The sequence below is a fragment of the Rhizobium sp. BK399 genome, assembly GCF_014194695.1.
Taxonomy (GTDB): domain Bacteria; phylum Pseudomonadota; class Alphaproteobacteria; order Rhizobiales; family Rhizobiaceae; genus Rhizobium.
The window spans coordinates 1-56883 of sequence record NZ_JACIAH010000023.1 but is presented as its reverse complement, the minus strand read 5'-3'; the positions used below and the strand labels follow the sequence as shown (position 1 = coordinate 56883).

Annotated in this window: 53 protein-coding genes and 6 pseudogenes (1 of these 59 only partly in view); 37 read left to right on the top strand and 22 right to left on the bottom strand. The window is 60.4% G+C overall.

What is annotated here, in order from left to right; translation table 11 throughout:
• The 3 genes in view from FHT97_RS28040 to FHT97_RS28030 are tightly spaced (at most 15 nt apart) and all read left to right on the top strand, a layout consistent with a single transcriptional unit that may run on beyond the window.
• On the top strand, positions 1–138 hold the end of the coding sequence (locus tag FHT97_RS28040) for an SDR family oxidoreductase (RefSeq protein WP_183864850.1). 603 nt of this gene lie to the left of the window's left edge; 138 of the gene's 741 nt are visible here — the last part of the coding sequence; its start codon lies off the left edge, out of view; the stop codon is at positions 136–138.
• Between the two features lie 15 nt (positions 139–153).
• Positions 154–543: a VOC family protein gene (locus tag FHT97_RS28035; RefSeq protein ID WP_183758668.1), complete on the top strand. Its 390-nt coding sequence runs from the start codon at positions 154–156 to the stop codon at positions 541–543.
• Positions 536–895 carry a nuclear transport factor 2 family protein gene (locus tag FHT97_RS28030; RefSeq protein WP_246712818.1) on the top strand — a complete coding sequence of 120 codons (360 nt, stop codon included), beginning with the start codon at positions 536–538 and terminating at the stop codon, positions 893–895. The genes FHT97_RS28035 and FHT97_RS28030 overlap by 8 nt, the downstream gene beginning before the upstream one ends.
• Before the next feature lie 139 nt (positions 896–1034).
• On the opposite strand, the pseudogene FHT97_RS28025 reads toward FHT97_RS28030, so the two are convergent.
• A pseudogene (locus tag FHT97_RS28025) lies at positions 1035–1299 on the bottom strand (type II toxin-antitoxin system RelE/ParE family toxin).
• A gap of 63 nt (positions 1300–1362) precedes the next feature.
• Here FHT97_RS28025 and FHT97_RS31660 point away from each other — a divergent pair.
• A pseudogene (locus tag FHT97_RS31660) lies at positions 1363–1449 on the top strand (hypothetical protein); the annotation flags it as partial.
• Positions 1450–1751: 302 nt separating this feature from the next.
• Here the strand turns inward: FHT97_RS31660 and FHT97_RS28015 are convergent.
• Positions 1752–2657: a LysR family transcriptional regulator gene (locus FHT97_RS28015; RefSeq protein ID WP_183758666.1), complete on the bottom strand. Its 906-nt coding sequence runs from the start codon at positions 2655–2657 to the stop codon at positions 1752–1754.
• A 113-nt stretch (positions 2658–2770) separates the two neighbouring features.
• Here FHT97_RS28015 and FHT97_RS28010 point away from each other — a divergent pair, with 113 nt between their 5' ends.
• From FHT97_RS28010 to FHT97_RS28000, 3 genes are all read left to right on the top strand, one after another.
• Complete coding sequence (locus tag FHT97_RS28010; RefSeq protein ID WP_183758664.1) at positions 2771–3181, top strand: DoxX family protein; 411 nt, start codon at positions 2771–2773, stop codon at positions 3179–3181.
• A gap of 130 nt (positions 3182–3311) precedes the next feature.
• A complete protein-coding gene (locus FHT97_RS28005; RefSeq protein WP_183758662.1) occupies positions 3312–4271 on the top strand; it encodes an NAD(P)-dependent alcohol dehydrogenase in 960 nt (319 codons plus the stop codon).
• Positions 4255–5256 carry an NmrA/HSCARG family protein gene (locus FHT97_RS28000; RefSeq protein WP_259131566.1) on the top strand — a complete coding sequence of 334 codons (1002 nt, stop codon included), beginning with the start codon at positions 4255–4257 and terminating at the stop codon, positions 5254–5256. Before FHT97_RS28005 ends, FHT97_RS28000 begins: the two co-directional genes overlap by 17 nt.
• A 753-nt stretch (positions 5257–6009) precedes the next feature.
• On the opposite strand, the gene FHT97_RS31480 is transcribed toward FHT97_RS28000, so the two are convergent.
• The 5 genes and pseudogenes from FHT97_RS31480 to FHT97_RS27975 form a co-directional block, all read right to left on the bottom strand.
• Complete coding sequence (locus FHT97_RS31480) at positions 6010–6249, bottom strand: zincin-like metallopeptidase domain-containing protein (RefSeq protein ID WP_259131608.1); 240 nt, start codon at positions 6247–6249, stop codon at positions 6010–6012.
• Between the two features lie 148 nt (positions 6250–6397).
• A complete protein-coding gene (locus FHT97_RS27990) occupies positions 6398–7378 on the bottom strand; it encodes an alpha/beta hydrolase (RefSeq protein ID WP_183758660.1) in 981 nt (326 codons plus the stop codon).
• A 21-nt stretch (positions 7379–7399) separates the two neighbouring features.
• A complete protein-coding gene (locus FHT97_RS27985) occupies positions 7400–7867 on the bottom strand; it encodes a DUF992 domain-containing protein (RefSeq protein WP_183758657.1) in 468 nt (155 codons plus the stop codon).
• Positions 7868–7897: 30 nt separating this feature from the next.
• On the bottom strand, positions 7898–8416 hold the full coding sequence (locus tag FHT97_RS27980) for a DNA starvation/stationary phase protection protein (RefSeq protein WP_183758655.1): 519 nt from the start codon (positions 8414–8416) through the stop codon (positions 7898–7900).
• A 984-nt stretch (positions 8417–9400) separates the two neighbouring features.
• Positions 9401–10008: pseudogene (locus tag FHT97_RS27975) on the bottom strand (DUF1612 domain-containing protein); the annotation flags it as partial.
• Here FHT97_RS27975 and FHT97_RS31185 point away from each other — a divergent pair.
• A pseudogene (locus FHT97_RS31185) lies at positions 10002–10106 on the top strand (LysR family transcriptional regulator); the annotation flags it as partial. The pseudogenes FHT97_RS27975 and FHT97_RS31185 overlap by 7 nt on opposite strands.
• Positions 10107–10346: 240 nt before the next feature.
• On the opposite strand, the gene FHT97_RS27970 reads toward FHT97_RS31185, so the two are convergent.
• From FHT97_RS27970 to FHT97_RS27935, 8 genes are all read right to left on the bottom strand, one after another.
• Positions 10347–11093 carry an SDR family oxidoreductase gene (locus FHT97_RS27970; protein WP_183758653.1) on the bottom strand — a complete coding sequence of 249 codons (747 nt, stop codon included), beginning with the start codon at positions 11091–11093 and terminating at the stop codon, positions 10347–10349.
• 20 nt (positions 11094–11113) lie between these two features.
• Positions 11114–12205, bottom strand: a complete 1092-nt coding sequence (locus FHT97_RS27965) for a glycerol dehydrogenase (protein ID WP_183864849.1) — start codon at positions 12203–12205, stop codon at positions 11114–11116.
• Positions 12196–12972 carry an SDR family oxidoreductase gene (locus FHT97_RS27960; RefSeq protein WP_183758649.1) on the bottom strand — a complete coding sequence of 259 codons (777 nt, stop codon included), beginning with the start codon at positions 12970–12972 and terminating at the stop codon, positions 12196–12198. The genes FHT97_RS27965 and FHT97_RS27960 overlap by 10 nt, the downstream gene beginning before the upstream one ends.
• Entirely contained in the window at positions 12959–13654 is a 696-nt protein-coding gene (locus tag FHT97_RS27955; RefSeq protein ID WP_183758647.1) for an HAD family phosphatase, read from the bottom strand. The genes FHT97_RS27960 and FHT97_RS27955 overlap by 14 nt, the downstream gene beginning before the upstream one ends.
• Positions 13651–15153 carry an FGGY family carbohydrate kinase gene (locus FHT97_RS27950; RefSeq protein WP_183758645.1) on the bottom strand — a complete coding sequence of 501 codons (1503 nt, stop codon included), beginning with the start codon at positions 15151–15153 and terminating at the stop codon, positions 13651–13653. Before FHT97_RS27950 ends, FHT97_RS27955 begins: the two co-directional genes overlap by 4 nt.
• A gap of 30 nt (positions 15154–15183) precedes the next feature.
• Positions 15184–16152: an ABC transporter permease gene (locus FHT97_RS27945; protein WP_246712821.1), complete on the bottom strand. Its 969-nt coding sequence runs from the start codon at positions 16150–16152 to the stop codon at positions 15184–15186.
• Positions 16153–16173: 21 nt separating this feature from the next.
• Complete coding sequence (locus FHT97_RS27940; RefSeq protein WP_183864848.1) at positions 16174–17685, bottom strand: sugar ABC transporter ATP-binding protein; 1512 nt, start codon at positions 17683–17685, stop codon at positions 16174–16176.
• Between the two features lie 130 nt (positions 17686–17815).
• Positions 17816–18787 carry a substrate-binding domain-containing protein gene (locus tag FHT97_RS27935; RefSeq protein ID WP_183758641.1) on the bottom strand — a complete coding sequence of 324 codons (972 nt, stop codon included), beginning with the start codon at positions 18785–18787 and terminating at the stop codon, positions 17816–17818.
• 201 nt (positions 18788–18988) lie between these two features.
• On the opposite strand from FHT97_RS27935, the gene FHT97_RS27930 reads away from it, so the two are divergent.
• From FHT97_RS27930 to FHT97_RS27900, 7 genes and pseudogenes are all read left to right on the top strand, one after another.
• Positions 18989–19612 carry a glucose-6-phosphate isomerase gene (locus FHT97_RS27930; RefSeq protein ID WP_183758639.1) on the top strand — a complete coding sequence of 208 codons (624 nt, stop codon included), beginning with the start codon at positions 18989–18991 and terminating at the stop codon, positions 19610–19612.
• Positions 19613–19641: 29 nt separating this feature from the next.
• Positions 19642–20295 carry a bifunctional 4-hydroxy-2-oxoglutarate aldolase/2-dehydro-3-deoxy-phosphogluconate aldolase gene (gene eda / locus FHT97_RS27925; protein ID WP_183758637.1) on the top strand — a complete coding sequence of 218 codons (654 nt, stop codon included), beginning with the start codon at positions 19642–19644 and terminating at the stop codon, positions 20293–20295.
• Entirely contained in the window at positions 20292–21245 is a 954-nt protein-coding gene (locus FHT97_RS27920; RefSeq protein WP_183758635.1) for a shikimate dehydrogenase, read from the top strand. Before eda ends, FHT97_RS27920 begins: the two co-directional genes overlap by 4 nt.
• A 2-nt stretch (positions 21246–21247) precedes the next feature.
• Entirely contained in the window at positions 21248–22177 is a 930-nt protein-coding gene (locus FHT97_RS27915; protein WP_183758633.1) for a phosphoglycerate dehydrogenase, read from the top strand.
• 8 nt (positions 22178–22185) lie between these two features.
• Positions 22186–23049 carry an MBL fold metallo-hydrolase gene (locus FHT97_RS27910; protein ID WP_183758631.1) on the top strand — a complete coding sequence of 288 codons (864 nt, stop codon included), beginning with the start codon at positions 22186–22188 and terminating at the stop codon, positions 23047–23049.
• Positions 23050–23140: 91 nt separating this feature from the next.
• Positions 23141–24019, top strand: coding sequence for an SIS domain-containing protein (locus FHT97_RS27905; RefSeq protein ID WP_183758629.1), 879 nt, complete (start codon positions 23141–23143; stop codon positions 24017–24019).
• A 109-nt stretch (positions 24020–24128) separates the two neighbouring features.
• Positions 24129–24530: pseudogene (locus tag FHT97_RS27900) on the top strand (hypothetical protein); the annotation flags it as partial.
• Positions 24531–25067: 537 nt separating this feature from the next.
• Here the strand turns inward: FHT97_RS27900 and FHT97_RS27895 are convergent.
• Complete coding sequence (locus FHT97_RS27895) at positions 25068–25808, bottom strand: tetratricopeptide repeat protein (RefSeq protein WP_183758627.1); 741 nt, start codon at positions 25806–25808, stop codon at positions 25068–25070.
• A gap of 172 nt (positions 25809–25980) precedes the next feature.
• On the opposite strand from FHT97_RS27895, the gene FHT97_RS27890 reads away from it, so the two are divergent.
• Complete coding sequence (locus FHT97_RS27890; protein WP_183758625.1) at positions 25981–26916, top strand: HEPN domain-containing protein; 936 nt, start codon at positions 25981–25983, stop codon at positions 26914–26916.
• Positions 26917–26997: 81 nt separating this feature from the next.
• Here the strand turns inward: FHT97_RS27890 and FHT97_RS27885 are convergent, their stop codons facing one another.
• Positions 26998–27765: an aldolase/citrate lyase family protein gene (locus FHT97_RS27885; protein WP_183758623.1), complete on the bottom strand. Its 768-nt coding sequence runs from the start codon at positions 27763–27765 to the stop codon at positions 26998–27000.
• Positions 27766–27894: 129 nt separating this feature from the next.
• Between FHT97_RS27885 and FHT97_RS27880 the strand changes: the two genes are divergently transcribed.
• The 6 genes from FHT97_RS27880 (at position 27895) to FHT97_RS27855 (ending at position 34174) form a co-directional block, all read left to right on the top strand.
• On the top strand, positions 27895–28986 hold the full coding sequence (locus FHT97_RS27880; RefSeq protein WP_183758697.1) for an LLM class flavin-dependent oxidoreductase: 1092 nt from the start codon (positions 27895–27897) through the stop codon (positions 28984–28986).
• A gap of 93 nt (positions 28987–29079) precedes the next feature.
• Positions 29080–29772 (top strand): GntR family transcriptional regulator, encoded by a 693-nt coding sequence (locus tag FHT97_RS27875; protein WP_183758621.1) that lies wholly within the window; start codon positions 29080–29082, stop codon positions 29770–29772.
• A 118-nt stretch (positions 29773–29890) separates the two neighbouring features.
• On the top strand, positions 29891–31174 hold the full coding sequence (locus FHT97_RS27870) for a cysteine desulfurase-like protein (protein ID WP_183758619.1): 1284 nt from the start codon (positions 29891–29893) through the stop codon (positions 31172–31174).
• A 161-nt stretch (positions 31175–31335) separates the two neighbouring features.
• Positions 31336–32544, top strand: coding sequence for a pyridoxal phosphate-dependent aminotransferase (locus FHT97_RS27865; RefSeq protein WP_183758617.1), 1209 nt, complete (start codon positions 31336–31338; stop codon positions 32542–32544).
• A gap of 80 nt (positions 32545–32624) precedes the next feature.
• Positions 32625–33422 (top strand): ABC transporter substrate-binding protein, encoded by a 798-nt coding sequence (locus tag FHT97_RS27860; protein WP_183758615.1) that lies wholly within the window; start codon positions 32625–32627, stop codon positions 33420–33422.
• A 77-nt stretch (positions 33423–33499) separates the two neighbouring features.
• A complete protein-coding gene (locus tag FHT97_RS27855) occupies positions 33500–34174 on the top strand; it encodes an amino acid ABC transporter permease (RefSeq protein ID WP_183758613.1) in 675 nt (224 codons plus the stop codon).
• Positions 34175–34191: 17 nt separating this feature from the next.
• Here FHT97_RS27855 and FHT97_RS27850 read toward each other — a convergent pair whose 3' ends face one another.
• Together FHT97_RS27850 and FHT97_RS27845 are read right to left on the bottom strand one after the other, a co-directional pair.
• Positions 34192–34701, bottom strand: coding sequence for a MarR family transcriptional regulator (locus tag FHT97_RS27850; RefSeq protein ID WP_183758611.1), 510 nt, complete (start codon positions 34699–34701; stop codon positions 34192–34194).
• An 87-nt stretch (positions 34702–34788) separates the two neighbouring features.
• Positions 34789–36360 carry an NAD(P)/FAD-dependent oxidoreductase gene (locus FHT97_RS27845; protein WP_183864846.1) on the bottom strand — a complete coding sequence of 524 codons (1572 nt, stop codon included), beginning with the start codon at positions 36358–36360 and terminating at the stop codon, positions 34789–34791.
• A 330-nt stretch (positions 36361–36690) separates the two neighbouring features.
• On the opposite strand from FHT97_RS27845, the gene FHT97_RS27840 reads away from it, so the two are divergent.
• From FHT97_RS27840 to FHT97_RS27830, 3 genes are all read left to right on the top strand, one after another.
• The gene (locus FHT97_RS27840) at positions 36691–37476 is read left to right on the top strand and encodes a cyclase family protein (RefSeq protein ID WP_183758607.1); all 786 of its coding nucleotides are present in this window, start codon (positions 36691–36693) and stop codon (positions 37474–37476) included.
• Between the two features lie 65 nt (positions 37477–37541).
• On the top strand, positions 37542–39131 hold the full coding sequence (locus FHT97_RS27835; protein ID WP_183758605.1) for an NAD(P)/FAD-dependent oxidoreductase: 1590 nt from the start codon (positions 37542–37544) through the stop codon (positions 39129–39131).
• Between the two features lie 25 nt (positions 39132–39156).
• Complete coding sequence (locus tag FHT97_RS27830) at positions 39157–39663, top strand: MarR family transcriptional regulator (RefSeq protein ID WP_016558305.1); 507 nt, start codon at positions 39157–39159, stop codon at positions 39661–39663.
• 12 nt (positions 39664–39675) lie between these two features.
• Here the strand turns inward: FHT97_RS27830 and FHT97_RS27825 are convergent, their stop codons facing one another.
• The gene (locus tag FHT97_RS27825) at positions 39676–41205 is read right to left on the bottom strand and encodes an indolepyruvate oxidoreductase subunit beta family protein (protein ID WP_246712817.1); all 1530 of its coding nucleotides are present in this window, start codon (positions 41203–41205) and stop codon (positions 39676–39678) included.
• Between the two features lie 14 nt (positions 41206–41219).
• A complete protein-coding gene (locus FHT97_RS27820) occupies positions 41220–43385 on the bottom strand; it encodes an indolepyruvate ferredoxin oxidoreductase subunit alpha (protein WP_183864845.1) in 2166 nt (721 codons plus the stop codon).
• Between the two features lie 320 nt (positions 43386–43705).
• Between FHT97_RS27820 and FHT97_RS27815 the strand changes: the two genes are divergently transcribed.
• From FHT97_RS27815 to FHT97_RS27795, 5 genes are all read left to right on the top strand, one after another.
• On the top strand, positions 43706–45241 hold the full coding sequence (locus tag FHT97_RS27815; protein WP_183864844.1) for an ABC transporter substrate-binding protein: 1536 nt from the start codon (positions 43706–43708) through the stop codon (positions 45239–45241).
• A gap of 136 nt (positions 45242–45377) precedes the next feature.
• A complete protein-coding gene (locus tag FHT97_RS27810; protein WP_183758597.1) occupies positions 45378–46385 on the top strand; it encodes an ABC transporter permease in 1008 nt (335 codons plus the stop codon).
• Between the two features lie 52 nt (positions 46386–46437).
• Positions 46438–47262 carry an ABC transporter permease gene (locus tag FHT97_RS27805; protein ID WP_246712816.1) on the top strand — a complete coding sequence of 275 codons (825 nt, stop codon included), beginning with the start codon at positions 46438–46440 and terminating at the stop codon, positions 47260–47262.
• Positions 47259–48137: an ABC transporter ATP-binding protein gene (locus tag FHT97_RS27800; RefSeq protein ID WP_183864843.1), complete on the top strand. Its 879-nt coding sequence runs from the start codon at positions 47259–47261 to the stop codon at positions 48135–48137. The genes FHT97_RS27805 and FHT97_RS27800 overlap by 4 nt, the downstream gene beginning before the upstream one ends.
• Positions 48130–48960, top strand: coding sequence for an ABC transporter ATP-binding protein (locus FHT97_RS27795; protein ID WP_183864842.1), 831 nt, complete (start codon positions 48130–48132; stop codon positions 48958–48960). Before FHT97_RS27800 ends, FHT97_RS27795 begins: the two co-directional genes overlap by 8 nt.
• Positions 48961–48975: 15 nt before the next feature.
• Here the strand turns inward: FHT97_RS27795 and FHT97_RS27790 are convergent, their stop codons facing one another.
• Entirely contained in the window at positions 48976–49554 is a 579-nt protein-coding gene (locus FHT97_RS27790) for a winged helix DNA-binding protein (RefSeq protein WP_246712815.1), read from the bottom strand.
• A gap of 105 nt (positions 49555–49659) precedes the next feature.
• Between FHT97_RS27790 and FHT97_RS27785 the strand changes: the two genes are divergently transcribed.
• From FHT97_RS27785 to FHT97_RS27755, 7 genes and pseudogenes are all read left to right on the top strand, one after another.
• Positions 49660–50784 (top strand): LLM class flavin-dependent oxidoreductase, encoded by a 1125-nt coding sequence (locus FHT97_RS27785; protein ID WP_183864841.1) that lies wholly within the window; start codon positions 49660–49662, stop codon positions 50782–50784.
• A 158-nt stretch (positions 50785–50942) separates the two neighbouring features.
• A complete protein-coding gene (locus FHT97_RS27780; RefSeq protein ID WP_183864840.1) occupies positions 50943–51458 on the top strand; it encodes a flavin reductase family protein in 516 nt (171 codons plus the stop codon).
• A 126-nt stretch (positions 51459–51584) separates the two neighbouring features.
• A complete protein-coding gene (locus FHT97_RS27775) occupies positions 51585–53903 on the top strand; it encodes a bifunctional salicylyl-CoA 5-hydroxylase/oxidoreductase (protein WP_183864839.1) in 2319 nt (772 codons plus the stop codon).
• A 7-nt stretch (positions 53904–53910) separates the two neighbouring features.
• Positions 53911–54705 (top strand): SDR family NAD(P)-dependent oxidoreductase, encoded by a 795-nt coding sequence (locus FHT97_RS27770; RefSeq protein ID WP_210281060.1) that lies wholly within the window; start codon positions 53911–53913, stop codon positions 54703–54705.
• The gene (locus FHT97_RS27765; protein WP_183758581.1) at positions 54702–55553 is read left to right on the top strand and encodes an enoyl-CoA hydratase family protein; all 852 of its coding nucleotides are present in this window, start codon (positions 54702–54704) and stop codon (positions 55551–55553) included. The genes FHT97_RS27770 and FHT97_RS27765 overlap by 4 nt, the downstream gene beginning before the upstream one ends.
• 3 nt (positions 55554–55556) lie before the next feature.
• A complete protein-coding gene (locus FHT97_RS27760; RefSeq protein WP_183758579.1) occupies positions 55557–56738 on the top strand; it encodes an acyl-CoA dehydrogenase family protein in 1182 nt (393 codons plus the stop codon).
• Between the two features lie 11 nt (positions 56739–56749).
• Positions 56750–56883: pseudogene (locus FHT97_RS27755) on the top strand (acyl-CoA dehydrogenase); the annotation flags it as partial.

Sequence of the window (56883 nt, the reverse complement as noted above, 5' to 3'; positions counted from 1 at the left end):
ACGCTGGCGGGCATGATCGCGCTGGGACGCGTTGGTGAACCGGAAGAGATTGGCGGCGTCATCGCCAGCCTTCTGTCTGACGATAACCGGTACATCAACGCCCAGAACATCGAAGTGGCCGGCGGCTACATTATCTGACAAGGGAGGCTCTCGATGCTCGATCACATAGTTCCCACGGTTGCCGACGTCGAACGCTCGATTGTCTTCTACACCGCAACGCTTGGCCCCCTCGGTATCACCCAGCGCTTGGACTATGCCGGAAAGGATGGCCCTCCGGGCCATCCCGACCTCAAGGGTTTCGGCAAGAACGGTCGCTTCATCTTTTGGCTGCGCAAGGGCGAGACTGCGCCAGGCTCGATGCATATCGGCTTCGCTGCCGATTCAGAAGCGATGGTCGATGCCGCACATGTTGCTGCGGGCGCGCTCGAAATCCACAAACCAGGTCCGCAGTTGCATTACGATCCACGCTACTACGCCGCGCAGGTTGCAGATCCCGACGGCCATACGCTCGAATTCGTCAACAAGAGCTGGCAGCATGGATAGTGAGATGATGACCGACATTCCCATCATGAGAGCGAAGGTTGACGCCCTCATCGGCGCCACCAATGCCTTCGACGTCGAAGCTGTACTATCCCTCTTCACGTCGCGCGCCGTGATCGACGATCCTTCAACCGGCGAGCGCTTTGACCGCCATGCCGGCATCCGCGACTACATCGAGCGCTACTTCATCGGCTACCACACTGTGACCCGCCTACTATCGATCGAGGCGCTCGACGAGAACCGGGTTCGTGCCAACGTGGATTTCACCGGAGATTTTGGTCATGAGATCGGTCGGCTCGACATCGCGTTCGACGAGGAAGGGCTAATCTCGCGGATCGACGCCGATCTTGAATAGGCGGACGTGGTAATGTCATTTAGGCGGGTACCCATCACTGGATTAAAAGCGATAGGCAGACCCAGTCGTGCTACATCTGAACGCCTTGATCGGATTCGAACTCGCGACCAGCACACTATGAATGCGTCGAAGGCTTTGATTAGAAACAGTCTCCCGACCAATCTTCATGGCCGTGGCGGATACGGATCACGAACATGCTCCCGTCTTCGATGATGCGATACACCACAAGGTGCGCCTTGAACGGATGGATCCTGACAGGAGGAGAAATCTCATGGCGTTCGCGCGCCATTCTTGGGTTGGTGACGATGAGTTCGAGCAAGGCAAAAAGCTCATCGTGATATCGTTTGGCAATGAGTGCTCCGAAGATGCTCCTCTTCCGCTTGGATCGAAAGGCTGAATGGCATCAATCGCTTCCGCGGCTGGTCTCGGCTCGAGCGGTGGCTTCGGCAAACTCGCTAGCCCACTTGGAGGCAGTTAAAGTCGCCGCCGCGATCACCCCTGTTCCCGGTGGCGTCGGTCCTGTGACAATTGCATTGTTCATGGCCAATCCGTAATCACTGCACACCGTGCAGCCGGGCTTGCCACATGACAAAACATATCGACCATTCGAGAGTTTGCACGGTCAGGCGAAACTTTTTCGGCGGCGCCAACGGCGGGCGAATGGGCACGGTCAATCTGGGGCGGAATAATACTTGCTCGAGTTTAAGCTCGCAGCAGCGGTTTTGGTTCCTGCTTTCTTGGCGGTAGCCGCCGATTGCTGTGCGGAGCCATTCGGATTACGCCACGGGTTGATTGTCTATTAGTATACGGTTTCACCACGCACGGAGATCTCGATCGCATGACCTTGGGCTTGTGCTCAGCCAATTTCGCCCTGTTGAACCCTATCCAACAGCCATTGACCGGCCGGTCCCAGATCCTTGTCAGACTTCTGGACTACTCTGAACTGATAGCGAGCGTCCTTCCACAAATTGAGCGGTAGCCTCACCAGTCGCCCGGCCTCCATGTCCGAGCGTATCATCGGCTCAGGCATTGATCCCCAACCGACCCCTGCTAGCAGCAGTGCGTGCTTTGCGCCAAGGTCGGCCAGCCGCCAGGTTTGTTCGGAAAGCACGCCAAAATCCCGCCCCTGCGAGAGTTTGGATCGATCCGACAGGACAAGCTGCACGTGCCTGCGCGCCTTAATTTCAGCGATTGCGCCGTCTTTCTCCGCAGAGAGGGGATGACTGGGGGCCGCGACCGGAACCACGGCAATCGAGCAAAGCGGAACAAACTCCAAACCATCTGCCGTCGCCGGCACAGGCCCGCTGATACCGAGGTCGGCGACCCCGTCGCGGACGAGTTGCGTTACCGCGCCGACAGCTTCAACATGCAATCGCATGGTAACGGACGGATAGGCAGCACTGAAGGCGTTGAGGATTTCGGTGAGTGCTGGGATCGGCATCATTACGTCAACGGCGAAAGAGACTTCAGCCTCTTCGCCCTGCAAGAGGCTTCTGGTGCGGGTTAGCAACCCGCCGACCTCTCTTGTGATGGCCCTTGCACTTGGCAATAGTGCTCGACCGGCCTCCGTGAGGCTCACCCTTTTCGCCGTTCGACGATCAAACAGCGAGAGACTTAGCTGGGCTTCCAAGTTCGCGAGTTGGTAGCTCACGACAGATGTCGCTCGGTTAAGGCTGCGAGCAGCTCCCGCGAAGCTGCCGGTGTCCGCGATCGCGAGGAAAACTCGAAGCTGCTCTAGGGTGGGTGGGTGCGGGGTAATCATCCCAGTTATTAGAACAAATTGCGCAAGATTATCCAGCTTTTTGTGTAGTCCGTTTCCGTCTAGCTAATCGCCAGAACTATTCCAGTGACTGCTCAACATGAGAGATCTCTCCAATGTCCAACAATTTGCGCTATCTTCCAGCCATCGGTCGCCTGCTCATTAGCATCATTTTTCTGGTGAGCGGTCTCGCCAAAATCACCAACGCCGCCATGGTCAAGGGCTACATCGTTTCCGCCGGCCTGCCCCTCCCCGATCTAGCCTATCTGATCGCCATCATTATCGAAGTCGGCGGTGGCGTGCTCCTTCTTGCCGGCTTTAAGTCACGGATGGCGGCGGGCATACTGGCCCTCTTTTGTATCGTCACAGCATTCGCATTTCACGCCGACCTGACGGACCAGATGCAGTCGACGAATTTTCTAAAGAACATCGCGATCGCTGGCGGGTTGTTGCAGATCATCGCCTTCGGTTCGGGTTCACTTAGCTTGGACGGACGACCAACCTCCGATCGCTCCCCCGCCGCATAATCTATCTTTTGCCACAGGCCATCCGCTGCACCGCGGCGGAGCCCGTGGTAAGCCAAGGAAAGCATCTAAAATGCGTGTCTTCAGACTTACAACTCCGCATATTGACGGGCTCCGTCTATCCGAGGAGCCCATGCCCGAACTCGCACAAAACGAAGTGCTGGTGAGGATGCAAGCTGCGTCCGTCAACTACAAGGATAGCTTCTACCTCAACGGGGAGGATGGAATTCAACTCTCCCGCGCCACAATCCCACTTTCGGACGGCGCAGGTGAGGTCGTGGCCGTCGGCCCACTGGTCCGTCGTTTCGCGGTGGGCGACCGGGTAGTGGGAAACTTCGTCCAGGACTGGATCTATGGCCCCATCCCCTCACATGCGGTTGATTCCAGCACGACACTGGGACACGGGATCGATGGGGTCCTTGGAGAATTTAGAGCTTTCCATGAGGAGGGTTTGGTCCGACTGCCTGAGAACCTCAATTACGAGGAAGCTGCTACACTTCCATGTGCCGCGGTCACCGCCTGGAACGCAGTTCGAAATGTTCGCGCCTGGGAAACAGTGCTCATCACTGGAACAGGTGGCGTCGCCCTCTTTGCGTTGCAATTCGCAAACGCGCTTGGAGCAAAGACAATCGTTATCTCCTCTAGTGATGAAAAAATGGCCCGCGCCAAAGACGTCGGCGCCAGCCACGTCGTCAACTACAAGAACGAACCTGACTGGCACTTGCGCGCCCGCGAACTCACCGGGGGATGGGGCGTCGAGCACGTCGTCGATGCCGTCGGGCCTGACACGTTAGAGCGCTCAATCGCCGCGACAGCTCGGGAAGGCACGGTGCATTTTGTCGGTTTGATGAACCCTAAGCGAGTGCTGAACCCCATGCTCATCCTTGGCGGCACGGTCAACGTGCGCGGCGTCCGGGTCGGCTCGCGTAAGCTCTTTGAGGAAATGAATGCTTTCATCGAAAGGCGCGACATCCATCCAATTATCGGAAAGCGTTTCGCATTCGAGAGCTCACGAGACGCATTCGAACAACAGGTTCGCGGCGCGCCTTTTGGCAAGATCATCGTCGACATTGAAGGTGACCGCCAAGCCTAGACGAAAGAGTGCTTTTTCGAACTCGCGAAAATCGGGAACGCCGCGAAATGCGACCCCGACCCGTAAACTCAATCTGGATTTTGGAACGAATATGTCCTCCACAACTGAGAAGACTATCGCCGTCGTCGGCGCAACCGGCCAGCAGGGAGGGGCTGTCTTGCGCGCCCTCAAGACCGACAATGAATTCAAGACCCGTGCCCTCACTCGTCACCCCAGAGAGCATAGCGACATTGCCGACGAAGTCGTCGAGGCTGATCTTGACCGACCCGAAACTCTTATATCGGCGCTCTCAGGTGCGCACGGGCTCTTCCTCGTGACGAATTTCTGGCAAGAGGGAACCGACGAGATCAAGCAGGCAACAACCGCAATTGAGGTCGCCAAGGCGGCCGGTGTTCAACACCTAATTTGGTCGACCTTGCCGAATGTTGATACAATAAGTGGGGGTCGTTTCCACGTTCCCCATTACACCGGTAAGGCTAAAGTTGACCATATCGTGCGGTCCGCCGGATTTACGCACCACACGTTCGTAGTGCCACCTTTTTATTATCAAAATTTGTTATCGGTCATGGCGCCGCAGCAGCGTCCAGACGGTTCTTGTGGCTGGACCCTTCCGCTCAACCCGAACTCGCGCAGCATTCACATGGGCGACATCAACGAGTTCGGCGACATTGTTGCAGGGGCGTTCAGCCGTCCTGCAGAGGTAGGCAATGGACAATACTTGCCTCTTGTCGGTGACGTTCTAAGCTTCAACGAGGTGATCGATACCCTTCGGCAGCTCGAACACGAATTTTCGTTTGCCCGTGCACCGCGTGGCGTCTTTCCAGCTGAGGTGGAAGCCACTTTCGATTACTTTGAGGCGCATACCTACATGGGCACGTTCACCGTCGCTGACTTCGAGCTCGCAAACGTTGTATCTGGCAAACAGCCGACGAAGTTTGTCGCGTGGGCGCGAGAGCACTTCCGACATCCGACTGGACCGATGTAAAAGGGCTCGGCATAGGGGTTAATAACCGAGATACGGCAATGCCGATGACAACGACAACACGCCGGCGGCTTATGGCTTCCGGACGTGGCTATGTCGCTGGGCCTGGCGCACGCTCCCGGTCGTGCGGAATGCTTGGCCGTGCGCTCATGAGCGGCGAGTTCGGCTTGTAGTAGCTCCGCGATATCGTGGTTGACCTTCGACATGGTAATCAGGCGTCTCAAGTCGCGCATTCCAGCGCGCCGGCATTCAAGCTGCGGGATCTCGAGCTCCGTCTGGCCGGCGCGCGGCTGCGTGCTGGAAAGCGCCAGGATGAGAAGGTGGTCTGACCAACATTTGAATGGCCAGCACCATAAAATCGAGACAGGCTTCCGGCCTTCCCTTTCGCCCTCTTCGCGCTGCCATGCCCAGAGGTACGGGTAAGGCGGACTTTGGCGGCTCGGGGAGTCCTGTCGCAAATAACGAGGGGGGCATGGAGCCGACACCGCAGCATTTTATGGCCGAAAAGACGAGCATTAACAGGCGGAAGGACGAGGGCGTCGCTATCATGCGGCCTCCCGTTCTTTGCCTGCAGCCGGTTGAGGGCCGTGCAGGTAGGCGACAGCGCGCTGCGCATTCGCGGGCGCCTGAAAGATCGCCCGCTTGTCGTCGGAGACCACCTTCAACCACACGACTGAAAATAGGACACACGGTCCGGCCGCGGCTCCAGTTCTCGAACTAGTCCCGAAATTGGCGGAAAGGAAGCAACTCGAAGCTTCAGCTACCAGTTCTTCCCGGGCTCTCTTGCTCCGGTCTTCCGAACACCAGGTGAGGTCGCGGCCGACCGGTGCGGGAGCGCCGTCCGGTAAGCCACCTCATGACCCGGTGTCGCATAGAAGAAGCCACATCCCTGAAGCTACCAAAAAGCGGCATCTTGATATGATCCCCGGCCGGGCTGAAGAAGGCTTGGTTGCCGCCGTAGCGAACAGCTAAGGACCTAGCAAAGAACCTGGCGATGGCGGGGGTCAGACAGCGACAACGGCCGCAGCAAGATCCATTTCATCTTGCGGCGGACGCCGTTATCGCTCCTACCGACCTAGCGGAAGGTGGTGAACGCCGGCTCATCGGACAGTCAGCTTCTTGTCCGGCGGCGGATGCTTTGGTCTCAAGCCTTAACGAAGGCCAGCAGATCCTGATTGACAACCTCTGCGTGGGTCGTCAGCATGCCATGAGGATAGCCCTGGTAGACCTTCAGCTTGCCGTTCTTGAGAAGCTTAATCGATTTCAGCGCGGCATCAGCAAGCGGCACGATCTGGTCGTCGTCGCCGTGGAGCACCAGCGTTGGAATTGACATCCCCTTTAGGTCTTCCGTCTGGTCGGTTTGCGAAAACGCCTTGATGCCTTCGTAATGCGCCTTTGCGCTGCCCATCATGCCCTGACGCCACCAGTTTTGGATGACGCCCTCATATACGATCGCACCCTTGCGGTTGAAGCCATAGAAGGGCCCGGACGGAAGATCGCGGAAGAATTGGGCGCGGTTTGCCGCAAGCGCCGAACGCAAGCCGTCGAAGACTTCTAGGCGCAGGCCTTCGGGGTTGGCATCGGTCTTCAGCATCAGCGGGGGAACAGCGCTGACGAGCACGGCCTTGGCGACGCGCCCCGCAGGCTGACCGAATTTCGCCACGTAGCGGGCGACCTCCCCGCCACCTGTGGAATGGCCGATGTGAACGGCGCCCTTAAGATCGAGATGTTCGACCACAGCGTGGGCATCGGCGGCGTAGTGGTCCATGTCGTGCCCGTCGCTGACTTGCGAGGAGCGCCCGTGTCCGCGGCGGTCATGGGCCACGACACGAAAGCCGTTCTGCAGGAAAAACAGCATCTGGGCGTCCCAATCATCGGAGGAGAGCGGCCAGCCGTGGTGGAATACGATGGGTCGCGCCTCCTTTGGGCCCCAGTCCTTGTAGAAGATCTGGACGCCGTCCTGGGTTTCCACGAAGCTGCTGGTCATTGGCAATACTCCTTCTTTCGATGGTTTGGTGGTTTTGGAAAAGGCGAGCGACGGCATTGTCATCGTCGCGGAAAGGCCGGCGCCGGCCAGCAGGGCGTGCCTTCTGGTGATCGCCGGTTCAACCGAATTGTCGCTCATCGCATTGGCTCCGGTTGGGATTTACGGGGTCTGGTGCAGCGTTAGCGAGGCAACGCCGACGGCGAGGTTGAGCCCTGTGTCTCCCTCGATGGACACGGGTTGCAGCGCTACGGTCCTGGAGCTTCCGCCGACGAGGATGTGGGCGTCTGCGCCCACGCCCACGCTGGCGCCGGCGGTCACACCATCATAGGTGCCCTGCAGACCGCCCACGGATTCGCGTGTGGCGTTGTAGACCAGCCAGGCCATGCGGCCCGTTTCGACGGTTCCGACATCGAGGCCGAACTCCGTGATGCTCCCCGAGTAATGCTGGACAGGCCCGCTATCGCTCCGCCTGAACGTGCAGTGCAGGTCCTGTTTGGTGCCGACGATGACGCCAATCCCGGCAGACACATCGCAGTCCAGCAGACCGACTTCGGCACGCTCCGCGCGGGAAACGCCGGGAGCGGCGAGCATGCCAGCAGCCAGCAAATAGAAGACGGAATGTTTCATCGGGTAATCCTTTTTGGAGAAATCGGGGGTTCAGTGCGCGCGGCGCGTCGTTTCGAAAAGGAACCACACACGGCGTTCCGTTTCATCGATCCAGTTTTCAATCAGGCTGGTTGTGGCGTGGTCGTTGCAACACGAAGTCAGGGTGTGCAGTTGCCGAAGGATTGCTACTAGTTGTTTGTTGTCCTCGCGAAGTTCGGCAAGCATGTCGTCGGGCGCAACGAAATCTGCGTCATTATCGAGTAGACGCTGCAGGCGCCTGATATGGCCGACTGAGCGGACGGTCGTCCCGCCGATCTTGCGGGCCCGCTCGGCGATATCGTCCGTCATTGCGAAAATCTGCGCCCCTTGCTCGTCGAGCAGAAGGTGGTAATCGCGAAAATGCGGACCGGAGATATGCCAGTGGAAGTTCTTAGTCTTGATGTAGAGGGTAAAAACGTCCGCCAGCAACGCGGTCAGCGCGGCGGATACTTCGCGGGTCGCATCGACGCCGAGATCGGTCGGGGTGGCGAGCGGAAGCGTGCGGGTTCTGGTGGCTGTGATCGTATCCATAATCATTCTCCTTGGCGCGGTCTACTGGACAATCACGAGACGGTAGTGGTTGCGGCCGTCTGATCGGCATGGAGGATATGGAGAAGAGCGGCAGCGGCGAAATCGGCTATTCATACAGGCGGGCCAATACCTTAGTGTAGTTTTCCGAGGTGCTGGACCAAACTAGTCTTTGCCCATCGCTTCACTCCTCCCCCGGGGCGATCGGCTTGAACAAGCTGTGGGCTTCGGAGTCCTCTCCCACGTCCGGAGCCGGCCATTTTCTTGACGCACTGACGGTTCGGTAACCTATGCCCGGGTTTCGCGTTTGCCGGGTGCCGTCGCCGCTGTTTTCTTTATGGACGCGCCCGCACCCGCTGCCATTTAAGAGCCACAATCCTCAAGACGTACCGACATGAAAGATCACGCCCGGACGGTGTCGAACGGTACGACCATCACCCCGGCCGCTGGGATGCATTGAAAGCCGTTGAAAGTGCGGTCGCTCCGCCTACTGCGATAAACCTTTGCGTGTTCGTGGCAAAGCTGCGGGGCGTGGCTCGCTAACTTCGTGAAGACCCCGCTGTCCAGCGCTCAACGCATTGAGGACGCTGTTGTGGCCGCTGGATCGACGGGTATGCTGGCCGTAGCGCTTGAGCACATCGCGAGTGCGGCCGACGTAGAGGCTATTCCCGCCTCCCGAAAACATATAGATGCCCGAACCCTTAAAGTCCGGACGCAAGATTGTGTCTGTGACCGGCGCTTGAGCCATAAGAGCTTCGAATTTCGGGTCCAAGTTTTCGGTGAATGCCCGGAATGTCTCGTGCATGGTGTCCTCAATTACTGTTTACTCGAATGTCGGCGTTCGGTTACGCGCTCAGCGTCCCGAACGACGACACTAAGGCTCTTGTCTGAATTGCCTCCCTTTAAAGCCGCAGAGGAGGCGAGAGATAATGTTCACATTATCCCCATGCTCGAAACCTCCCCCACCCCGTGATCTCGCGCAGGCCGAGCAATGGCAAGTAGCCGGGTTTCACGATCGTGATGCCGGCGCCGATCGACGGGGATGGTTTTGAGCCCAAGGTTGATGGCGGCGAGATAGGCGTCGGTGGTGATGCCCGCCTCCCGGAGAATCGACGCGGAGAAGACAATCGGCCGAGCCAGGGCGCGTACTGAAGGACGGAAAGCTCGTTCCAGGCATCGAAGGCGATGATCGCCTGCAGCACCGCCGGCAGATGCTCGGCCTGGTGCCACACGCCGCGCCATTCATCAAGCCGGGCGTCCTCATCCCAGTCGAGATCATAGATCATCGGATCGGCCGGAGCCCGGCCGGGCTTCCTGGCTCGTTCGATCGCTGCCTCCGATCGGGCCAGCAGGGCATCTATGGCAGCGTAGTCGACCCCGGGCAGATCTTTGGTGTCATCACCATCATCCTCCTCCCCCTCCGCATCCATCGCAACCGCCCGTCAGGTCGCGGCGACAGTCAGCGTATCACCGGTGTCAGCAGACATAATTTCGGAGGTTTGTCGCAGCGTCCGAACGCCGTCCGCCGACAGCGCCCAATCCGGTAACTGGCCACAGATGCGACGACGGGTGCGCAGCGCATCGCGCTGAATGGTGCCCGATATATTAAGGATATCACTTATTTTATCCCAGCAGAAAACAGAAATCGCCGGCGTTCTCGGCTTTTGTGGATGCCATGCGATTTCGCGTATGAGCCCTTACGATTGAGATCTTCTTGTCAGACACAACTCGCCCGCCTTACGCTAGGCCGCTAAAGCTGCAAGTCGATTTCGATCCGTTCCACGCCGAACGTCGACCCACGGCCACATTCTGCTGACTGTCGCTAGGAAAGAAAACGCGTAGCGCCCGGCCAGTATCAGTATCGTCGCCCAGGCGGCTCAACTGTGAGCGGAAAATACGGGCAGCGCAAAACGTTAGTTCAGCGATTACCGAATTAACCTACATGATATCCGCCATCGACTGGTATAGTAACGCCGGTCACGAACGCGGCGGCATTCGAGCACAGAAACAGGATCGGTCCGACCAGATCTTCTGTTGTGCCCCATCGCTTCAATGCGGAACGCTCAGCGATCTTCTGCTCGCTTTTGGCAACCGACCACAGCGCCTTGGTCATTTCGGTCCGGTGATACCCTGGCGCGACCGCATTCACGCGTACGCCATCGCGGCCATATTTATGGGCCATCGCCCGAGTCAAGCCCACAATTCCCGTTTTGCTGGCGGTGTAGGACGGGACGCTTTCGTCGGCGAGATAGCTCAGCATCGAGGCAAAATTGACGATACTGCCGCCGCTGCGCTTGAGCAGAGGAAAGGCCGCGCGGGACAGGCGCATCGCGCTGTTGAGATTGACATCCATGACATCGAGGAAGATTTCCTCGTTCCATTCGTTGTCCGGCCGGGCGATGCCCTGGCAGTTCACGAGAACGTCGAGGCTGTCGAGGCCACCAAAAAACGCCTCGACTGCCGCGCCATCCCTGACGTCAAGCTGCTCGAACCTGATTGGGCGGGTCGTTTCCCCGCGCGCGTCGCGCAGACGCTGTTGCGAGCTGCCGGTTGCGATGACGGTCGCCCCTGCGGCGGCAAAACCATTCGCCACCGCCAGTCCGATCCCGCTCGTGCCGCCAGAAACGACGACCATCTTTTCCTTCAAGAGGTCCGGTGCGAATGCCGTTACGCCGTCCATTTTCGTTTCTCCCGTCATGCTCAGACCAGTTCCTTCAATGCTGTGAGAACGGCCGCTTCGCTGACCGGTATCGGTTCGTTGTGGATGATCTCTCCCGGACGGCACGCGCGGCGCGCCACGGTCGCCAGCTTGTCGCTTGTCGCATCCGCAATGCCGATATCGGCAAGGCGCGTCGGCAGGCGAACGCTGCGGCAGAAGTCGCGCACCTTCAGAAACTCGTCCTCGCGGCCATGAATTTTCAGGCCGGCAAGCACGCCGATCGCCACCTTCTCGCCATGCAAGTGGTGATGCACATCCTCAAGTTCGCACAGGCCGTGATGGATGGCATGGGCGGCGGCCACACCGCCCGACTCGAAACCGATCCCCGAGAGAAGGATGTTGGCCTCGACAACGCGCTCAAGCGCAGGGCCTGCCTGTCCGGCATCGCATTCTTCAAGCGCGGCAGCGCCGTATTTGAAAATGGTATCCCGGCAAACCCGCGCAATCTCGAAGGCCAGGGACACGCCCGGCATCCTCATGCAGTTGGACGCGCCGCTCTGGCGGCAGGAATCGGCTTCGTACCAGGTGGCGAGCGCATCGCCGATCCCCGCAGCCAGGAAACGGGCCGGCGCCTTGGCAATCAGCGCGGTATCGACAAGCACGAGATTGGGATTGCTCGGCAGAAATGTGTCATAGGCGACCGTGCCGTCCTCGTTGTAGATCACCGCAAGCGCGCTACAGGGCGCATCGGACGCGGCGATCGTCGGCACGATTATGACCGGCAGGCCGAGATCCCTCGCCGCGGCCTTGGTCGTATCGAGAGCCTTGCCGCCGCCAGCACCGATAATCAGCTCGGCCTGCGCATTGCGCGCAGCCGCAACCAGCGACCCGATCTCGTGCTCGGAGCATTCACCGCCATGGCGGATGAGCTTGGCTTCGACATGCCCGGACAGCGCAGCCGCAATATCCGTCTCAAGCAGATCGAAGATGCCGCGATCCAGAAGCGCCACAGCACGCTTACCGAATCCGGCCGCCTCCTGCCCCAGAAGGCCGATCGCGCCCTTGGCCTGAATATAGCGGCCGGGAAACCGTGCGCCGCGCGGCGTGATGTCCGGTGCAGATTCTACCAACATACGTAACCTCCATCGGCCAGAACGATAGAACCGGTCATCAGACTGGAGGCATCGCTAGCAAGGAACAGGATGACCGAAGCGACTTCATCGGTGCGCCCCAGACGGTTCATCGGCGTACCGCCGACCCAGTGCCGGTACATCTCGGCATCTTCGTAGACATATTTGTTCATCTCGGTATCGATGTAGGTCGGCGCGACCGAATTGACGCGTACGCCGCGCGCACCCCATTCGGCCGCCAGCGATTTCGTCAGGTGATGGACAGCAGCCTTCGAGGCGTTGTAATTCGCCTGCTCCTGCGGGCGATTGACGATAAAGCCGGACATCGATCCGACATTGACGATGCTGCCGCCGCCTTTTTCGAGCATCGACTTGCCGAAGGCACGGCAGCACCAGAAGACACCGTTGAGATTGACGTCGATCACCTTGTTCCAGACGTCGTCGGCCATCGTTTCGGCCGGGTGGTTGCTGATGGCGATGCCGGCGTTGTTGACCAGGATATCGACACGGCCATGACGCGCCATGATCGCATCATGGACCGCCTGCACCCTGCCCGCATCCGTGACATCGAGTACTTCGCTATCGACCTTTTTATAGCCCTTGGCCGACAACTCCGCCTTGGCGGTCGCCAGCAGATCGCCGTTCATATCGGTCAGCACGACGGTCGCGCCCGCTTCGGCGAGCGCTTCGGCTGCGGCAAGGCCGATGCCGCGGCCGGCGCCGGTGACGACGGCAAACTTGCCGGTAAGCTTGAACTTATCGAGATACATGCGATGCATCCTTGATGCTTTTGGTGGTGTGGTTTTCATTAAGACGAGCGGCGAGCGTCGCCGCGAGGTCATGCGGGGCCGCAACGATCGTGTCCTCGGGAAAGACAAGATCGTCCCGATGCGGTTCAGGCCAGCCTATGACCATCATGCCGGCGGCATGGCCAGCAGTCGCACCCGGAATGCTGTCCTCGACGACGATGCAATCCGCAGGATCGATACCGAGCAGGTAGGCGGCCCGCAAAAACGGCTCGGGATCGGGCTTGCCCCGGCGGACATCGCTGCGGCTGACGGAAATCAACCCTGGGCTTTGCAGGCCGACGGCCCGCAGATTGGCGTCGACGATCATCCTGTCGGAATTGGAGACGATCGCGAAAGGTACCGAATTATCGGCGAGCAGCGCCAGCGCCGCATCCGCGCCGCGGCGCCTGTGCAGTGTGGGCGCTGCCTCGAGATAGGACCGATATTTCGCCCCGGTGTATTCGGAAAGCGATGGCTTGAAGCCGATCGTTTGCTGCAGCAGGGCGTGGCAGTCGGCGCCGCTCATGCCCGTCAGGACATTCGCAAACTCCTCCGGCAGCACATAGCCCATCGCGGTCACTGCCCGCGACATGGCGTCGAAATGCAGCGGTTCGCTGTCGACCAGCGTTCCGTCCATGTCGAAGAGTACGGCGCGGCGGGTCATTGCGGCAACCTGTCGAGATCGTCGTAGAGCGCCTGGCTATGCGCATAGAGCTTCTCGAAGAACTGCTGCATCGGCCGGTAGACATCCATCCAGCGCGGGTCCGGCAGGATTTCTTCCGAATAGCGAACATAGGCGTCGGCCGCGTGTCGGACGGTCCCGTATTGCCCCGTCGCCGTGGCAGCCATGATCGCGCAACCAATCAGGCCGCATTCCGGTTCTTCCGGCACCAGGATAGGGATGCCATAGACGCTTGCCTTGATCTTCATCCAGAGCTTGGTCTTGGCGCCGCCGCCCGACGCGATCACCCGCTCGAGCGGCGCCCCGGAAATGCGGTCGAGAATGTTGATGTGGCGCTTGACGGCGAACGCCACGCCCTCGAGAACGGCACGGTGGATGTGGGCAAGCCCATGGGCGGCGCCGATGCCGAAAAACTGGGCACGGGCGTTGCGATGATCACCCAGCCGTTCGCCGGCAAGATAGGGCATGAAGAACAGGCGTTCGGAGCCGGCAGGCGCTTCGGCGGCTTTGGTGACGATTTCCTCGTATGAAGCCTGTTTCTCGTGGAAGGCACGGCGGGCCCAGCGCATCGCGTCGCCGCCGGATTCCAGAAGCATGAAGGCGCCCCAGTTGCCATCGACGGTCCCGACATTGCAGACCGAGGGATCGAGAAGCGGCTGGCTGGCGATCGCGGTGATGATCGCCGACGTTCCCATGACCTCCGAGCCGATGCCCGGGCGGCAGACGCCGGAACCGAGCAGAGCGACGGGGTAATCGGCACCGCCGACCAGAACCGGGGTCCCTTCGCGAAGGCCGGTTTCCGTCGCCGCCTTGCCGGTGACATGGCCGAGGATCTCGACCGGATCGCGAAGCGGGGGAAGCTTTTCAACGTCGAGGCCGAGCAGCGCGATCATCTTCGGCGACCATTGTCCCGTCCGGGGATCCATCAGGAAGCTGGCGCCGCCATCATTGCGATCCATGGCGATCTCGCCGGTGAGGCGCAGATTGATGTAGTCCTTGGACATCAGCACCGCGGCCGCCCTGCCATAGGCGGCCGGATCGTTGTCGCGCAGCCATTGCAGCTTGAACCCGGGCCAGGCTGGCGCCGGCGGGTTCGCGCTGTCGGCGAGATAGCCTTCCGGCGCATGGGTGCGCTCGAACGCCGTCACGTAGTTGACGGTCCGCTTGTCGTTCCAAAGCGGCGCCGTGTCGCGCGTCAGTTCTCCGTGTTGATCGACGAGAACCGTGCCGTGCATCTGGCCGCATGCGGCCACCACGGCAATTCTCGACCGTGCGTCCGGTATCGTTTCAAGAACATCCCGGATGGCCTGCGCGACACCGTGCCACCAATCGCGCGGCCGCTGTTCGGACCAGCCGAACTGGGGAACGATCTGTTCGTGTTCACGGCTCGCGACCGAGAGTATCTTGCCTTTGGTGTCGACCAGTGCGGCACGAACGCTGCCGGTGCCGACATCGATGGCGAGAAAGAGATCTTGAGACATTGGGGTCCATTCCCGGCAAGAGGCGCGATGCTACTTGCGGAACCAGTTCGAGGCATATTGCAGGAGCATCGCACCGATGATGATGCAGCCCATGAAGACCTGCTGATGATAGCCGGGAACGCGGGCGAGGTTCATCATATTAGCGATGATGCCGAGTACAAGTACACCGATGAAAGTATTGAGGACACCGCCTCGGCCGCCCATCAGGCTCGCGCCGCCGATGACGACGGCCGCGATGGCGTCGAGTTCGGCGCCGACGCCGATATTGGCCGATCCGATGCCTGTACGGCTGGTCGAAACGATGCCGGCTGCAGCGGCGAGAACGCCGGAGATGACATAGACGGCCGTCGTGTAATAGGCGACCGGAATACCGGAAAGCCTGACCGCCTCGACATTCGAACCGATTGCCTTGACCAGGCGTCCGAAGCGCGTGAAGACCAGCACGGTCCCGGCAACCACGAAGACGACGGCCATCAGAACGACCGGATAAGGAATGGTGGCGATCAAACCGGATCCGAAGCTGGTGATGAAGCTTCCGGCATCACCCATCTGGATCGGCTGTCCGCCGGATATGATCAGAGACAGACCGCGGGCAACCGTCATCATCGCAAGCGTCGTCACGAATGGCGGCAATTTCAGGAAAGCGATCAGGCTGCCGGAAACAAGGCCGCAGGCCGCACCGGCGAGCAGAGCGCCGGCGATCGAAACGCCCGTGCCGTAATCCTGGATGAGGATGGCCGACAGGATGCTGCCGAGCGCAGCGACCGAGCCGACTGACAGGTCGATGCCCCGCGTCAGGATGACGAACAACATGCCGATCGCCATCAGGCTAGTGCCGGCGCTTTGCCGGAGCACATTGATGATGTTGCGTTGTGTCAGGAACACGTCCGACATCGAGGTTGCCACGATCAGCAGGGCGATCAGGATCGCCAATGTTCCGTAGCGATGCAGGATGTTGCTGATATTGAGCGAGCTTGGATGGCGGGCTGTTTCGGTCAAATCGGTCACGGCGTTACCCAATCAGTTGGTCGCGAGGGCTTCAGCCTGCGTGACGGTATTGACCATCGCGAGCTTCAGCAGTTTTTCTTCGGTGTAATTTTCTGGTTCGAGCGAGCCCGTCAGTTCGCCTTCGCGCATGACGAGGATCCGGTCGCACAGCCCAAAAAGTTCGATATGTTCGGAGGAGATCACCAGAACGGCGCGGCCTTCGGCGGCCAGCGACTTGATCAGCGCATAGATCTCAGTCTTGGCGCCGACATCGACGCCCCGGGTCGGCTCGTCGAAGATCAGCAGATCGCCGCCGGCGTGAAACCATTTTGCCAGAACGACCTTCTGCTGGTTTCCGCCCGATAGGCTCGATGCGGGATCATTGAGGCTGCCGGCCTTGATGCGCAGACGAGATGCAAGCGTCTGCACCGTCGTCATCTCGGCCGAGCGGCGGACGAAACCCAAGGCGTTCACCAGTGGCGCCAGCTTGGACATCGTGGCGTTGACGCGTATCGGGAAGTCGAGAACGAGCCCCTGCTCCTTGCGGCTTTCCGGCACAAGCCCGATGCCGGCCCTCACCGCATCACACGGGGTGTTGATGCGCACCTGCTTGCCATGCAGGAAGATACTACCCGAGGCAGCCTTCTGGGCGCCGAAAATCATCCGGACCAGTTCCGTCCGTCCGGCACCGACAAGCCCGCCGAGACCGACGATCTCCCCTGCCCGCACGCTGAGCGAAATATCGCGGATGCGGGCGCCGTCGGAAAGCTTCTCGACGCGAAGAACTTCGCTTCCGATCGTACGCTCGACATCCTCGCCGAACAGGGCTTTGAGCGATCTGCCGACCATCATGCGAATGACATCGTCGACTTCGACGTCCTTGCGTTGGACCGTCGAGATCGATGCGCCGTCCTTCATCACGGTGATGCGATCGGCGATGCGAAACACTTCGTCCAGCCGGTGGGAAATGTAGATGATGCCGACGCCGCGTTCGCGCAGCGTGCGGATGATGCCAAGCAGGCGCTCCGCGTCGCGGACGGACAGAACCGCGGTCGGCTCGTCGAAGACCATGACGCTGGCATTGCGCGACAGCGCCTTGGCGATCTCGACGACCTGCTGATGAGCGACCGACAGATCGGACACGGTCGCCGAGGGCGAAATGGAGAAGCCGAGACTGGAAATCAGTTCTGCAGCCCGGCGGTTGAGATCGCGCCAGGAAATGACCGAGGGGATCTCGGCAAGAAAGATGTTTTCGGCAACCGTCAGATCGGTCGCCAGCGCCATCTCCTGGTGGATGATGGCAATGCCCTTGTCCAGAGCGTCGGTCGGACCACGGAACTGCTGCTCCTCGCCGCGGATAATGACGCTTCCGGCTTCGGGAATGTATTCCCCGCCCAGTACGCGCATCAGCGTGGATTTGCCGGCGCCGTTTTCGCCGAGAAGCGCGTGCACCTCGCCGGCGCGCAGCGCGAAATCGACCCCTTGCAGCGCGCGCACCCCACCGAAGGATTTACGAATGCCGGCCAGTTCTACCAGAGTTTCCATATGCAACATCTCATCATGAGTGACGGCAGGATCCATCCGATCCTGACAGCCGCAAGAGGCTGCGTGCGAGTCACAAATGCAACAAGTGCGACCGGCGGCTTTCGCTGCCGGCCGCTGGGAGGATCGGCTCTTAGAATACCGCGTCCTTCTTGAGATACTTGTCGACGTTGTCCTTGGTGATTGCCGTCGGCGTCGTGTAGGTGATCTTCGAAATATCCTTCGGAAGGCTTCCGTCGATTGCCTTCTTTGCGAGATCGACCGCGGTCGACGCGACGAGCGCCGGATCGTTCAGTCCGGTTGCGCCGTACTTGCCGTCCTTGATTTCCTGCAGCGCTTCCTTCTGGCCATCGGCAGCCGCCAGGAATAGGACGCCGTCGGTGCGGTTGGCCTGTTCCATCGCCTTCTGGGCGCCGAGGACCATCGAGTCGTTTTCGCCGAGAACCACGTTGATGTTGGGGTTTGCCGTCAGGAGGTCTTCCATGGCCTTGAGGCCGCCTTCGTTACCCCATGCGCCCCAGCCCTGGCCGACGACTTCGAAACGGGCACGACCCTCGTTGCGCAACTGACCTTCGAGCAGACCGGCAAGCACGCCCAACCGGCGCTCCTGGCCGACCTCATTGCCCTTGTCGCCGGAAATCAGCGCAATCTTCAGATCCTTGCCCTTGGTATTGTCGGCAAGCCACTGGCCGACCAGCAGGCCGTTCTGCGAATTCGACGACTGCACGAGCGTCACGAAATTCGCCTGCGGATCGATGGTCGAGTCGATGACGAAAACCTTCACGCCGGCTGCGGTCGCAGCGTTGACCGCAGGAACGAGGCCCTTGCTGTCGCGCGGGTTGATGATCAGCGCATGGATGCCCTGCGCAACCATGTCCTCGACGTCGGCGACCTGCTTGTTCAGGTCGTTCTGGCCGTCCACGGAGATGACTTCGCATCCGAGTTCCGTCGCATGCTTCTTTGCCGAGACTTCCTGTGCTGCAAAATAAGGCGCGTCCAGGGTCTTCATGGAAATACCGATCTTGCAATCGGCGGCGTTTGCTGCGGACATGGCCAGCAGGGACACAGCCGCGCCGAGCGCGAGCTTCACAACTGTTTTCTTCATTTCTCTTCTCCTCCAGATAGGCGCGAAATTCGCGAGCCAGTTTGTATTGGCTGTTATGTAGCGTAATTACGTAGAATTTTTACGTCAATATATTTTTTCAGCATTTTGCGCAAACAATCGCTCTTATTTTGCCTAAAAATTTATCTTGCACGTATCATTTCTTCTATTTATGTAATTCTACTACCAAATGGAGGTGCTTTCATGATGCGCGAACCAGTCTCGAGCGTCGTCGATCCGATCGGCGGCGGAATGAGCGGAAATACGGGCCGGTACGAAAAGCGGCTGAGCGATCTGGCAGGGCTATATGCTGATCAGGATGCGCATACGGCGCTTTTGCAAACGTTGAGCGATCCGGTCGTCTACGACGTCGAGGACTTCAAGCCGGGCACGCATAGCGGCGATCTTATCTACGGCGTGACGCGGATGAGCCCTGGGCGTGTCGGGGACGAGTTCTTCCTGACCCGCGGCCATATTCACGCGAAGGCCGACCGGCCGGAAATCTACTACGGCCAGAAGGGACATGGCCTGATGCAGCTCGAATCGCCGGAAGGCCAGACGCGCATCATCGAGATCCGGCCGCAGACGATCTGCTATGTGCCGCCCTACTGGATTCACCGCTCCATCAATGTCGGCGACGAAGATCTGGTCATGGTTTTCGCCTACCCGTCCGATAGCGGCCAGGACTACGGCATCATCGAAGCGTCGAACGGGATGCGCCATCGTGTCGTGGCCATGCCCGGCGGCGGCTGGGAGCTTGTGGAAAACAAGGCCTACCTGCCGCGTTCGGCAGAGCATGCACGCACCCTTATCAAGACATACGCCTGAAACAGCCTCACCGGCAGAGGAAACCAGCCATGAAAAACCCTATCGATCTGATCGCCAGCCTTGGTGTCGTCCCCGTTATCGCGATTGAGCGCGCCTCCGATGCCGTGGCGCTTGCCGACGCCCTTCTGGAGGGCGGCCTGCCGGTTGCCGAAATCACGTTCCGCACGGAAGCGGCAGCCGAAGTTATGGCTGCCCTGCGCGATGCCCGTCCCGAGCTTTGCATCGGCGCCGGAACGGTTCTCGACAAGCCCAATCTCAAGCGGGCGATCGACGCCGGTGCACGTTTCGGGCTGGCGCCCGGCTTCGATCCTGAAATCGTTGATGCCGCCAAGGATGCCGGATTGCCATTCTGCCCCGGCATCATGACGCCGTCAGACCTGACGCTTGCGTCGGCTCGCGGCGTGAAGCTTGCCAAATTCTTTCCCGCAGGCGTCGCCGGTGGCCCGAAGGCCCTCTCGGGCATCGCCGCACCGTTTGCCCATCTGGGAATCCGGTTCATACCAACCGGCGGTGTGACTGAAGCCACGATCGGTGAATGGCTGGCCATCAAGCAGGTTATCGCGGTCGGCGGAACCTGGATCGCCAAGACTGAAGATATTCGCGACGGCCGCTTTGCCGATATTGCCCGCAATGCCGCCGCAGCCGTCAAGGTCGCGAAGGAAGCTTTGGAGAAGCGCGCGTGAGCACCTATCAGCCAGCCACCCAGCCGACGCTCTATTTCATCGGCGTCACGACGGGCAAAAGTTCGATCATGAAGGTGTTTCCTGCATGGGCCGAATATCTCGGCCTCAAGGATGCGGTGATCAAGGGCATCGATTTCAAGCTGCACGCCGATCCGGCCGCTTACCGGAAAGCCGTCGAATTCATCCGCGACGACCCGTTGTCGATGGGCGCGCTTGTCACGACTCACAAGATCGACCTTTTCCACGCATGCCGGCACCTTTTTGACGTCATCGATCCGCATGCGCTTCTGATGGACGAGACGAGCTGCATTTCCAAGCGCGGCGGCAAGCTGATCTGCCATGCGAAGGATCCGATCTCGTCGGGGCTGTCGATCGATGCCTTCCTCGGCGAAGACTATTTCGAACACAGCGATGCGGACCTGTTTTCGATGGGCGCCGGCGGCTCGACGATCGCGCTGACCTGGCACCTGATGCGCAAGTCCCGCGGCAGCAACGTTCCCGCGCGTATCGTCGTCACCAATCGCAGCCAGCACCGTCTGGACGAGATCAGGCGCATTCACCAGCAGGTCGAGACCGCGGTCCCGATCGAATATCTGCTCGCGGAGACGCCGGCGGCAAACGACGCCGTTCTAGCATCCCTGAAGCCGGGATCGCTTGTCATCAATGCGACAGGCCTCGGCAAAGACGCGCCTGGCTCGCCGCTGACTGACGCCGCCATTTTCCCCGAGCGATCCGTCGTCTGGGATCTGAACTATCGCGGCGACCTCGTCTTTCTCGATCAGGCGCGGCGGCAGCAAGCCGAAAAGGCGCTGCAAGTCGAGGACGGCTGGACCTATTTCATCCACGGCTGGACGCAGGTCGTGGCGGAAGTCTTCGACGTGAAAATTCCGCCGTCGGGACCATCTTTCGATCGCATTTCGGAAATCGCACTCGCTGCGGCGGGGAGGTAAAAATGAACCAGCGCATCCTTGTGACCCCGCGATCGCTGACCGCAGAACCGCACCCGGAGGTCGAGAAGCTGAAGGAAAGCGGGTTTGAAATCGTCTATTCGACTGCCGGCGCCATGCCCACCGAGGAAGAGCTGATCAATCTGGTGCCGGGCTGCGTCGGCTGGCTGGCCGGCGTCGAACCGGTGACGCCGAGAATCATCGAGGCTGCGGAAAATCTCAAGGTCATCAGCCGTAACGGCGTGGGCGTCGACAACCTTCCGCTCGACGTTCTCAACGAGCGTGGCGTGCAGATCATGATTGCCGAAGGTGCCAATTCGATGGGCGTGGCGGAGTTGACGATCGGCCTGATCTTCAGCGCTCTCCGGTCAATTCCGCTCTCGGATGCAGGCATCAAGTCCGGTGGCTGGCCGCGGATGCGCGGCGCGGAAATCCATGAACGGACCGTCGGCATCATCGGCTGCGGGGCGATCGGCCGCGAAGTTGCCAGAATGGTCATTGCCCTTGGCGCCCGCGTCATCGCCTTCGACCCGGCCCGGCCCAACCTGGACCTGCCGTCCCAGGCTTTTGCCTATGCCGAGGTCGATGAAATCATCGCGAAGGCCGATATCGTCTCCCTTCACTGCCCGCTCCCGCGTGACGGCTCGACATTCCTCGATCGGAACCGGATTTTTTCGAGCAAGCACGGTCAGGTCCTGATCAACACGGCCCGCGCCCGCCTCGTCGATGAGGACGCCTTGATCGAGGCGCTGGATGCCGGACAGATCGGCAGCTATGCGACGGATGTGTTTGAACAGGAGCCGCCGCTCTCGCTGTCGCTTGCCTCGCACCAGCACGTCATCGCAACGAGCCATATCGGCGGCTTTACAGCAGAGAGCGTCGATCGTGCCACGCGTATCGCGGCAAACAACCTGCTCTTCGCGTTGAAGGCCTGAGATCGGCCATGACCGGACGCCTTGAAGAAACTACTTTCAGCGCCCCGCTGGCAGACTATCTAAGCAAGCCGCCGGCAAAGGGTCTCCGGCTGTACTGGCTGGGACAGGCGGGTTTCGTCATCGATATCGACGGCCGCAGACTGGTGATCGATCCGTATCTGTCGGACACGCTGGCGGAAAAATATAGAGGCACCGAGCGCCCGCACGAGAGGATGATGCCGCCGCCGGTTTCAGCCGATGAAATCGCGTTTGTCGATCTAGTGCTTTGCACGCATGCGCATACCGATCATATGGACCCGGGGACGCTCAAGCCCTTGCTGGAGAAAAACCCGTCTGCGGGTTTGCTCGCCCCGCGGGCGATGCGCCAGCAAGCGATCGATCGTTCCTGCGTGGCCGAATCCCGGATTGTTCTGACCAATGCCGGTGAGACCGTGTCGCCCCTCCCCGAGCTTACGATCCTGCCGACCGCCTCTGCGCACGAAGCGATGGAAATCGACGCTGCGGGAGACTGCCGTTTCCTCGGCTATGTCATAGCGGCGGATGCCGTTCGCCTGTGGCACTCCGGCGATTGTATTCCTTTCCCTGGCCTCGAGCGTGACGTCTTGGCGCATCGGCCGGATATAACCTTGCTGCCCGTCAATGGGCGGCGCCCCGAGCTGTCGCAAAACGGCGTGGCCGGAAATTTTTCGCTGCACGAGGCAATCGGCGTTACCCGGCGGATCGGCGCCCGGGATATGGTGGCCCATCACTATGGCCTCTTCGCTTTCAATACCGAAGAGCCGGAAACGATCGATGCCGCGATTGCGTCGACCGCCGACCTAAGAATTCATCGCGCTCAAACGGGACTGAGCCTGTCGTGGCGCGCGGAATGAAATGAAGCGCCTCTGTTCTGGCGGGGGCGGTCTTGCTCTGGAAGATTGAAGCTTCTAGCCTTGCGTCAGACATGCAGGAAAGGCGATCCGAATGGATAGCGACATCCGGACCAACAGCGGCCGGAACATTATCGAAATCATCAGGACGATGCGTTCGGAATTGCGCAAGTCGGATCGAAAGGTCGCGGACGTGGTGCTTGACGATCCCCGCCGCATCATGAACGCGACAGTTGGTGAAACGGCAGCGCTTGCGGAGGTCAGCCAGCCGACCGTGCTGCGCTTTGCGACGGCGATCGGCTGCAGCGGATTTCAGGATTTCAAGATCAGATTGGCCCAGAGCCTCGCGCTTGGGACACCGGCAACGCATTCGGTCCTGCTCGACACCGACGAGCCTGAAATCGTCGCCGAAAAGATATTCGACTACACGATGACGAGCCTCGACTGGGCGCGAACCCGGCTGGACAAGGCGGCACTGCATAAGGCGATCGAAATCCTCTCGAATGCCCGCTCGATCGTGTTTTTCGGTTTCGGCGCCTCGGGTATCGTCGCCCGCGACGCCCAGCAGAAATTCCCTCTGTTCGGCGTGCCGTGCGGCGCGGAACTGGACTCCCACCAGCAGCTGATGGTCGCCTCGATGATGAATCCGGGCGAGGTGGCTTTCGTGATCTCTAATACAGGCACCACGCGCTCGATCATCGAGATCGCCCGCATCGCTCGGGAAAACGGGGCCTCAGTGATCTGTCTAACCGGATCGGAATCGCCGCTCACTAATTACTGCGACGTTTCGCTGATCGTCGAAACACTCGAGAACACTAACATGTATACGCCGACGATCTCTCGGATCGCCGCACTTGTGGTCATCGACATATTGTCGACCAGCGTCGCGATGCGCCGCCCGTCGGATGATCAGGCACGTATTCATCAGATGAAGCGGCAATTAAGTGATATGCGCAAAATGCAGCCTATCTAGCGCTAGACACGGTTTCGAGAAAATAGTCCCGTCTCGCGGCTGGATTTAACGGTGCTTTGGGCGCTCTTGGAAGGAGGGCGACAGCCATGGCAACAGCGGCTCGCACAGCAACAATGGCACGCATAGCAACAATGGGGCCCGAGGCGGCAACTCAAGCCATGGCAGCCCAAAAACACAGCAGAGCACGAAGGGCAAGTCCAGCGAGGCGGGCGACAAGTCGCATTTCGCGAAAACTGACAAGAGCGTCACCGTCACTAAGGAGAAGAACGCGTCTGCGCAGCTTGCTGGCTTGAACTCGCTAAAGCGCAACTACAGAGCCTACTTGAACAGCTCGGACCCGCGCTTGACTGCGATTGCAGCCTACGCGGTGGCCTACGCCCGATATGAAATCGACAACGGCGTCGAGCCATCCGAAGATGATCCGATCCTCGGCGATGAGGCACTGGAGGATGCACTGGCTTCGGCAAGCAAAACGGGCGAGGTCAGCCCGGCGGTACTCGATCAGGCAAAGGCCATCCGGCGCCTTTGACGGGTTATGGTCGGTAATCGATTCTTTTACGGGCTGGGCGGTGGTCGTCCGCGAGGTTCCCCTTGATGCCCTAACACGGGGAGAGGCAACCGATCTGGTCGATCTAATGAATGATCGCGACCTTCAGGCTCGTGAGATCCTCAAGCGTTTCGAGTGACCTCGGGCTGGGTTGTATCAGTCTTTGGCCGCAAACGATTCTCTAACTTGGCCTGCTGGCCCTCCCAGACGCGAAGCCTGGGCACCGAAGTTTGAGCGATGCCCGTCCGTGCCGGTAGAGATCGATGGAGTCCATTCTCGTCTGTGGTGGCTGCAGCTTCGCGCATAAAACCGCCCGACCTGCTCACAGATCCTCAGGCCAGAAAGGTCAATGCATTCAGTCTCGAGCGTTCGCCGTCATGCGTGGCTTGCCCATGCGCTTCAATGGCATCTTGCGTGGCAGGAGCTCTCAAGCACTGGGGGATTCATGACCTTCGATGAAGTTTGTCGATCTCGGTGAAGACTTTGGTTGAGCCGATCCAGTCAGCCTTCGGGCAAGCCAGCGTCACGCAGACCCGATAAGATACGGGCCATAATAGCAGAGGGCCACCATGTAACCCTGACTTTGGCAAGCGTAAGGTCGGGATGGCTCTCTCGCAATCGAAGGCAGGCACGTCGTGCCTCATCCAATCTGCCGGCGTGGACATAGGCGCTGACGAGCCACCGCAGAGCCCAACTCGCGTCAGGCTGCTGGCTAAGGCCTCTTTGGATCCAGGTAATCGCATCGTCGTATCGCCCGTCAACGAAATGGGCGGCGCCGACGCCGACGTCCGCCATATAGGCGATCGGATCGAGCGGGCTCAGCCGACGGAACCGCGCAAAATGTCCGAGCGCGGACGCGGAGCGTTCGCGATACACATCAAGCCAACCGCTACGCAGCCAGGCCCAGGCTGAATTCGGATCGAGCGAACGCGCTCGCTCAAGGTGTGTCTCTGCCACGTCGAAGTCCCGTGCAAACGAATGCGCCGCTCCAAGGATCGCGAGAACCATCGGGTCATCGTGGCTGAGCGAGGCAGCGCGCTGTGCAAGGCACAAGGCCTCATCCCGGTCACGGCCTGGAGCGTCGGTCCAACCATACACGGCGCGTTGCGCGTGGCACCATGCGAGCAACGACAGAGCGAAGGGATAGTCAACGTCATGGGCAAGCGCTTGAGTGAGAAGCGAGCGGGCCGTTTCGTTCTGATCCTTGTCAAGCGACCAGACGAGCGGGAACGCTCTCAACACGAAGTCGTATGCGTCCAGACCAGATAAGTCGATAGCCGAAACCTACTCGGACCGAATGGCTACTCGCCTGCTCGCATGCGGATGTCCCGCATAGCATGCGCATCCTAAGATTGCATTTGTAACGACAATCTCGTAAAAGGTTTGAGTGCGCAATCGTAACGGAGCCGCTACGATGGATACGATTCTGACTGAAGGCTTTGACGCAGCTTTGACCCTGACCGACCATATCGAACATCTGCCGGACAGGAAGCGGCGCGAACTGGCGCGCATCCTCCAGATCCTGTTTGCCGAGGTCGAGCGCTTCCGGGCGAGCAAATTGTCGGCCAGGCGCCAGACCGGCAAGATCCTGATGGTCCTGCTCTACGGCTCGTACGCCCGTGGCGACTGGGTCGAGGATCACCTGAGTGGCTACCGTTCCGACTACGACCTCCTGATTGTCGTCAATAGCAATTCCTTTGCAGAGGAGCAGGAGCTCTGGGAAGGCATTGAAGAGCAGCTTTTAAAGGAGCAGATCGCGCATCGTATCGAAACACCGGTCGTGCCGATCATCCACACGCTGGCCGATGTCAATGACCAGCTCTCCCGCGGCCGGCCTTTCTTCGTCGACATCGCCAGGGACGGCGTTGTCCTCTACCAGCAGCCCGGTCATTCGCTGGCGCAGCCGAAGCCTCTGACGGCGGAGGAGCAACACTATGAAGCAAGCCAGTATTTCAACGAATGGTTCGAGCTAGCTCGGCATTCGGTCAAGCTCGCCGAAACCAGCATGGCCGACGGTGTACCGCGTCATGCCGCCTTTAATCTTCATCAAGCGACTGAGAAATCGTACCATAGTATCCTGCTGACGCTGACGCTCTACAGCCCCAAATCCCATCGTCTGAAGGTTCTTCGCTCTCAGGCCGAGGGGATAGATCTCAGGCTGGTAGAGGCTTGGCCGCGCGACAGCCGGTTTTCACGGCGCTGCTTCGAATTGCTGGCGCGGGCCTATGTGGAAGCCCGATATTCCTCGAAATACACAATCACCAACGAGGAACTCGCCTGGCTGGTTGAGCGCGTCAAGGTCTTGCAGACACGGGTGGAAACAATCTGCAGAGAACGGCTTGCCTTATAGTTGCCTCCCAGGCCGCGTATGGCGCTGCGGCCGAAGAGACCCAGCATGTCGAGCAAGGGAAGCCTGTAACCACGCGTGTCGTCAGCTCGACGAGCCGGCCTTGCGGGCTGCATCCAGACTATCAAGAACCGCCGCACCGAGAAACATGGTGTCACTGGCGAGGACAAAGAAGCTGATCCCTGCTCCGCGCCATCTGCCGACATCGGCGGGCGACGGGCGGAAGATGCCAACGGCGCGACCCGCGTTCAAAGCCGCTGACGTGATCGTCCTGATCGCACGGTCCAGCTTGTCCTGGCCGGCCGGGCCCATGGCATCGATAGAGACCGATAAATCTCCAGGACCGATGAAGATCAGATCCACGCCTTCAACGGCAACGATCTCCTTGATGTTGGCCAATCCCTCGGCGGTCTCGACCTGGATCGCCAGTACGAGCATGTCGTTGGCCTTCGCCAGATAGTCCGGAATACGGTAGCCGTAACCCGCCGCCCGGCCGGGGCCAACGCCGCGGCTGCCGATCGGCGGGTAGCGAGTGGCAGAGACGGCGGCCCTTGCCTGCTCGGCGGTCGAAACTCTCGGAACGAGGACGCCGCCCGCGCCGGCATCGAGGACGGCCGCGATCGCTTCAGGCGCGTGGCCGGGAACACGCACCATCGCCTTTACCGAATGCACATCCGCCGCACGCACGAGATCCTCGATGCGCTCGCGTCCGATCTGGGCATGCTCCCAATCAATGCAGATGAAATCTGGTTGGGACTGCGCCATCACCTCGACGGCGACGGGATGCGGGATCGCCGAAAAGGTGCCGACGAGCAGCGCGCGTTCGAGACACTTCGTGCGAAAATCATCCATCTGAGCATCTCCCATCCAGAATCCAAGGTCCAAAAAAGGTTTAGACATAAAGCAATTTGCTCTCAAGCTTAAAACATGGTCAAGCTGAGAGCCAGGCAGCGCAAAAGCTGCGTGGACAGAGGGAGGACCATCGTGAAGCAGCATCCGCTCAAAGGGGCAAACCGCCTCAAGCTCGGCGTTTTCTCCGCAAACGCGGATGGCGGCCTTGCGATCACGGACGTCCCGGAGCGCTGGACTGCCAGCTGGGCCGACAACCTCACCGCCGCACAGATCGCCGATCGCACCGGTTTGGAGTTCCTGCTTCCAATCGCCCGCTGGCGCGGGTTCGGGGGCAAGAACCGGGTGCGCGAATGGTCTTTCGAGACGTTCACCTGGGCAGCCGCCCTTGCGGCTTCCACCAAGCAGATCGGGCTGTTCATGACGGTGCATGTGCCGCTTGTCCACCCGCTCTATGCGGCAAAGGCGCTGGCAACGGTCGACCACGTCAGCAATGGCCGGGCCGGGCTGAATATTGTCTGCGGATGGAATCCAAAGGAGTTTGCCATGTTCGGCACGTCGCTGGTCGAGAAGGGATATGACCAGGCGGAGGAGTGGCTTCAGGTGCTGGAGCGTGCCTATACGTCGGATATACCGTTCGACTACGATGGCACCTATTACAAACTGAAGGAGGCCATCAGCCGTCCAGCCAGCTTGCAAACGCCGCGTCCGGTCACGATGAACGCAGCGTTCGGCGGACCGGGTCGGGATTTTGCAGCGAGGAACTGCGACTACCTGTTTACGACCTTCTCGGAGATCAACGAAGCAGGAAAACATGTGGCCGACATCCGCGACCGCGCCCAGCAGCACCACCGCGAGGTCGGCGTCTATACCGTGTGCCACGTCGTCTGCCGGCAAACCCAGACCGAGGCTGAGGACTACTATCATCGCTATGCCGTCGCTATGGCCGACCACGAGGCGGTCGACACCCACATGGCTGGCAAGAAGGAATTCTCGCAATCGCATGATCGCGAGGCTTACGATCGCTATCGCCAGCGCTTTGCCGGCGGTGCCGGCAGCTATCCGCTGGTCGGAACACCGGAGCGCATCGCCGAAGAGATGATTGCGATCTCACGGCAAGGTTACGCCGGCATCGCGCTTTCATTCGTCAACTATACGCAGGAGCTACCCTTCTTCTGCGATCGCGTCCTCCCGCTTCTGATAGGAGCCGGCTACAGACAGTGACCGATCAGAGGCGCTTGAAGACCGGCTCAACGCGCAGATTGAATCGACCTCTCCGGCTCGAAACTCCATCGCAGGAAGAATAGGATAGTACGAATGGCCCTTGGCCCTGTTTCATCGCGGACGACGATCCAGGAGGCAGTTTACCAACAGCTGCGCAATGCCCTCATGGTTGGCCGATTTGATCCCGGACAGACGCTGACGATTGCCTCGCTCGCAGAAACATTCGGCACCAGCAACATGCCGGTTCGTGAAGCGTTGCGCCGGCTGGCAGCCGAAAATGCTGTCGAGGTTGCCCCGAACGGTTCGGCGCGAATTCCACCGGTGACCGCCGCCCGGCTGGATGATCTTGCCCGCGCCCGGATCGCCGTCGAGGGCCTCGCCACCGAACTCGGTGGTCCACGTCTGACAGCTGCCGATATCGCGCAGCTTGAATTAATCGTCGAGCAGCAGCATGCGACAGCCCGTGAGAACGTCTACGAACTCATCGAGATGAACCAGCGGTTCCATTTCACTATCTACCGGGCCTCGGGATCGGAGGTCCTATTGCAGCTGATCGATACGCTCTGGCTCCGTCTCGGACCCTATATGCGGCTGCTGTCGGGCGTGGTAGCGCCGCTCATCGACAAGGGTGAGCTCGATCCGGCGGGTCTGCACGATGTCATCATAAAAGCGATCAAGGCTCAGGACTTTGCCGCGGCCCGCGAGGCTATCGGCAACGACATCCGGCACACGCACGAGACGCTGCGGAGCTATTGCGGTGGCAAGGGCGGCTGGAACGCTCGCTGACGGTTGACATGTGGAGCTCCGAAATTAGTTGAACTCTAAAATTGTTTGTGATCAAATGATCAAAACAGGCCGCGGTGACGAAGACGGCCATGCGGAACAGTCAATTGCAGGAGCAATTATGAGCCTATCGGCATCCCCATTGAAGGTTACTGGCCAGAATGGCTTCCCGGTCGACGAAATCCGCGCAATGTTCCCGGCCATTCAGAAGGCCGGCGACTTCATTTTCCTCGACAATGCCGGTGGCGCGCAGGTCCCACAGGCCGTCGTTGACGCGGTAGCGACCCATCTTGTCGACTTCAACGTCCAGCGGATGGCCAATTACCGGCACAGCCAGGGCGTAGACCGCAATCTCGACGAGGCACGCGAAACTGTGGCACTCCTCGTCAACGCCTATCGCCCGGAAGAAATCTCCTTCGGCCTCAACGCGACCTCCTTCATCCGGCTTGTCAGCCTCGGCATTGCCAAGATGCTCGGCGACCGCAACGAGATCGTCGTCACCGACATGGACCACGACGCCAACATAGCCACTTGGCTTGCGCTTGAGGCGGACGGAGCCAAGGTCGTCTGGTGGCGGATGCGCGACGACGGCACTCTGCACGTTGAGGATCTGAAGCCGCTCCTCAACGACAAGACGCGTCTCGTCGCGTGTACGGTCACGGCCCATTCAATCGGTACTATCGTCGACGTTGAAGCCGTGGGGAAACTCGCACATGCCGTCGGCGCGGAGGTGTTTCTCGATTGCGTCCACTACGGTCCGCACGGCCTCATTGATGTACAGGCGTGGGATTGCGATTATCTGGTCTGTTCCGGATACAAGAATTTCTCCCCGCATATGGGCTTCCTCTGGGGACGCTACGACGCGCTCTGCAGGCTTCCGACGTTCAAGGAAGACTTCATCCCCGATGTGCCGCCCTACAAGATCGAAGTCGGGACGTTCACTTACGAGAACGTCGCAGGCATGAATGCTGCCGTGAAATACCTCGAGGCGCTCGGTCGCCGCTTCCTGGCCGGCGCCGGTCATTCGCGCCGCGAGGCGCTGGCGGCAGCGATGGGCGCGATCCGCGACTATGAATTGACGCTGTCTCGCGACATGATCGGCGTTCTTAAAAAACACGGCGCAGTCATCTACGGGGTGTCTGACGAAGCCCGGCTTTCAGACCGCGTTCCAACCATCTGCTTCAACATTCCAGGTGTCACGCCACAGCAGATCGCAGCGGATATGGGAGAGGCCGGCATCGGCTTGCGTGATGGTCACATGTTTGCGCCCCGACTGATGAAACGGCTTGGCTTGTCGATGGAGCACGGCGCTGTTCGCGTCTCGCTCGTTCACTACAACAAGCCAGAGGAAATCGCACGGTTCGACAGGGTGCTTGGCGAGATTCTTGCAAAACGAAAAGCCTAGCGGCGGGCAGCCGCTCGCGGCAAAACTGTCTCGGGCGCTACGAGACCTTTGAAACTTAAAATTTCCCTTGAATTGCGCCCGACTTCGAATAACGTTCTCCCGCCAGGCGCTGGCCTCGCTTCAAGCTGCAGGCGCTAGGCCAGACATGTAAGGACTGATCCTTGTCTTTTTGGTCATCACCACTCTCCGCGGAAACGAAAAAGGCCCGCCACGCCTTCGATGGCATCCGCGCGCAAATCCGCGATCTCAGAACGGATAACATCGCAGCCCTGGCGATGCGGGCCCGCGAACTCGGAGATGTCATCCCGCTCTGGTACGGCGAAGGTGATCTGGTGACGCCGGCCTTCATCCGCGAGGCCTCCAAGGCGGCGCTGGACGAAGGACAGACATTCTACATCCCGAACATGCGCGGGCTCGACGCCCTGAACCAGGCCCTCAGCCGCTATCAGTCCGACCTGCACGACCGACCGATCGCAATCGAACGGACGACCGTGGCGCCGAGCGGCATGCAGGCGCTCTACATCGCCCTGCAGCTTCTCGTCGACATCGGAACCAATGTCGTATACGTCGCGCCGCAATGGCCGAACATCCACAATGCGATCCATCTGATCGGCGGCGAGCCCCGCCCCGTTTCGCTTGACTTCGATACCGATTGGCGCCTCGACCTCGACAAGCTGTTTGCCGCTTGCGATGCGCGTACGCGAGCCATCTTCCTGTCGACCCCGTCCAATCCCACCGGCTGGACGGCAAGCGCAGAAGAGATGCAGGCGCTCCTCGAGTTCAGCCGGCGTACCGGCATCTGGATCATATCCGACGAAGTCTACGGTCGCCTCTATTTCGAGGGCAACGTTGCACCTTCGATCCTCCAGATAGCCGACGACACCGATCGTGTGATCTCGATCAACAGCTTCTCCAAGGCCTGGGCGATGACCGGCTGGCGGATCGGCTGGCTGTCTCATCCGTCCGGCATCGCCGATCAGCTTGCGGCCATGACGCAGTATATGAACAGCGGTACTGCAGGCATGATCCAGGCTGGCGCCGTTGCCGCCCTGACCAAAGGTGAACCGCTCGTGGCGGAAATCCGCAACAAGGCAAAGGCCGGCCTCGACCTTGCCTACGAACGGCTCGCGAGGATCCCTGGCATGATCCTCCCCGACAAGCCGCGGGGTGGCATGTATGCCTTCTTTGCCCTTAAGGGCCGCGCCGACGCGCGCGAGGCCTGTGCCGACATTCTTGAAAAGGCCCGTGTCGGCCTGGCGCCGGGCCATCTCTTCGGCAATTCCTCCGCGGCATTCCTGCGCATGTGCGTATTCCGCGACATCGAACAGATAAGGATTGCGCTCGATCGCATGGTCGACGCGATGAAATGACGCTCCGCCCCAGGGCGGAACGGGATACACCGGCGCCGGCAAAAACCCGGCGCAGGCCAATAAACCAGAGGGAGATAAAAATGAGCCTGACCCGTCGTAACCTGTTGGCCCTTGCGGCCGCCATCGGCCTTGCCGCCGGAGCCTCCACCGCCTATGCCGCCGATGTCCTCAATGTCGGTTCCTACCCGAGCAATCCGCCCTTCGAATACAAGAACGACAGCGGCGCCTTCGAAGGCTTCGAGGTCGATATCGTCACCGAAGCTGCCAAGCGTGTTGGCCTGAAGCCCGAAATCGCCGACTACGGCTTCCAGGCACTGTTTGCAGGCACGACCTCCAAGCGCATCGACGTGGCGATCTCCTCGATCACCATCACCCCTGATCGTCTGAAATCTCAGTCCTTCACCCAGCCTTACTACGACTCCGACATGGGTGTGGCCACAAAGGCAGACAGCGCCATCAAGGGTCTTTCCGATCTCAAGGGAAAAACAATCGGCGTGCTCTCCGGCTCGACCGGCGACAAGTGGGTCAAGGATAATACGGCAGCCAACGGCTTTGCCGACGTCAAGGGCTACAACGCCCAGCAGGAAATGTTCCTTGACCTCGGGGCCGGCCGTGTGGACGCTGTTGTCAGCGACATCCCGGGCATGGAGTATCTCTTCGTCAAGATGAAGGGCTTTGCCATCAAGGATCGCATCAAGACCGGCGAACAGTACGGCCTGATGATGTCCAAGGATCATCCTCTGCTTGAGAAGATCAATGGCGCCATCACCGAAATGAAGAAGGACGGCACGCTCGCCAAGATCCACAAGAAGTGGTTCGGCAGCGACGCACCGGCCGGCTCGTCAACGATCACCGAACTGCCGATCCCGAAGGCATAAGCTCGCAACCGAGTTTGGATCTGTCATGCCGGCCCCTGGCCGGCGTGATGCCTACCCCGTACCTGCAAGGAATGCCCATGTCGCTGGTCGAGACCTTCTTCAACTCCGATGTCCTGATGTCCAGCCTGCCGGCACTTCTTCGCGGTCTCTGGAACACGCTCCTGCTCGGTCTTCTCGCGATTGCCGTCGGCGTTCCGGCCGGCCTCATCGTAAGCCTGATCCGCCTCTATGCGCCAAAGCCGCTGCGCCTGCTGACGACGATCTACATCGACGTCTTCCGCGCAGTTCCGGTGCTTGTGGTCCTTATCCTGATCTATTACGCGCTGCCGTTCCTCGGCATCCGCCTCTCCTCGTGGGCCTCCGCGGTTCTGGCCTTTTCGATCGTCATGGCAGCCTATTCGGCGGAAATCTTCCGCTCCGGCATCGAAAGCGTCCCACGCGGGCAGTTCGAGGCGGCGGCCGCTCTCGGCATTCCCTTTGTCGTGACATTGCGCAAAGTCATTCTGCCGCAGGCACTGCGCATTGTTATCCCCCCCACCACCAGCAACTGCGTTTCGATGTTCAAGGACACGTCGCTTGCCTCGACAGTGGCGCTTCCCGAACTCCTCAAGGAAGCAACAGACGCACAGGCGCTCTACGCAAACCCGACGCCGCTGATCGGTGCTGCGCTGGTCTACATCCTTTTCCTGTGGCCGATGGTGCGCCTCGTCAGCCTGCTGGAAAAACGCTTCAAGGCTGAAAAGACCCGCTAAACCCCGCAAACGCCCTGCTAGTCGAAGTTGGGATCCGAAAGGTGGTTGCTGACGGAAACCTTGACGGCGCCGATCCTCGACCAGAGCGCCTTGATATCGGCAGGGTCGACATCGGCCATCATATCGCGCAGCCAGCTCTCGTGAGCCGCTGCCATCGTGGTGAAAAGCTCATCGCCCTTGGGCGTCAGCTTGGCGACCGTGACGCGGCGATCGTCGTCCGGCGTCTCACGAACGACAAGGCCATCGGCCTCTAGTCGCTCCACCAGCCCGGTCACGTTTCCGTTCGTCACCATGGTGCGCCTGGACAATTCACCAAGGCGCAATCCGTCATGCTCGCGATAAAGCTGGGCCATCAGATCGAACTGCGGAAGGGTTGCCTTGAATTCGTTTCGAAGGCGACGTCGAACCTCCTGCGAGATCAGCTTCGTTGTGGAAAGCATCCGCAGCCAGAGCCGAAGCTCCTGCTTTTCATGCGCGCCCTGGACAATTGTCTCCAGGTCGACGGTATCCACCTCCGCGTCTGCCATGTCACTCCGCCCGAACCATCTGGATAAGTCCCGTTGGTCTAGGCACCAATATTTGAAATGTCAAAGGAATTGCTTTGGCGGTCGCCGTTACGACCGGGAAAGCATTTTTGCAAGCATGAAGCCCGATCCTGCTCCCGTTCCTGCGCCCGGCCAGGTCGAGGCGCCACACATATAGAGCGACCTCACAGGCGTGGCGTAGCGCGAATATCCGGCAACGGGTCGGAAGATGAAATTCTGATCGAGATGATGACTTCCCGAAAGATTATCGCCGCCGATCAGGTTCGGGTTCTCACGCTCCAGGTCAGTCGGCGAGAAGATCGCGCGCCCGAGCACCTTCGAACGCAGGCCCGGCGCATAGCGCTCGAGAATGTCGAGGACACGCTCACAATAGGCTTCCTTTGCCTCATCCCAGTTCCGGGCGCTGATGTTGCCTGCGGCGTCACCATGGAAATTCGCCGGCAAGACACGCACCTGCAACCAAAGAACATGCTTTCCGTGCGGCGCCCGGGTAGGATCGATTGCCGTTGGCTGGCCGACGACGAGGGCGGGTTCCGTCGGAAGTAATCCGGCCGCTGCCTCTGCATAGACCCGCGACATCATTTCCAGGTCGGGGGCGACGTGCACATAGGCAAAGCGCTTGAGTTCTTCCCCCGCCCGCCAATCGGGCAACCCTTCGAGCGCGAGGTGGATCATCATCGTGCCTGGCCCCTCGCGGAATTTTCCGAGCCTGCGATCGAACTCGGCGCGCACCGGGTCTGACGCAACGAGCCGGCCAAACAGGTTCTTGGGATGAACATTGGCAATGACAGCCCTGCGCGCCTCGAGGGTTCGCCCGTCAGCCAGGACCACGCCGGTTGCCCGTCCCGATGAAACGCTGATGCTGTCGACCGGTGCATCAAGGATCAGTTCTCCGCCTTTTTCCTGGAGAAGTCCTGTCATCGCTGTGATCATCGTGTCGGCGCCGCCCTTGCCGATCACCATGCCGAAAGCCTGGTTTGCCATCGATTCAAGATAGGGGAACAGGGCCCCGCCGGCGATATCGGGGGAGAAATCGAGATGTAAGCCCCACGCCGCCATCATCGTCTTGACCTTGGCATGCGTGAAGCGTCCATCCAGAAAATCTCGGGGCGAGGCGAAAAGAAGCCTGAGCGTGTCGTAGAGCCAGCCGGTTCCCTTCTGCCGCCATGCTTTCCAGACAACCCTCAATGCCGCCAACGACGGCATTGGGGTCGCCAGAAGAGCAAAAATATGGGGTGCGTCTGATCCGAATTCGGCAAGCATCGCGCGCCACCTTCGGGCGTCTTCCGGCGAAAGGGCCGCAATACCGTCGCTGGTCTTTTCAAGATCGGAACTGACGCCAAGAAAGGTGTCGTCGCGAAACACTGTCGCAAAACAATCAGCCGCAGGCACGAAATCAAGGCCGTGTGCGATCAGTGCTTCATTGTGTTCGGCAAAGAAGGGGGAACCGGCAAACATTGACAGGTTCATGGCTGCAACGTCGTGACGGAAGCCGGGGACGGTCAGTTCGCGGGTTTTCACAGCTCCGCCCGGCTCTCCCTTGGCCTCGACGACCGCTACTTTCCATCCCTTCGCCGCCAGGTGGACGGCCGCAGCAAGACCATTGTGACCGGCGCCCACCACCACTGCATCGTAACTCATGCTTGAACCCCTCGTTCACTTTGCCTTTTTATTCGCACATGCATACATCTTAGACGAACCTGTTCAAGGGCCGGAAAGCCTCGAGGTCACCAACAACGTCCTCGGGAGACCTCTGATTGCTATTGAAAGTCTGATATTCAGGTGAAGTCACTGCGGTTTTAGCCCCGTTGACCTGTCGGCGCCCCGGGACCTTCTCGGAACATCCAAATACTTGCAATATCATATTTCGTGACATACGCTCCCCTTATCCAGCCATCACGGGCAACAGACAAGAAGCCTCCAAAGCCCTTTGCACCGTCGCGCTGGCATCTCGCCAAGGGGAACCATGAAATGTCGACTACAGCTCTTTCAAACCTCGCAACCGCACTTGTGTCAGGCGCCGTGAAGGTCGTTGATCTCACTGCCCCACTCGGACCCGACACGCCGGTGCTTTATCTGCCGCCGCAGTTCGGCAAGAACACACCGAACGTCAAGGTCCACACCATTTCGGCCTATGACCAGGACGGGCCATTCTGGGCATGGAACTGGCTGGAACTCGGCGAGCACACCGGAACGCATTTTGATGCGCCCTGTCACTGGATCACTGGCAAGGACAATCCGAACAATACGACCGACACCATTGCGCCGCAGAACTTCGTCGCGCCCGTCAACGTGATCGACCGCTCGAAGGAAGCTGCCGCCAACCCCGACTATCTGCTCACCGTAGAGAGCATAAAGGAATGGGAAGCCGAGCACGGCGAGATCGAAGCCGGCAGCTGGGTGCTGCTGCGCACCGACTGGTACAAGCGCAACGGCTCGAGCGAGACGTTCCTGAATGCCGATGAAAATGGACCTCATTCCCCAGGCCCGACGGCGGAGGCCATCGAATACCTTTTGACCAAGAACATCATCGGCTGGGGTCAGGAAACGATCGGAACCGATGCAGGCTCGGCCGGTGGGATGAACCCGCCCTTTCCCGCGCACAACCTGATGCACAAGGCCAACCGCTACGGACTTGCAAGCCTTTGTCAGCTCGACCAGTTGCCGCCAAAAGGTGCGGTCCTGATTGCCGCTCCGCTGAAGCTCGTCAAGGGCACCGGTTCACCCGTGCGCGCGCTGGCGCTTGTCACGACTTAAAGCTCGTGCGGGCCGGAGCCAGACTCCGGCCCGTTTGACATTTCTGGCTGCGCCGAGGCGACACAATGGCTGAATACGACTACATCGTTGTCGGGAGTGGCATAAACGCGCTGGTGGCAGCCGCGATGCTCGGGAAGAAGGGCCGCAAGGTCCTCGTTCTCGAGCGGAATGAAAAAATCGGCGGCTGCCTGCGCAGCGAGGAAATAACCGAGCCCGGCTTTGTCCACGACCTGATGGCGACGACGATGGTGCTGTTTGTGACCTCGCCCGCCTATGGGGTGCTCGGCAAGGATCTTGAAGCCCGCGGTCTGGAATTCGCACATGCGGATCTGCCGACCGGCGTCCTGCGGCCGGATGGTTCGCATGTCATCTTCTCCATGGACCGGCAACGCAACGTCGCGACCTTCGACAAGCTCCACGCCGGTGACGGCATGGTCTTCTCGAGCGAGATGAACAAGCTCGGTGCAGACGCGCCTTTCCTGTTTTCACTTCTCGGTGGCGCGCTGTGGTCTGGCACGACGCTGAAGGCCGTCGCAAAGCAGGGCTGGGGACGCGGTCTTCGCCAACTTGCCGCCTGGTTCGGCGAGGCGCTGGTCCCTGCCCGCGGCTATCTGGAAACCACCTATAAGTCCGAGGATATTCATGCCCTGTGGGCTCCTTGGGTGCTGCATTGCGGCTTGGGACCGGAAGCCGCGTATTCCGCCGAAATGCTGAAGGTCATCGGCTTTGCGATTGAACTTGCCGGCTGCCCGATCGCCAAGGGAGGCGCAGTCTCCCTGCTCAATGCTTTTGAAAGATTGATTTCCGATCATGGCGGCAAGATCCGAACCGGAGCCGACGTCGCGCAGGTGACAACATCCCCTTCAGGCCAGGCTGGCGGCGTCAGGCTTGCGAGCGGCGAGATCCTCGCAGCCAACCGCGGTGTCATCTGCTCAACCACGCCGAACCAGCTCTACGGGCGTCTCACGAAGGACTGGCCGCAGCCTCTGCCCGCCGAGACGTCAGAGGCCGTTGCGCGCTTCCGCTATGGAAAGGGCAACATGCAGATCCACTACGCACTGGCTGAGCCGCCGAGGTGGAAGGCCAATCCGGAACTCGGGAAGGTCGCACTACTGCATCTGACACCCGGTCTCGACGGGGTGTCACGCGCCGCCAACGAATGCGAGCGTGGCCTGCTGCCCGCAGAGCCGACGATCTGCGTCGGCCAGCCTGCATCTCTCGACCCGAGCCGTGCACCAGACGGAAAATCGATCCTCTGGCTGCAATTGCCCGAAGCGCCGCGCTTCATCAAGGGCGATGCGGCGGGCGAGATCGCAACCACATCCGACGGTCTTTGGACGCAAGCCATTCGCGAGCGCTACGCCGATCGCATCGAGGCAATCCTGTCGCAACACATCGAGGATTTCCAATCGATCAAGCTGGCTCGCGCGGCTTATTCTCCCGCTGATCTCGAGGCAATGAACATCAACCTCGTTGGCGGCGATCCCTATGGCGGCTACTGCGGAATAGACCAGTTTTTCCTCTGGCGCCCGTTTAAGTCTTCTGTTAACCACCGCACCCACATTCCGGGTCTCTACCATATCGGCGCATCGGCCCATCCCGGCCCCGGTCTGTCAGGCGGCTCCGGATTTTTGCTCGCATCTTCCCTCCCCTGACGCAAGGACAAGGAAACGCTCATCCATGGAAGAACGGTTTTCGGGTACGGTTCTGCGACGCAAGGAAGACGGTTACGAGACGCGTCCGACGATGGGCGAGATCGGCCTCAACCATTTCGCCCCCTACCTGATGAACCGACTGATGGCGCGCTGGAACGCCAATCTGGCAGAAGAGCTCAAGGAACAGGACGTGACAACCGCCAAAATGCGCACGCTCGCGGTCTTGAGCATTGCGTCGTCGGTTACGATCAACGAACTGTCCGTCTTCGCGGTGACCGAACAATCGACCATGAGCCGAACACTCGATTCACTCGAGGAACAAGGCTACATCAGGCGCCAGCCTCGGGCTGAGGACATGCGCGTCCGAGACGTTTCGATCACGGAAGAAGGGCGGGCAGCGTTCGAAAAGCTCTGGCCGAGCATGTATGACCTCTTCCTGCAGATGTTCGACGGCGTGGACGAAGTCGAGTACCGCGCCTTCCTGTCGACGCTGCACAAGGTGCTGCACAATATCCGCAAGCATGAGATTTGAGATCGCCACGCGTCAGAGCGTCGCAACCGTCTTTAACGCTCCATCCAGTGCGATCCCGTTCTCGTCGAGCAATGCCGCCTGCCGCAGCCGTCGCATCCATGCCGCTGCATCCTCGCGCCCCTTCAACAGCGGCAGTGCCGACATCACCCGGTCGAACTTGGACAGACCCCGGGTATGGGTGTCAGAGTAACCTTTCACCAAACGCCGGTTGTTGAGGACCTCGACGGCAAGGTCATAATCGTCTGGAAGCAGCCGTTGCGCCTGCGTGAGCCAGTTTTCTCTATGTTCAATCTCTCGCATGTTGCGCAGCGTGCCGCGGCGTGTGCCGCGCAGGGCTGACACCGCATAGAGACAAAAGAACCAGAACAGCGTGCCCGTCTTGACGCGCCGACCCTTGTTGACGAAGCGATCGAGGCGATTGAAGACGGCCGGCCGACTTTCGATCCAGAGGCCGATCCGTTTCGGCAAGGTGCCGCAAACCTCGTCCATGCGCGGATGCATGTATTCTGTCATGTAGACGATCTGGTCGTCTCTGGCGCCGACTTCCTTGCGGACGCGGTCGAAGCGCGAAGCGCGGACCTTGAGGTCGGCCACGCGTATGACATCGTCATAGGCCATCGCCACGGCCACATATTTTGCCGCCTGGCAGGTGAAGGCGTAGTCCTTGTCCGGACCGCCCGCCGCCCGGTCGTTCATCAGAAGCGCGCCGACACGGTTCAGATACTCGTCGGCATAGGCCGGATCCTGAAAGTCGGTCAGCTTCTTGACACCGGCGAAAAGCAATGCGCGTGCCGGCTCGGGAAACTCGCCGCGTATCCTGTCGAGCAGAGCATCGAGCGTCGCATGGCCAGTGCTTGACGGCAAGGGATCAAGCCGCTTGTGCGGCCGGTCGGAGACCGGATCGCGCGGTTTTTCCACGGTGCGTTGATAAGCGGCGTTGAAGGCGCGCAGGCTGGGCTCGATGCCCTTGCCCCCCGCCCTGATCATGGCTTCGAAAGCATCCTTGGGAAAGGGCAGCACACCGGCCGCCGCCAGGGCACCGAACATTGCGGCCGAGATCACGCTGCCGTTCTTGACAGCCAGCGCTTCCATGTCGAAGGCGATGGTTTTCTTTGCTGCAAAATCCGTCGCCTCTACGACAACAACGGGATTGCCGATGCCATCGCCGGGCTTTTCCTTTTCACCGACGGCGAAGGCACGGTGCGTCGATGCGATCAGGGTTGTTTTGTCTGGTGTCACCAGGCCGCGCAGCACCGAGCGCCCGGCTTCCATTAGCTCGGCGGCAAGCACGACGTCGACATCGCCGGGCGTCGGCATCAACGCGAAGATCGGCTCATGGCCATCGCGCGCCGGCAAGAGTTCCAGATAATAGATCGTCGCCCCGGTTCGCTGTGCGACGCCTGGAACGGAAGTTGTTTGAGCCATCCAGCCCTGGCTCTCGGCAACTCCGACCACCCAGTCGGCCAAAACGCCGCCGCCCTGGCCGCCCATGGCAAGGATTGCCAGCGAGATTGGCTTGTCGGTCGAAAGGCGAGTGCTCATGGGACGTTGCTCGTTCATAGCAGGCCTTGCTCCACGAAGACAATGCGGCTGGAGGCGCGACGCCTCTGCAGCCAGCCGATGACGGCGCTACGCAGGCGGGCGGTAAACCGATCCCAACCGGTCGGATTGTGGATGATGTCAGCGCGATAGAAAGACGGACAGAGGACGGCCGCTTCCGACACCTCGCCGCAGTTGCCGCAACCAACGCAGTTGTTGTCGATTGCTGCGACCGGGTCATCCTTCAGCGGGTCGTCGGTGTGCTTGACCGACAGGGACGGACAGCCGGAAAGGCGAATGCAGGCGTGGTCGCCGGTGCAGACGTCTTCGTCAACCCCGAAGCGCTCCTTGACCATGCGCTGGCCGTCCTTGACGGCCTTGGCAAATTGCGGCTTCACGCGGCGCTGCTTGTTCAGCATGCATTCCGACGAGGCGACGATGATCTTTGGGCCCGGCTCTTTCGTCGTCAGGGCCTCGCGTAGCGTATCGCGCATTTTGGCAACGTCATAGGTCCGGTCGATCTGCCGAACCCATGTGGCGCCGATCCCCTTCACGGCGTTGACGATGGAGCTGTTCGTCTTGCGGCGCGGATTGATGGCGCGCGAGGACATCACGTCCTGGCCGCCGGTTGCGGCCGAATAGTAATTGTCGACAACAAGGATGACGCCGTCCTGCTTGTTGAACACGGCATTGCCGACCGAGGTCGCAAGACCGTTGTGCCAGAAGCCGCCATCCCCCATGACCGAGATCGACCGCTTCTCCGCATCGACATTGAAAGCGGAGGCCGAGGCTGGGCCAAGGCCGTAGCCCATCGTCGTGCCGCCGATATTGAAGGGCGGCAGGATCGAGAAGAGATGACAGCCGATATCGGCCGAGACATGGTGCTCGCCGAGTTCCTGTTCCACAAGTTTCATGGCCGCAAAGATTGGCCGTTCGGGACAGCCGATGCAGAAGCCAGGCGGACGTGGGGGCACCACTTCTGCAAGCGCCTTGACCTTCGGATCGTTGAGGACCGGCGTCGGGTCAGGCAGCGGTGGCTGATTGCCGAGCAGCACACGCTGATGCGTCTCGAGGAAATCCCTGATGCCTTTCATCAGCACAGGCGTGGTGTACTCGCCGCCAAGCGGCAGGACGTCCTTGCCGGATACCTTCGTCTGGATGTCGCGACGGCGCAGAACGGTGTTCAGCGACTGTTCGATATATTCCGGCGCGCCCTCCTCGACCATAAGGACCGCCCTCTTGCCAGCACAGAAGTCGGCAATCTGATCATCGACCAGGGGATAGGCAACGTTCAGGACATAGAGCGGCACGGAGCAGTTGCCATAGACATCGGCAAGCCCGAGCTGCTGCAGCGCGCGCATGACGCCGTTGTACATCCCGCCAAGAAGAATGATGCCGATGTCGCCTTCGGAAGGGCCGAAGTATTCGTTGAGTTCGTTCTTCTTGATATATTCGACTGCAGCCGGCCAGCGCTTGCCGAGCTTTTCCTTCTCATGCAGGAAGGACGCCGGCGGCAGGACAATGCGATTGACGTCGCGCACCGGATTTTCCAAGGCCTGTTTCAGCGTGAACTCAGGCCGCTTGTTGTCCTTTGCCTCGAACTGGCCGTGAACATGGCAGCTGCGGATGCCGACCTGCAACATAACGGGCGTGTTGGAGGCTTCCGACAGCTCGAACCCTTTCTCCACCGACTGCACGATGGAGGGCAGGTTGGGACGCGGATTGAGGAGCCACATCTGCGACTTCATCGCATAGGCGTGGCTGCGCTCCTGCATGATCGAGGAGCCCTCGCCGTAATCCTCGCCGATGATGATCAGCGCGCCACCCGTCACGCCGCCGGACGCAAGATTGGACAGCGCGTCCGAGGCGACGTTTGTGCCGGCTGTCGACTTCCATGTGACGGCGCCGCGCAGCGGATACATGACGGAAGCCGAAAGCATGGCTGCGGCCGCGGCTTCCGACGCCGAGGTCTCGAAATGGACGCCCAGATCCTCCATCACGTCCTTGGCATCGGCAAGCACGTCCATCAGATGCGAGATGGGCGAACCCTGATATCCGCCGACATAGGACACACCGGATTGCAGGAGAGCTTTGGTGATTGCAAGGATGCCTTCGCCGCGGAAGATTTCACCTTCCCCCAGCTTCAGATCCTCGACTTCACGCGCAAACGAGCGTTCGGCCATGGCATTCCCCTTCGTCCATTCGGACTGCCTTTCTATTCATTTGCAAAAGCATATTTCGGCGCGCGCGACCCTGTCAATCGGCAAATGCCTTCTTTGATTGAAGGCGTTACACGCCGGCGTCGGCATGACCAATGGCCATCTGCCGAAAATTATATGCTCCAGCATATTATTGATCACGGGAAGTGGATTTTTCAAGCTTCAACAAAGCGCTTGCCGGTTTCTGTGACTTATTTTAAGGTTGAAGCATTCCGATAATAAATCGCCAGCGGCCGGCAGGTAAGAAAACCCTCCTTCCGCTTCACAAGGGGAACGGAGTGACTATGACGACGCTTACTCGGCGCGAGGCCTTGAGCCTGGGCGCAGCAACCTTCATTACCGGGATTCTCGCCGGTCGAAATATCGTTTTGGCTGCCGAAAACGGCACGCTGACGATAGCCTTCAACGTCAATCTGCCATCCTTCGACCCCACCACCGGCCCGTCGGCGGTCAATCCGGCCATCCAGGCCATCTATCGCTCGATCTTCGACCAGTTTATCGGCCAGGGACCGGACCTGAAGTTCCAACCCGGGCTTCTGACGGACTGGGGATGGAATGAAGACAAGACCAAGGTCTGGATGGATGTCCGCCAAGGCGTCACATGGCATGACGGCACGCCGTTTACGCCGGAGGACGTCGTCTGGTCGCTGACCCGCGCGGCCGATCAGAAGGGAGGAAATCCGATTTCCTTCATCTGGTCGACGGCCGGCAACTATAAGATTGAGGGCCATCGCATCACCGGCGATGTACTGCGCTTCGAGCCGACCTACTTCAAGTGGATGGCGTTTCTGACCGGCTACGTCCTGCCCAAAGCCTATTATGAAAAAGTCGGTGCAGAAGGCTTCGAGAAGAAGCCGATCGGCACCGGCCCCTATATGGTCGACGCTTACGAGGGCAACGCCTTTCTCCGCCTCAAGGCAAACCCAAACTACTTCGGCGGCAAGCCCGCCTTCGATACCGTCGTCTTCAAGTTTGTACCCGATACGACCAGCCGCGTTGCTGAAATCGAATCCGGCTCTTCCGATGTCACGCTCGAAATTCCCTACGAAGATTTCGATCGCCTGAAAAAGAAGTCGGGGCTTTCGGGCACCGCGACCCCGATCTCCGATATCGGCATGATCTTCATCAACAACATCGACGTGATGCTGGACAAGAACGTGCGTTTGGCCGCCCACCACGCAATCGACAAAAAGGCGATCGTTGCCCGCCTGCTGCGCGGCTATGGCGTGCCGATCGACACGCTGGAGGCGCCCGAATATGATGCCTTCGATCCGTCGATCGTCGTCGGCTTCGATGCCGAGAAGGCAAAGGCGCTGCTCGCCGCATCCGGTTACTCGCCGAAAAAGCCCGTCAAGTTCAAGATCCAGACCACGCGGGGCTTCAAGCCCAAGGATTACGAGATGATCCAGGCGATCGTGGGGATGTGGCGCAAGGTTGGCATCGAAGCCGACATCGAGGTCTACGAAATCGCCAAGCACTACGAACTGCGTGCTGCCGACGCGCTGGCGCCGGCTGCCTTTTACAACTGGGGCAACGCGATCGGTGACCCAACCACGTCGACGGGCTTTGCGATGTTCGGCCCCTCGCCGCATTCGGTTTGGAATACCGACGACCTCGACAACATGATCGGCCCGCTCTGGGGCGAGAAGGATGAGGCAAAGCGCATCGCCGGGTGGAAGGCCGTCAGCAAGTATATTGCAGAACAGGGCTATGTAATCCCGCTTCTCCAATACGCCCAGCCGATCGTCTACAAGGAAAGCCTCAAGGTTGTCCCGAACGTATCGGGCGCCCTGCAGCCGACCCTCGTCGCAAAGGCGTAAAGCATGCTCCCCACCGGATGATAAATCCGGCTTCGGGCGGGTCAGTTGGCCCGTCCGCATTCCCAAAGGGCATCCTTTGCAGGCGCTACCGGCCGCATGTTGGCTAAATCCGGCGTCCTGCGAGAAAAATGAGCTGATGATAGCGCTTTCTATCTTCAACCGCGTCGTCATGGCAGCCGTCACCTTGTTCGGCGTCGCCCTGATCGTCTTTGTCCTGTTGCGCGTGGTGCCCGGCGATCCGATCGCTATGATGATTTCGCCGGGCGCAAGTGCTGCCGACATTGCCGCTCTGCGCGCCCATTACGGCCTGGACGCGAGCCTCCCGGTCCAGTTCGGCTTGTGGCTGAAGGCGATGCTCGGCGGCGACTTCGGCACCTCGATATCTCTCAAGCGCAGCGTTCTCGACCTGCTTGGCGAGCGCCTGCCGGCAACGCTCGAACTTGCCGTCGCCGCCCTCGTCCTTGCGGTTGCATCGGGGGTAACGATCGCGGTCGTCGGCACGCTCATGCGGCGCGGCCCGCTCGAACCGGTTGTCGACGCCCTGAATGGGGTTTTTCTGGCCGTTCCAGATTTTGTCTGGGCCCTGGCACTCGTTTTGATGCTCGGGGTCTTCTACCCACTGTTTCCGCTTTCCGGTCGGATCGACCCTACGACCGACATGCCGTTTGCGACATCGTTTTATCTGATCGAGAGCCTCGCGCGGCTACGCTTTGCAGTTTTTTCCGATGTCGTCGCACATATGGTTATGCCGGTACTGGCGCTTGGCCTCCCGCTTGCTGCAATCATCGCCCGTGTCCTTAAGGCGGCATTGTCCGAAGCGATGATGCAGGATTACATTCTCCTCGCCCGGCTGAAAGGCATGTCGGAGCTTCGCCTTGTGGTGCAGGAGGCGCTACGCAACGCGATCGGCCCGACCATCGCGCTCACGGGTGTCCAATTCACCTTTCTCATCGGCGGCACAGTTATCGTCGAGCGGATTTTCTCATACCCCGGCATCGGCAACATGGCGATTGACGCCGTCATCAACCGCGACCTGCCCTTGATCCAGGGTCTCGTACTCGTCTTCGGGGTGCTGTTCATTCTGGTCAACCTGCTTGTCGACCTCTTGGTTGCCGCATTCAATCCGAGGCTGCGTCATGGTTGATATTCCTTCTTATCCCAAACAAACGGCGGCCAAACGGCGACGGCGCGCACTCATGGCCCAACCGAAGGTCGTCCTTGGCGGCGCATTCATCCTCATCCTCGTCCTGCTTGCAGTCGGCGCGCCATGGATCGCGCCCAAGGATCCGCTCGAACAGGACCTCATGCTTGGCACCCTGCCTCCTGCCTGGATCGACGGTGCGGAGCCCGGCTACTGGCTCGGCACCGACGATCTCGGCCGCGACGTGCTCTCGCGCCTGATCTTCGGGACCCGCATTGCGCTGCTCGTCGCGTTTGTCGCAGCAACGCTTGCAGCTCTGATTGGCACGTTGCTGGGCCTCATCGCCGGTTGGTACGCCGGCTGGGCGGACCGGGTCATTTCGCGCCTTGTCGACATATGGATGGCATTCCCGCCCGTCCTCTTGTCGATCCTTCTTGTTGCTGTTCTCGGCGCCGGCGTTCACTCGGTGATCGCCGCCATCGTCATCATTGACTGGACGCGATTTTGTCGTGTCGTCCGGTCCGAAACGAAGTCCCAGGCGCAGATGGATTATGTAACGGCTGCGCAAACCATAGGCTTTTCCCGCGCACGCATTCTTTTTTCGGAAATACTGCCGAACGTCGCGCCGGTCCTCATCGCCCTGGTGAGCCTGGAGATGGGCATTGCGGTGATCGTCGAAGCAATCCTGTCCTTCGTCGGCCTTTCCGTTTCCTCGGACACACCGACATGGGGCGGCATGATCGCTGCCGGCAGGCAGATGATCTATCAAGGCTGGTGGGTCATGGTCGCGCCGCTGATCGCGCTGTTTGCTACAGTCCTGGCATTCAACCAGCTGGGCGATGGCCTTCGCCGTGCCCTTGATCCGGTGATGGGCCGATGAGCAATCTTCCTCTCCTTTCCATAACCGGCCTGACGGCTGTTTCCGATCGTGACGGCGGCGCTTCCATCCTCAGGGATGTGTCGCTCAAGATGATGCGTGGCGAAGTGCTCGGCCTCGTCGGTGAAAGCGGCGCGGGAAAATCCACGATCGCAAAAGCCTTGCTCGGCATCCTGCCACGCACCATTCGTGTCACTGGCGGTTCGGTTCTGTTTGAGGATCGCGATCTGTTGACCCTTCCTCCGAGGACATTGCGGCAGATCATCGGAAACGAAATCGCGCTCGTTCCGCAGGATCCGCAAACGGCACTCAACCCGAGCCGGCGCATCGAAGCGCAGCTGACGGATGGCCTTAGAATGAAACGTGGGATGTCCGCGCGGCAAGCGCATGCAAGGGCCATCTCGCTTTTGGAGGAGGTGCACATCCGCGATCCCTTGCGTGTGCTGCAGGCCTATCCGCATGAGCTTTCCGGTGGAATGCGCCAGCGCGTGCTGATCGCCGCCGCCTTCTCACTGGAGCCCAAGCTCGTGGTTGCCGACGAGCCCACGACGGCACTCGACGTGACCGTGCAAAAGCAGATACTGCGTCTGATCCGGGCCATGCAGGACAAGCATGGAACGGCTGTGATCTTCGTAACGCACGACCTCGGCGTTGTCGCACAGATCTGCGATCGTGTGACACTGCTTTATTCGGGCAAGGTCGTCGAAGCCGGATCGTGTGCTGACGTTCTCGAGCGACCGGCTCACGCTTACACAGCGGCCCTGCTTGCGGCGAGCCCGCGCTATGACCGTCCGGACGCCGGGCTGACGCCTGTCCCGCAGGCCGTGTTCGATCAGTTGCGGCGGGAAATTGGAACGGATGCGAGGCCAAATGTCTGACAAGCTTTTGACCGCATCCGGCATCGAAGTCACATACGGCGCGACCCGCGGACTGCTCGGAAAGCCGGGCGGCGGCCACAAGGTGCTGTTTGGCGTCGACATTGACATCAGGCGTGGAGAAACAGTCGGCATCGTCGGTGAATCCGGTTCGGGCAAGACGACGCTTGGCCGCGCACTGCTTCGGCTCGTCAATGTTTCGGCCGGTACGATCCGTTTCGACGGGAAAGACATCACAGACATTCCCGACGCGGCACTACGGCCACTGCGAAGACGCATGCAGATGATCTTTCAGGATCCGATGGCTTCGCTGAACCCTCGCCACACGATCCGGCGCATTCTCGTGGAGCCCCTGCTCCTGCACCGTCTCGCAGACGACGCCAGGGGCGCAGAGCGCCGGATCGCCGCGATCTTCGAGCGCTTCATGTTGCCGACCGCCTGCCTTGATCGCAATCCGCATGAGCTGTCGGGCGGCCAGCGCCAGCGTGTCGGCATTGCGCGAGCAGCACTGCTCGAACCCGACTTCGTTCTGGCCGACGAAGTCGTTTCCGGGCTCGACGTCTCCACCCAGGCCCAGGTCCTCAACCTGATGAAGGAACTCTCGCGAGACCTCGGTCTGTCCATGGCCTTCATCAGCCACGATCTGTCCGTCATCCGTGCAGTCTGCGACAGGGTCTACGTGATGCGGCACGGCACCGTGGTAGAGCACGGTTCGTGCGATCGTGTCTTTACTGCTCCCGAAAACGCCTACACGCGCGCCTTGCTTGACGCCATTCCCCTGCCCCGTATTGAGCCCGGTTGGCTCGACCGCGTTGCCGAGGCTTAGTTCTTCCAGTGAGCGTCAGGGATGCGAGCGACGATGCGTGGCAGCGACGCGCGCAACCTGTTCGTAAATACCCGTCAAAAGCTCCAGTGTCCGCGTTGCCTCTTCCAGTTTGTGCGGAAAATTCGGAACCGATTTGATGGCCGCAATCAACAGTGACGCACGGATGTCCGCATACTGGTCAGTGACCGCACGACCGCTTTCGGTCACCTGATAGGTGACGCCCGACCGGCCACTGCCCTGGCGCACGACCAGCCCCGCCCCTATCAGCTTTCGCAGGCTGTACTGGATGTTCGGAATGTCCTCGCGGTTGGCAAGACGCGCGAGATCCTTGATCGTTTTCGGGCGGTCATTCATCCGGATGATGTGCAGCATGGCATTCTCGGGACCGCTTGCGGCAATATCGACAACCGACGCGAGGCACTCCGTTTGCCAGCGGCCGAACGCCTCGTAGGCGCGCATCAGCGCGTACTCGATCTCGGCGACATCCACCTCGACGGCTGTGCGCGCCAGATGCCAGCTGCGGTCCACCGCATCAGGCTGCTTTTCATGCGGTTCCTTGCGCTGCATCTCTTCGATCTCCGAAAGCCAAGACATAGCCTCCACCCAAAACCGCGTCCATCAGCATTTGTCGATTGACAGCGATAAATTTAATCATAGAGTTTGTATCATAAATTATAACAAATAATACGAGGTGAACCCATGACCAATGAGCGCAACTCCATGTTCGACGACCAGCAGTTCCTGCTCGGGACCTTCGCGACCAACTGTTCCGGCGGCATGTCGGTAACAAAGGTTCCCGAACGCTGGGTGAACTCCTGGGACAACAACCTGCAACTTGCCCACCTCCTCGACGCGGCCGGCATCGACTTCATGCTCCCGATCGCACGCTGGATCGGGTATGGCGGCGATACAAACTTCCACGGCAACGTGCTCGAAACGATGACCTGGGCGGCCGCACTTCTGGCGCGGACACGCGATATCAACGTCTTTGCGACGATCCATACGGCAGCCAACCTGCCGGCGGTCGTTGCCAAGCAGATCGCCACCATCGACCAGATCAGCGGCGGCCGCATCGGGCTGAATATCGTCGCGGGCTGGAACCAGCCGGAATATCAGGCGCTCGGTCTCGACCTTCCAGCCGGTCACGCCGAGCGTTACGAATATGCGCAAGAGTGGTTTGATGTCGTCAAGGCACTGTGGAGCCGCAAGGAGGCTTTCGACTGGAACGGCCAGCACTTCAAGCTCACCAACATTCTGGGAGACCCACGGCCATCCGGCCATGTCCCGATCCTGAACGCGGCAGGCTCCGGTGAAGGCCGCAACTTCGCGGTCCGCAACGCCGATTTCCTGTTCACGCCGGCAATCGATCTCGCCCGCTCGGTCGACGAGATCACCGCACTGAAGGCGCAGGCTGCAGACGTTGGCCGCCCTGTCGGCGTCCTGACTTTTTCACACGTCGTCTGCCGCCCGACGGAGAAGGAGGCTCGAGACTATCTTCGTCATTTCGGGCAGGACAATGCTGACTGGGACGCCGTCGACAATCTGGTGCGCCTGCAGTTTGCGCATGCCCAGTCCTTCCCGCATGACCTTTTGGCACTGATCCGGGACCGGATGGCCGCAGGCCATGGCGGCTTCCCGCTCGTCGGAACACCAGAGCAGATCGCAGACGGCATCCTTTCGCTGCATAAGGCCGGCTTCCGGGGCACGACGCTCTCGTTCGTGGACTATCTGGTGGAGTTCCCGTACTTCCGCGACACGGTCCTGCCGATCCTGGCCTCAGAGGGCATTCGCCGTCCAGCCAAGGCATTCGATATTGCTGTCTAACCCTGGCGGGGCGCTCAAATCGTTTTCGGCACTGTCGCCGCAACGTCTCCAACCGCCGCGAACGGAACGCTCCAGCATCTGAACCGGCGCATGCTCTATTGCGGAAAACCAATTCCGGTTGAGCAGGCGCACACACCACGCATTCTGGGAGGATTGTCATGCTGCTTCAGGAAAGCCAGGGCGGGCTTCAACCGTCAACGGACATGTTCCGGGCCGCCATGCGCCATCTTCCCGGCAATGTCGCCGTTATCACTGTTGGAACGGGTAGCGAGCGCTCCGGCCTCGTCGTCACCTCTGCCGTTTCGCTGGCCGCCGACCCGCCACTGGTCATGGCCTGCGTCAACCGGTCGTCTTCCAGCTGGCCGCTTTTTCGCCGGTTCGGCCATTTCGGCGTGAATTCGCTGGCGGGCCACCAGCAGGACATTGCCGAACGCTTCTCCGGCCGCCACGGCTGCAAAGGCTCTGAGCGTTACGCCAACGCCGAGTGGACCACGCTTTCGACGGGTGCCCCGTTGCTGGTCGATGCCACCGTTAGCCTTGATTGCACGTTGGAGGAAATGATCGACCGGGCGACGCACTCCATCATTATCGGCCAGGTGAATGCCATTCGCGTCACTGAAGGCCAGGATGCGTTGATCTACTGGCATGGTGGATATCGCAGGCTCGAGCGATAGGGACGAGCCCACCGCCTGCGGGATTCCATTGATTAACCCTTGACGCCTCGCTCTGCCTCTATATATTTTAAACTTCAAATAACTTGATCGCCGGCACATGCGCGGCGTGACCGGGAAGGAATGAAGATGCGCATCGTCTGTATCGGAGGAGGTCCAGCGGGGCTCTATTTCGGCCTTTTGATGAAGAAGCTTCACCCTGAGCACTCCATTCGTGTCGTCGAGCGCAACCGGCCCTACGATACCTTCGGCTGGGGGGTCGTGTTCTCGGATGCCACCATGGCCGCGATGCAGGAATGGGACCCGGAAAGTGCCGCTGAGATCCAGGATGCGTTCAATCACTGGGACGACATCGAGGTCTGGTTCAAGGGCACCCGCCAGCGCACGTCCGGCCACGGCTTCGTCGGTATCGGTCGCAAGAAGCTGCTCAACGTCCTCCAGAAGCGCTGCGAGGAACTCGGCGTCGAGCTGATCTTCGAAACCGACGTGACCTCCGATCTCGACTTCCCCGACGCCGACCTGGTGATCGGATCGGACGGGTTGAATTCAAAGATCCGCAACCACTATCCCGAGGTGTTCCAACCCGACATGATCACCCGGCCGAACCGCTACATCTGGCTTGGCACCAACAAACTCTATGACGCCTTCACTTTCGACTTCCGCAAGACGGACCACGGCTGGTTCCAGGCGCACATCTACAAGTTCGATGACCAGACCTCGACCTTCATCATCGAGACGACCGAGGAGGCCTACCTGGCCCACGGTCTCGACAAGATGGATCAGGACGGCTCGATCGCGTTTTGCGAAAACCTGTTCCGCGAGGTGCTCGACGGCGCACCGCTGATGACCAACTCACGCCATCTGCGTGGTTCTGCCTGGCTGAACTTCAATCGCCTGATCTGCGGCAAGTGGAGTCATTTCAATGGCAACTCGCATGTCGTGCTGATGGGCGACGCGGCTCATACCGCACATTTCGCCATCGGCTCCGGCACGAAGCTCGCAATCGACGATGCGATCGAGCTGACAAGGCAGTTCCAGATGCACGGACACGGCAGGGAAGCGATCCCGGCCGTCCTCGAAACCTACGAGGAGATTCGCCGTGTCGACGTCGCGCGCATCCAGAATGCGGCGCGCAACGCCATGGAATGGTTCGAGGTCGTGGGTCGCCGCTACGCCGATAGGCTTGAGCCGCAGCAGTTCATGTATTCCATGCTGACCCGCTCTCAACGCATCAGCCATGAGAACCTGCGCCTGCGCGACAAGACCTGGCTCGAAGGCTACGAGCGCTGGTTTGCGAAGAAATCGGGCGTCGCTGTCGGAAACGACAGGTGCCTGCCACCGATGTTCACGCCCTATCAACTGCGCGGAACCACGCTCATCAATCGCATCGTGGTTTCGCCGATGGCCATGTATTCGGCACAGGATGGATTGCTGAACGATTTTCATATCGTCCACCTCGGCTCGCGGGCGCTCGGTGGTGCCGGACTGGTGTTTGCGGAAATGACCTGTGTCTCGCCCGACGCCCGCATCACGCCTGGTTGCCTCGGGCTCTGGAACGAGGAGCAAGCCGCGCAATGGCGCCGGCTGGTCGATTTCGTTCACACCAACAGCGCCGCCAAGATGGGAATCCAGATCGGCCACGCCGGCCGCAAGGGTTCGACCAGGCTCGCCTGGGACGGCATCGACCAACCCGTCAGCGAAGGCGGCTGGCCGCTGATCTCGGCCTCCGCCGTGCCCTATCTCAAGAACAGCCAGGTCCCGAAGGCGATGGATCGCGCCGACATGGACCGCGTCAAGGCAGACCATGTCCGTGCGACGGAACTTGCGGTTACGACCGGCGCCGACTGGCTCGAACTGCACTGCGCCCACGGCTACCTGTTATCCAGCTTCCTCTCGCCGGTCACCAACCTGCGCGATGACGAGTATGGCGGCAGCCACGAAAATCGCGCCCGCTACCCGCTCGAGATCTTCCGGGCAATGCGCGCCGCCTGGCCCGAGGACAAGCCGATGTCCGTGCGACTGTCCTGCCATGACTGGATGGACGGCGGGAACACGCCCGAGGATGCGGCAATCTTCGCGCAGATGTTCAAGGATGCCGGCGCTGACCTCATCGATTGCTCCTCGGGTCAGGTGTCAAAAAACGAGCAGCCGGTCTACGGCCGCCTCTTCCAGACCCCGTTCTCCGACAAGATCCGCAACGAGGTCGGCATTCCGACAATCGCCGTCGGCGCGATCTCGGAGGCCGATCACGCCAACTCCATCATTGCGGCCGGTCGCGCCGATCTATGCGCCGTTGCCCGTCCGCACCTTGCCGACCCTGCCTGGTCATTGCATGAAGCAGCCAAGATCGGTCTGACCTCGATAGCGTGGCCGAAGCAATATCAGGCCGGCAAATATCAGTACGAGGCCAACCTCGCCCGCGCCGCCACGGCGGCGCCGGCCAAATAGGCGCGTCATGATGACCACGTCAGGCAAACTCTCAGGCCGCCACGCCCTCGTCACCGGCGCCGGGTCCGGTATCGGAGCGGCGATCGCCCGTGCCCTTGTTTCGGACGGGGCGCATGTGACGCTCGCCGGCAGAAGGCGCGAGCCGCTGCAGGCTCTCGCCGATGAAATCGGAACCGAAGGTGTTCATGTCGTCGATGGGTTCGATGTGACAAATGCGGCAGCAATCGCCAGGGGACTGGGGAGCGCCCGCAAGGCATTCGGCCCGGTAGACATTCTCGTCAACAATGCCGGCCAGGCCCCGAGCGCCGCCTTCGAAAAGACCAGCCTCGACATGTGGAATGAGGTGCTCGCCGTCGATCTGACCGGCGTCTTCCTCGTGACCCAGGCGGTGCTGCCGGACCTCAAGGCACGGGGAGACGGGGCACGCATCATCAATATCGCCTCGACCGCGGGGCTGACCGGGTATGGATACGTCTCCGCTTATGTCGCGGCCAAGCATGGCGTCGTTGGCCTGACCCGGTCACTGGCGCTGGAACTCGCAAAGACGGGGATAACCGTCAATGCAGTCTGCCCGGGCTTTACCGACACACCGATCATCGCGCGATCGATCGAAATGATCATCGAAAAAACCGGGCGCAGCGCCGAACAGGCGCTCGCCGAATTCACGAAATCCAATCCGCAAGGCCGGCTCGTAAAGCCCGAAGAGGTCGCGGACGCAGTGCTGTGGCTTGCGGCCCCCGGCAGCGCATCGATCAACGGACAGGCCATCGCAGTGGCTGGTGGGGAGGTTTTGGCGGGATGAGCGACAACGACATGACCATGCAGGGACACCTGCGCTCCTTCAGGGACCTTCAACCCCGGCATTTCCTCTGGGACGTCAGCGAGGACGGACGCGTTGCGACGATCACGCTCAACCGGCCGGATCGGAAGAACCCGTTGACCTTCGACAGCTATGCCGAGTTGCGCGACCTGTTTCGCGATCTCGCCTATGCATCGGACGTGCGGGCGATCGTGCTATCGGGAGCTGGCGGCAATTTCTCGTCTGGCGGTGACGTGTTCGAGATCATCGAGCCGTTGACGCGCATGGCAATGCCCGAGCTCCTTGCGTTTACGCGCATGACGGGTGATCTTGTCAAGGCGATGCGCAAATGCCCACAGCCGATCGTCGCCGCTGTCGACGGCATCTGTGCAGGCGCTGGCGCAATTCTCGCCATGGCGTCCGATCTCAGGCTGGCGACTCCTGAAGCAAAGACTGCCTTCCTCTTTACCCGCGTCGGGCTTGCGGGGGCAGACATGGGCGCATGCGGGATCCTCCCCCGCATCATCGGCCAGGGCCGCGCCGCCGAATTGCTTTACACCGGGCGTTCCATGTCCGCCGCCGAAGGCAATGCCTGGGGCTTCTACAATGCCCTTCATCCAAGCAGCGATCTCTCCGCCGAGGCACACAAGCTAGCAGCCTCGCTGGCCGACGGACCGTGGTTCGCACATGGCATGACCAAAACCATGTTGAACCAGGAATGGGCGATGGGCATCGACGAGATGGTCGAATCCGAAGCGCAGGCACAGGCCATCTGCATGGCGACACAGGATTTTCGCCGCGCCTTTGAAGCCTTTGCCGCCAAGCGCAAGCCAACCTTCGAGGGAAACTAGACTATGACCATTCCCGCGACATTGACTGGTCCATCCTGGGATCATCTCGACTGGCCGTTCTTCGACAGCAGCCATCGCGAATTCGCAACCCGGCTGGACGCATTCGCCAAGTCCGATGCGATGACGATGATCGACCACACCGATGTCGATGCCGCATGTCGCAGGCTCGTCCGGGCGTTGGGCGACGCGGGAATTTTGAAGGTGGCAACGGGCGCTTCCGAAACCGACCCGCTGATTGATTCACGCCTGGTCTGCCTGGCGCGCGAAACCCTTGCCTGGCATGACGGATTGGCGGACTTCGCCTTCGCGATGCAGGGGCTCGGGACCGGAGCGATCGGCCTCAGCGGTTCGGCCGCCCTTCGCGCCGCCGTCATGCCGAAAGTGCGCAGCGGCGAATGGCTGGCCGCCTTTGCGCTGTCTGAAAAGGATGCGGGATCCGACGTTGCGGCCATGGCCTGTGCGGCTCGCCCCGACGGCGACCACTACATTCTCGATGGCGAAAAGACCTGGATCTCCAACGGCGGCATCGCCGATGTCTATACGGTCTTTGCCCGAACCGGCGAGGCGCCGGGTACGCGCGGCATTTCAGCCTTCGTCGTCTTTGCCGATGACCCCGGCTTCTCGATCGCCGAGCGCATCGATGTCATTGCCCCGCACCCGCTCGCAACAACCCGCTTCGAGAGCTGCCGTATCCCCGCATCGCGGCGGCTCGGCGATCCGGGCGAAGGTTTCAAGATCGCCATGCGCACTCTCGATATCTTCCGGGCTTCGGTCGCCGCCGCCGCCGTGGGCTTTGCCCGGCGCGCCCTTGACGAAGCGCTTTCGCATGCGAGAGAGCGGCAGATGTTCGGTGCAAAGCTGGCCGATCTCCAGCTTACCCAAGCAGCCCTCGGCGACATGGCAACAGGGATCGACGCCGCGACGTTGCTGACCTACAGGGCTGCGTGGCGACGCGATGTGCAGAAGCTGTCGACGACGCAGGAAGCCGCAATGGCGAAGATGACGGCGACGGAAACGGCCCAGACAGTCATCGATCGCGCAGTTCAGCTGTTCGGCGGTCGCGGTGTCCGGACCGGCGAGATTGTCGAAAAACTCTATCGGGAGATCCGCGCGCTACGCATCTACGAAGGCGCAACCGAGGTGCAGAAGCTCATAATCGCGCGCGAACTCCTGAAGACCAAATGATGAGAGACATAATGCTACAAACACGCGAGATCTTCGACTGGGCCGATCCGTTCCGGCTGGTGGAGCAGCTGACGGACGAGGAGCGCATGGTGCAGGAGACTGCACACGCCTATGCGCAGGAGAAGCTCTTGCCGCGCGTGCTCGA

Coding starts and splice junctions, on each gene's coding strand:
- FHT97_RS28010 (WP_183758664.1), top strand. CDS start 2,771: ATGTCCAACAATTTGCGCTATCTTCCAGCCATCGGTCGCCTGCTCATT.
- FHT97_RS27910 (WP_183758631.1), top strand. CDS start 22,186: ATGACCGGACGCCTTGAAGAAACTACTTTCAGCGCCCCGCTGGCAGAC.
- FHT97_RS27860 (WP_183758615.1), top strand. CDS start 32,625: ATGAGCCTGACCCGTCGTAACCTGTTGGCCCTTGCGGCCGCCATCGGC.
- FHT97_RS28015 (WP_183758666.1), bottom strand. CDS start 2,657: ATGATTACCCCGCACCCACCCACCCTAGAGCAGCTTCGAGTTTTCCTC.
- FHT97_RS27800 (WP_183864843.1), top strand. CDS start 47,259: ATGAGCAATCTTCCTCTCCTTTCCATAACCGGCCTGACGGCTGTTTCC.
- FHT97_RS27845 (WP_183864846.1), bottom strand. CDS start 36,360: ATGAGTTACGATGCAGTGGTGGTGGGCGCCGGTCACAATGGTCTTGCT.
- FHT97_RS27810 (WP_183758597.1), top strand. CDS start 45,378: ATGATAGCGCTTTCTATCTTCAACCGCGTCGTCATGGCAGCCGTCACC.
- FHT97_RS27855 (WP_183758613.1), top strand. CDS start 33,500: ATGTCGCTGGTCGAGACCTTCTTCAACTCCGATGTCCTGATGTCCAGC.
- FHT97_RS27780 (WP_183864840.1), top strand. CDS start 50,943: ATGCTGCTTCAGGAAAGCCAGGGCGGGCTTCAACCGTCAACGGACATG.
- FHT97_RS27785 (WP_183864841.1), top strand. CDS start 49,660: ATGACCAATGAGCGCAACTCCATGTTCGACGACCAGCAGTTCCTGCTC.
- eda (WP_183758637.1), top strand. CDS start 19,642: ATGAAAAACCCTATCGATCTGATCGCCAGCCTTGGTGTCGTCCCCGTT.
- FHT97_RS27930 (WP_183758639.1), top strand. CDS start 18,989: ATGATGCGCGAACCAGTCTCGAGCGTCGTCGATCCGATCGGCGGCGGA.
- FHT97_RS27820 (WP_183864845.1), bottom strand. CDS start 43,385: ATGGCCGAACGCTCGTTTGCGCGTGAAGTCGAGGATCTGAAGCTGGGG.
- FHT97_RS27805 (WP_246712816.1), top strand. CDS start 46,438: ATGGCCCAACCGAAGGTCGTCCTTGGCGGCGCATTCATCCTCATCCTC.
- FHT97_RS27850 (WP_183758611.1), bottom strand. CDS start 34,701: ATGGCAGACGCGGAGGTGGATACCGTCGACCTGGAGACAATTGTCCAG.
- FHT97_RS28005 (WP_183758662.1), top strand. CDS start 3,312: ATGCCCGAACTCGCACAAAACGAAGTGCTGGTGAGGATGCAAGCTGCG.
- FHT97_RS27980 (WP_183758655.1), bottom strand. CDS start 8,416: ATGGATACGATCACAGCCACCAGAACCCGCACGCTTCCGCTCGCCACC.
- FHT97_RS27875 (WP_183758621.1), top strand. CDS start 29,080: ATGGCCCTTGGCCCTGTTTCATCGCGGACGACGATCCAGGAGGCAGTT.
- FHT97_RS27790 (WP_246712815.1), bottom strand. CDS start 49,554: ATGTCTTGGCTTTCGGAGATCGAAGAGATGCAGCGCAAGGAACCGCAT.
- FHT97_RS27770 (WP_210281060.1), top strand. CDS start 53,911: ATGATGACCACGTCAGGCAAACTCTCAGGCCGCCACGCCCTCGTCACC.
- FHT97_RS27870 (WP_183758619.1), top strand. CDS start 29,891: ATGAGCCTATCGGCATCCCCATTGAAGGTTACTGGCCAGAATGGCTTC.
- FHT97_RS27950 (WP_183758645.1), bottom strand. CDS start 15,153: ATGTCTCAAGATCTCTTTCTCGCCATCGATGTCGGCACCGGCAGCGTT.
- FHT97_RS27830 (WP_016558305.1), top strand. CDS start 39,157: ATGGAAGAACGGTTTTCGGGTACGGTTCTGCGACGCAAGGAAGACGGT.
- FHT97_RS27890 (WP_183758625.1), top strand. CDS start 25,981: ATGGATACGATTCTGACTGAAGGCTTTGACGCAGCTTTGACCCTGACC.
- FHT97_RS27885 (WP_183758623.1), bottom strand. CDS start 27,765: ATGGATGATTTTCGCACGAAGTGTCTCGAACGCGCGCTGCTCGTCGGC.
- FHT97_RS27965 (WP_183864849.1), bottom strand. CDS start 12,205: ATGTTGGTAGAATCTGCACCGGACATCACGCCGCGCGGCGCACGGTTT.
- FHT97_RS27940 (WP_183864848.1), bottom strand. CDS start 17,685: ATGGAAACTCTGGTAGAACTGGCCGGCATTCGTAAATCCTTCGGTGGG.
- FHT97_RS27840 (WP_183758607.1), top strand. CDS start 36,691: ATGTCGACTACAGCTCTTTCAAACCTCGCAACCGCACTTGTGTCAGGC.
- FHT97_RS27815 (WP_183864844.1), top strand. CDS start 43,706: ATGACGACGCTTACTCGGCGCGAGGCCTTGAGCCTGGGCGCAGCAACC.
- FHT97_RS27970 (WP_183758653.1), bottom strand. CDS start 11,093: ATGGACGGCGTAACGGCATTCGCACCGGACCTCTTGAAGGAAAAGATG.
- FHT97_RS27795 (WP_183864842.1), top strand. CDS start 48,130: ATGTCTGACAAGCTTTTGACCGCATCCGGCATCGAAGTCACATACGGC.
- FHT97_RS27990 (WP_183758660.1), bottom strand. CDS start 7,378: ATGAGCGACAATTCGGTTGAACCGGCGATCACCAGAAGGCACGCCCTG.
- FHT97_RS27825 (WP_246712817.1), bottom strand. CDS start 41,205: ATGAGCACTCGCCTTTCGACCGACAAGCCAATCTCGCTGGCAATCCTT.
- FHT97_RS27775 (WP_183864839.1), top strand. CDS start 51,585: ATGCGCATCGTCTGTATCGGAGGAGGTCCAGCGGGGCTCTATTTCGGC.
- FHT97_RS27935 (WP_183758641.1), bottom strand. CDS start 18,787: ATGAAGAAAACAGTTGTGAAGCTCGCGCTCGGCGCGGCTGTGTCCCTG.
- FHT97_RS27915 (WP_183758633.1), top strand. CDS start 21,248: ATGAACCAGCGCATCCTTGTGACCCCGCGATCGCTGACCGCAGAACCG.
- FHT97_RS27960 (WP_183758649.1), bottom strand. CDS start 12,972: ATGTATCTCGATAAGTTCAAGCTTACCGGCAAGTTTGCCGTCGTCACC.
- FHT97_RS27765 (WP_183758581.1), top strand. CDS start 54,702: ATGAGCGACAACGACATGACCATGCAGGGACACCTGCGCTCCTTCAGG.
- FHT97_RS27760 (WP_183758579.1), top strand. CDS start 55,557: ATGACCATTCCCGCGACATTGACTGGTCCATCCTGGGATCATCTCGAC.
- FHT97_RS27835 (WP_183758605.1), top strand. CDS start 37,542: ATGGCTGAATACGACTACATCGTTGTCGGGAGTGGCATAAACGCGCTG.
- FHT97_RS28035 (WP_183758668.1), top strand. CDS start 154: ATGCTCGATCACATAGTTCCCACGGTTGCCGACGTCGAACGCTCGATT.
- FHT97_RS27905 (WP_183758629.1), top strand. CDS start 23,141: ATGGATAGCGACATCCGGACCAACAGCGGCCGGAACATTATCGAAATC.
- FHT97_RS27955 (WP_183758647.1), bottom strand. CDS start 13,654: ATGACCCGCCGCGCCGTACTCTTCGACATGGACGGAACGCTGGTCGAC.
- FHT97_RS27985 (WP_183758657.1), bottom strand. CDS start 7,867: ATGAAACATTCCGTCTTCTATTTGCTGGCTGCTGGCATGCTCGCCGCT.
- FHT97_RS28030 (WP_246712818.1), top strand. CDS start 536: ATGGATAGTGAGATGATGACCGACATTCCCATCATGAGAGCGAAGGTT.